The sequence below is a fragment of the Paraburkholderia sp. D1E genome, from assembly GCF_052682275.1.
Map to the genome: position 1 here is coordinate 6,643,513 of NZ_JBQYMB010000001.1, position 57,671 is coordinate 6,701,183.

Here is a 57,671-nt window from a genome sequence, read left to right on the forward strand (position 1 = left end):
CGCTCGCGCAGATTCACGCCAGCGGCACGCCGACACGTGCCGATGCCAGCGTCACCGATCGGCCCGGCACGGTGTGTGTCGTGATGGTGGCCGATTGCATGCCGGTGCTTTTGTGCGACGAAGCAGGCCGTGCGGTCGGTGCGGCTCATGCCGGCTGGCGTGGCCTGGCAGCGGGCATCGTCGAACAGACCGCACAGCGCGTTGCCGATCTGGCCGGTGTGGGGGCGCCGTCGTTGCACGCTTACCTCGGCCCAGCAATCGGGCCCAGCGCGTTCGAGGTGGGTGCAGATGTGCGTGACGCCTTCATGAAAGGCGTGGACGGTGCACAACGCGAGGCCACGGCGTATGCATTCGTTCCGCATCCGCAAAACCCCGGCAAATATCTTGCCGATCTTGCTGCGCTGGCGCGCTTGCGCTTGCAGCGGATTGGCGTGACCCGCATTGTCGGCGGCGATCTGTGTACGGTCACGCAACGTGAGCGCTTCTATTCCTATCGCCGCGATCGCGAGACAGGCCGCATGGCTGCGTTGATCTGGCTGGACGATCAGGCGCAGACGATCGCGCAATAAGGTGTCCACTCCGGCACCCACTCTGGTGGGCGCGACGCCTTCCTGCGAGCACGCGTATGAGGGTTTATTCGGAGGCGCGGCACGTTTTTTTGCTGCGCTGCCGGAATTTGCTGCGCACGCGTAAATCTGCCGCCAAAAGTGTCCGCGAGCGAACGGATAAATGCACTTAAGCCCATGCCATATGGGCGCTTTTTTCGCCAACGCAGGCACTTATCAACGCATGTTCCAAAAGCGCGATCTGCTACACAGGGAAAACGATAATTAAAAAACTATCGCACTGCGGCAAAATCGGGAACAAGCATTGACATGCCTTGCGGTGGGGAGCAAGAATGTTCCTCACAGTTCCTCGTACATGGGACAGGGCGTGACGAGGCCGCGAGCAATCGCCCACGTGCGCATGAACCTGCCTCTCAACCCGTCCGCAAGGACTCACCGGTCAAAAGCAGGTATGGCAGCATCACATTCCTCAGCTTCCCCCAGCACGGGCTCCTCGACGGAGCATACGCAGCAGGCCGGTACGAGCGGTGCAACTTCAGCCGCAGGCATGCAGCAGTTATTCGAGGCCTGGATGAACGCATGGCGTTCGCTCGGCACCCCGCCCGGCGGTAATGGCATGCCTTTCCCGATGCCGCAGATGCCGCAAGCGGGCATCCCTCCCATACCGCAAATGAGTTTGTCGCAGATGCCGTCGTTCCCCGGCATGCCTGACTTCAGCAAACTGACTGCTGGATCCCTGCCTTCAATGCCTTCATTCGCTGGACTCAACGTTCCGAGCGCCGCGATTCCATCGGAGCGTCTGCAACAGCTGCAGGCCGACTATTCGCGCGAGGCGATGGAACTGATCCAGCAGGCCACCGGCTCCACCACGAAAGCCCCCGAACTCAAAGACCGCCGTTTCAGTTCCGATGCGTGGAGCGCGACGCCGGCTTATGCGTTTACCGCTGCGTGGTATCTGTTGAACGCGCGCTATCTGCAGGAAATGGTCGACGCGCTCGAAACCGAACCGAAGGTGCGCGAGCGCGTTCGGTTCGCGGTTCAGCAATGGACCGCGGCCGCGTCGCCGAGCAACTTCTTCGCGTTGAATCCGGAAGCGCAAAAGACCTTGCTCGATAGCAAAGGCGAGAGCCTGCGCCAAGGCGTGATGAATCTGCTGGGTGACTTGCAGCGCGGCAAGATTTCGCAGACCGACGAATCGCGTTTCGTGGTCGGCGAAAATCTCGCGAACACCGAAGGCTCCGTGGTGTTCGAAAACGACCTGATGCAGTTGATCCAGTACAAGCCGCGCACGGCCACCGTGCGCGAGCGGCCACTCCTGATCGTGCCGCCTTGCATCAACAAGTTCTACATTCTCGATCTGCAACCGGAGAACTCGCTGGTCGCGCACGGGCTCGATTCGGGTCATCAGGTGTTCCTGATTTCGTGGCGCAGCGCGGACGCATCGATCGCGAGCAAGACGTGGGACGATTACATCGGCGAGGGCGTGCTCAAGGCGATCAGCACGGTCAGCAAGATCAGCGGCCGCGAGCAGATCAACACGCTCGGTTTCTGCGTGGGCGGCACCATGCTCGCCACGGCGCTGGCGGTGGCGGCAGCGCGCGGCGAACATCCGGCTGCGTCGATGACCTTGCTCACCGCAATGCTCGATTTTTCGGACACGGGCGTGCTCGACGTTTTCGTCGACGAGGCGCACGTGCAGATGCGTGAGCAGACCATCGGCGGCAAGAACGGAAGCACGCCCGGATTGATGCGTGGCATCGAATTCGCCAACACCTTCTCGTTCCTGCGGCCGAACGATCTGGTGTGGAACTATGTCGTCGACAATTACCTCAAGGGGCGCACGCCGGTGCCGTTCGATCTGCTGTACTGGAACAGCGATTCGACCAGTCTGCCGGGCCCGATGTATGTCTGGTATCTGCGCAACACGTACCTTGAGAATCGTCTGCGCGAGCCGGGTGCGCTGACCACCTGCGGCGAGCCGGTCGATCTCTCGAAGATCGATGTGCCCACCTTCATTTACGGTTCGCGCGAAGACCATATCGTGCCGTGGCAAACCGCCTATGCGTCGGTGCCGCTGCTCGCCGGGCCGCTGAAGTTCGTGCTCGGCGCGTCGGGTCACATCGCGGGTGTGATCAATCCGCCTGCGAAGAAAAAACGCAACTACTGGGCGCTGGAAGGCGACGTCAAGACGTTGCCGGAAAGCCCGGACGAATGGCTCGACCAGGCGGCCGAAGTGCCTGGCAGCTGGTGGCCCGAATGGACCACGTGGCTCGACCAGTATGGCGGCAAGAAAGTGAAGCCGCGCGCCGCAGCCGGCTCTGCTGAATTCCCGGTGATCGAACCGGCGCCGGGGCGTTATGTGCGGCAACGGGAGTAGGTTTTAACGCGTCTGAAGGCGCGGTTGGTTTTGGCGGTATGAATGCGCGTCTGATTGTGCAAGGGCGCAGGAACAACGATATTTTTAACTTGACGGGCTGCGGCGTATTTTGCCGATGTGCCCGGAGGATATGGAAATGACTGATGTTGTGATCGTATCGGCCGCCCGTACGGCAGTTGGCAAATTCGGTGGGTCGCTGGCGAAGATCGCCGCGCCCGAACTCGGCGCCACGGTGATTCGCGCCGTGCTCGAACGGGCCGGTCTGAAGCCGGAACAGGTCAGTGAAGTCATTCTGGGGCAGGTGCTGACGGCGGGCTCGGGCCAGAACCCGGCGCGTCAATCGGTGATCAAGGCCGGGCTGCCCGCGGCCGTGCCTGGCATGACGATCAACGTGGTATGCGGCTCGGGCCTGAAGGCCGTGATGCTGGCGGCCAACGCGATCATCGCGGGCGATGCGGACATCGTGATCGCAGGCGGTCAGGAAAACATGAGCGCCGCGCCGCACGTGCTGCCGGGCTCGCGTGACGGTTTCCGCATGGGCGACGCGAAGCTGGTCGACTCGATGATCGTCGACGGCCTGTGGGACGTCTACAACCAGTACCACATGGGCGTGACGGCGGAAAACGTCGCCAGGGAATATGGCATCACGCGCGAGCAGCAGGACGCGTTTGCGGCGCTGTCGCAGAACAAGGCGGAAGCCGCGCAGAAATCGGGCCGTTTCAACGACGAAATCGTGCCGGTCGAAATTCCGCAACGCAAGGGCGAGCCGCTGCGTTTTGCAACTGACGAGTTCGTGCGCCACGGCGTAACGGCTGAATCGCTCGCGGGCCTGAAGCCCGCTTTCTCGAAGGAAGGCACGGTCACGGCGGCCAACGCGTCGGGCCTGAACGACGGCGCGGCGGCGGTGCTGGTGATGTCGGCTAAAAAGGCCGAAGCGCTCGGCCTCAAGCCGCTCGCACGCATCAAGGCTTACGCCACCTCGGGTCTGGATCCGAAGGTGATGGGCATGGGCCCGGTACCGGCGTCGCGCCGCTGTCTCGAGCGCGCGGGCTGGACGCCGGCCGATCTCGACCTGATGGAAATCAACGAAGCGTTTGCCGCGCAGGCGCTGGCCGTGAATCAGCAGATGGGCTGGGACGCGTCGAAGATCAACGTGAACGGCGGCGCGATTGCAATCGGCCATCCGATTGGCGCGTCTGGCTGCCGGGTTCTCGTCACGCTGTTGCACGAAATGCTGAAGCGCGACGCGAAGAAGGGTCTGGCGTCGCTGTGTATTGGCGGCGGCATGGGCGTGGCGCTGGCGCTCGAACGCGCTTAACGGACCGCAGGCAGGCTCAAGCTGAAAGCAGGCGCAGATGGATTCTGGCAAGCGGTAAGCAGGGTTGCCGCGCGTCACATGGCAGCAGGTGGTGCGCGGTGAGTAGTGGCCTCGTCGGCCGGTCGCCCGGCGGCAGTGGAGATGAAGCACAGGCGAGGGAAGAGGCAGCCGGTCGGCGCCTCGAAAACGATAACGGAGTGTAGTTTATGACACAGCGAATTGCGTACGTAACGGGCGGGATGGGCGGCATCGGCACGAGCATTTGCCAACGGCTGCACAAGGAAGGCTTCAAGGTGGTCGCAGGCTGCGGCCCGAACTCGCCGCGCCGTGTGAAGTGGCTCGAAGAGCAAAAAGCGCTAGGCTACGATTTCATCGCGTCTGAAGGCAACGTCGGCGATTGGGAGTCGACCAAGGTGGCATTCGACAAGGTCAAGGCAGAAGTTGGTGAGATCGACGTACTGGTGAACAACGCCGGCATTACGCGCGACGTCGTGTTCCGCAAGATGACGCACGAAGACTGGACGGCGGTGATCGACACCAATCTGACCAGCCTCTTCAACGTCACCAAGCAGGTGATCGACGGTATGGTCGAGCGTGGCTTTGGCCGGATCATCAACATTTCGTCGGTGAACGGGCAGAAGGGCCAGTTCGGTCAGACCAACTACTCGACCGCGAAGGCCGGTATTCACGGCTTCACGATGTCGCTGGCGCAGGAAGTGGCCACCAAGGGCGTGACGGTCAATACCGTATCGCCGGGCTACATCGGCACCGACATGGTCAAGTCGATCCGTCCGGACGTGCTGGAAAAGATCGTCGCGACGATTCCGGTGCGCCGTCTCGGTCAACCGCAGGAAATCGGTTCGATCGTGGCATGGCTCGCCTCGGACGAATCGGGTTTCTCGACGGGCGCTGATTTCTCGCTGAACGGCGGTTTGCATATGGGCTGAGTCATGAGCGCGCCGCTCACAAGGCGGCGTGTTTCTGCTCAGATGGTTCCGGCGGCGTCTCGACTGTGCGATTGCACGATGGCTCAGTCGGCATGACGCCGTTTCCGCGCTCAACTCGCGCTCAAAGGCGTTAAATGACCACTACTACAAAGAAAACAGCCGAACGGTTGATTAAGAAGTATCCGAATCGTCGGCTCTACGATACCGAGACAAGCACGTACATCACGCTGACTGACGTCAAGCAGCTCGTGCTGGATCAAGAGGATTTCAAGGTCATCGATGCGAAGAGCAATGAGGACCTGACGCGCGCCATCCTGTTGCAAATCATCCTGGATGAGGAGAGTGGCGGCTTGCCAATGTTCTCGTCGTCGATGCTGTCGCAGATCATCCGTTTCTACGGTCATGCGATGCAGGGCATGATGGGCACGTATCTGGAAAAGAACATCCAGGCCTTCATCGACATTCAGGCGAAACTCGCCGACCAGTCGAAGAACCTGTACGAAGGCAAGGCGATGAACCCTGAAGTCTGGTCGCAATTCATGAACATGCAGGCCCCGATGATGCAGGGCATGATGACCAGCTATATCGAGCAGTCGAAGAACATGTTCGTGCAGATGCAGGAGCAGATGCAGACTCAGGCGAAATCGATGTTCGCCACCTTCCCGTTCACGCCGGGCGGCGCGGCGAATGCGGCTGGAGGTCCGGCCACGCCGGCTAATCCGCAAGGCAATCCGGAGCCGGAGAAGAAGTAAGGGCGTAGAGCGACGCTAACGCCGAGGCGGCGGGCGCGTCAGTACGCGTTCGCCGCCCGGCCGGGGGTGAAGTGATGCGCACGTCGCGCCAAGGGTGCGCCGGGTGCTATCGCGACAACCCTGCGGCGACCCCGCGTGCCGGGCCCAGGCGGGCGGCCGCGGGCGCGGTACAATCGCGGGTTGCGTGCGTTACCGTGTGGTGTGGTCCTCATGATCCTTATGATCGCCCCCCGATCTCGTCGCACAGTCCCCATTTGTCGCTGTCGCCACCGCTGCATGCCAGCCCCGCCTATGTCGCAGACCCGTTTTCCTGCCTTGCCCATGCATTCGATTCCGAAGGCCGGAGTTGTCAGCCTTGACTGACCCTCAGATTCGCACAAGCTGCTTAAGCGCCGTTCTCGCATGAGCCAGCTGTTTCTTGCGCCTATGGAAGGGCTTGCGGACTACGTGTTGCGCGACGTGCTGACAGGCATGGGCGGATTCGATGGGTGCGTGTCCGAGTTCGTCAGGGTGACGGGCTCGGTGCTGCCCGAGCGCGTCTACGAGCGAGATACGCCCGAAGTCCTCCACGGTGGCCGTACACCTTGCGGCACGCCGATGGTGATCCAACTGCTCGGCAGTGATCCTGAATGGATGGCGCTGAATGCGGCTCAGGCCGCCAGTTTGTCGCCGCATGGACTTGATCTGAACTTCGGCTGTCCCGCCAAAGTCGTCAATCGGCACGGTGGCGGCGCGATGCTGCTGGCGCACCCTGAAGCGCTCAACCGGATCGTTTCCTCTGTTCGCGCCGCTGTGCCGGCCAGCATCGCCGTGACAGCAAAAATGCGGCTCGGCGTGTCCGATACTTCGCTCGCGATCGATTGCGCCACGGCGCTGGCGGAAGGCGGCGCGGCCTCCCTCGTCGTGCATGCCAGAACGCGTGACCACGGCTACCGGCCGCCGGCCCACTGGGACTGGATCGCGCGTATCGACGCCGCCGTGGACGTGCCGGTCATTGCCAACGGAGAAGTCTGGACGGTGGACGACTGGGAACGGTGCCGGGCGGTCAGTGGCTGCGCGGACGTGATGATCGGGCGGGGCGCCGTGTCGGATCCTTTCCTGGCGTTGAGGATACGCGGACTGATGGACCGAACGCCTTCCGGCGAGGAATGGCCGGCCGTGCTGGGTCAGCTCGCCGATTACCTGAAAAAATTGCAAGCCCGTGTCGCAGCTCGCCATGAGCACGGACGCGTCAAAATGTGGCTCAGCTATCTGAAGCGCACCTGGCCGCAGGCCGCTGAACTGCATGCAGCCATCCGGCGCCTGCATGATTCGCGCGAAATTCTTGAGGTGATAGAGCGCGCCCTGGCGTTTAACGGCTTGATACCGGCATATCAACGCGCAGCGCGTGGTCTGCTCGACCCGGCGATGCCCCGCCACCTGGCCGACTGCACGGTCGCCGGCGCGGTACAATAAAGGGTTGCGTGCGCGGGATGTCGTCCGGGCTATGGTCTTTGTCAAGATCGGACCCTTTGGCCTTGCCGCACCGTCCCCATTTGTCGCCATCGTCACCGCTATACGCCGGACCCACCTATGTCGCAGACCATTTCCCCCACCGTGCCGACCCCTTCGATTCCGAAGGTCGGTTTCGTCAGCCTCGGCTGTCCTAAAGCACTGGTCGACTCAGAACAGATCATCACGCAGCTGCGCGCCGAGGGCTACGAGATCTCCAGCACGTACGACGGCGCGGACCTCGTGGTCGTCAACACCTGCGGCTTCATCGACGAAGCGGTACAGGAAAGCCTCGACGCGATCGGCGAAGCGCTCAGCGAAAACGGCAAGGTGATCGTCACGGGTTGCCTCGGTGCCAAGCAGAGTGCAAGCGGTTCAAACCTGATCGAAGAAGTACATCCGAAGGTGCTGGCCGTGACCGGTCCGCACGCGCTCGGCGAAGTGATGCAGGCCGTGCATAATCATCTGCCGAAGCCGCACGATCCGTTCATCGATCTGGTGCCGGCAGCGGGCGTGAAGCTCACGCCGCGCCACTACGCGTACCTGAAAATTTCCGAAGGCTGCAACCACCGCTGCACGTTTTGCATCATCCCGTCGATGCGAGGCGACCTCGTCTCGCGTCCGGTCGCCGACGTGATGCTCGAAGCGGAGAACCTGTTCAAGTCCGGTGTGAAGGAACTGCTGGTGATTTCGCAGGACACGAGCGCGTATGGTGTCGACGTCAAATACCGTACCGGTTTCTGGAACGGCAAGCCGATCAAGACGCGCATGACCGATCTGGTGGGCGCGCTTGGCGAACTCGCGGCGCAATACGGCGCATGGGTGCGTTTGCATTACGTGTATCCGTATCCGAGCGTCGATGAAGTCATTCCGATGATGGCCGAAGGTCCGTTCAAGGGCCACGTGCTGCCCTATCTGGATGTGCCGTTCCAGCACGCGCATCCGGAAGTGCTCAAGCGCATGAAGCGTCCGGCCAATGCCGAGAAGGTGATGGAGCGCGTCAAGGCATGGCGCGAAATGTGCCCCGATCTGACGATCCGCAGCACGTTCATCGCAGGCTTCCCGGGCGAAACCGAAGAGCAATTCCAGACGCTGCTCGATTTCATTCGCGAGGCGGAACTGGATCGGGTCGGCTGCTTTGCTTACTCGCCGGTCGAAGGCGCGACGGCCAACGAACTCGACGGCGCTTTGCCCGACGAAGTGCGTGAAGAACGCCGCGCGCGTTTCATGGAAGTAGCAGAAGAAGTATCGGCCAAACGGATCGCGAAGAAGGTTGGCAAGACGTTGAAAGTACTGGTCGATGAGATCAATGTCGACGGTGGTATCGGCCGCACGGCGGCGGATGCGCCCGAGATCGACGGCGTCGTGTATATCGCGCCGGCCACCAAGGCGTCGAAGCGTTACAAGGTCGGCGATTTCGTGTCGGTGAAGATCACCGGCGCCGACGGCCACGACCTGTGGGGCGAGGTTTAAGCAATGACGATGAGCATGGCCGACACGCCGGCAGGCCGGACCCCGGCAGCCCGGCCTCCTGAAATCCTCGCGCTCGGCGAGGCGATGATCGAATTCAACCAGTCGGCCAAAGATCAGCCGAATTATCTGCAGGGCTTCGGCGGCGATACGTCGAACTTCTGCATCGCGGCAACACGGCAGGGCGCGAAGACAGGTTTCGTGTCGGCCGTCGGCAGCGACCATTTCGGACGTCTGTTGATCGATCTGTGGGAGCGCGAGCAGGTTGACACGTCGCTCGTGCGCGTCGACCCGCATGCGTCCACCGGGGTTTATTTCGTTTCGCACGGTCCTGAAGGTCACGCGTTCGACTATCTGCGCGCGGGTTCGGCCGCGAGCCGCTACGCGCCGCACGATTTGCCGCTCGATGCGATCGCCGCGGCCAAAGTCATCCACCTGTCCGGCATCAGTCTCGCTATCAGTCTGAGCGCCTGCGACGCTGCGTTAGCGGCGATTGAGCATGCACGAGCGAACGGCGTGCGCGTGAGCTTCGACACCAATTTACGCCTGAAGCTGTGGCCGCTCGCAAGAGCACGTGCAGTGATGCTCGAAGCCATTCGTCGAACCGACATTTGCCTGCCGAGCTGGGACGACGTTACCGAACTCACCGGCCTGACCGGCCGCGACGAGATCGTCGATTTTCTGCTGTCGCATGGTCCGCGTGTCGTGGCGCTCAAGCTTGGCAAGGAAGGCTCGTACATCGCCACGCCTGACGAGCGTCGCGTCGTGCCGGGCCACGTCGTCAACGCGGTCGATGCAACCGGCGCGGGCGACTGCTTCGGCGGCGCATTTATCGCGCGCATTGTCGCGGGTGACGATCCTTTTCAGGCGGCGCGTTACGCGAACGTCGCCGCGGCACTGTCCACGCAAGGTTACGGCGCGGTCGCACCGATCCCTTTGCGCGCGACGGTCGAACACATCCTGGCCGGCTGAGAGCAACGCGCTGTGAGGCGCGTCCCGCAGCGCGTCAAGGCAAGATTATCTTGAGAGACTAAAGAGAGGAGCGAGCGATGCAACGGGACGTAGTGGTGGTAAGCGGTGTGCGTACGGCAATCGGCGGTTTTGGCGGCAGTCTGAAGGATTTTCCGCCGACGGAGCTGGGCGCACGCGTCATACGTGAAGCGCTGGCACGCGCGAACGTGTCGGGCGACGAAGTCGGCCATGTGGTGTTCGGTAACGTGGTGCATACCGAACCGAAAGACATGTATCTGGCGCGAGTGGCCGCGATCAACGGCGGCGTTGCGCAACATGCGCCCGCGTTGACCGTCAACCGCCTGTGCGGTTCGGGCTTGCAGGCGATCGTCTCGGCTGCGCAAAGCGTGCTGCTCGGCGACGCCGACATCGCGATCGGCGGCGGCGCGGAAAACATGAGCCGCGCACCGTATTCCATGCCGGCTGCGCGCTTCGGTCAGCGCATGGGCGACGCGCGCCTCGTCGACATGATGGTCGGCGCGCTGAACGACCCGTTCCAGTCGATCCATATGGGCGTCACCGCCGAGAACGTCGCGCGCAAATATGACATCTCGCGCGAAACGCAGGATGCGCTCGCGCTCGAATCGCATCGCCGCGCGGCTAACGCGATTACGAGCGGCTACTTCAAGGACCAGATCCTGCCGATCACGATTCCGTCGAAGAAGGGCGATGTCGTGTTCGATACGGATGAGCACGCACGCATGAACGCAACGGCAGAAGACTTCTCCAAGTTGAAACCGGTGTTCGCGAAGGAAAACGGCACGGTGACGGCCGGCAACGCGTCGGGCATCAACGACGCCGCCGCCGCAGTCGTGCTGATGGACCGCAGCGTCGCTGAAAAACGCGGCATCAAGCCGCTGGCGCGGCTGGTTTCGTACGCGCATGCAGGCGTCGATCCGGCATACATGGGCATCGGCCCGGTGCCCGCCACGCGCAAGGCGCTCGAGCGCGCCGGCCTGACGGTTGCCGATCTGGATGTGATCGAAGCGAACGAAGCCTTTGCCGCTCAGGCGTGCGCGGTCAGCAAGGAACTCGGCTTCGATCCGGCCAAGGTCAATCCGAACGGCTCGGGCATTTCGCTCGGCCACCCGATCGGTGCGACTGGCGCATTGATTACCGTCAAGGCGCTGTATGAATTGCAGCGGGTCGGCGGCCGCTATGCGCTGGTGACAATGTGTATCGGCGGCGGGCAAGGCATCGCGGCGATTTTCGAACGGATCTGAGGTCGGGGCGGGGCAACACGACGTAGCGCGACGCGTCGACTTTTCCCGCTGAACGCAGCCCGACAGCAAGCGGGCAGCAAGTTAGTATTGAGCGGTACCAGGCAACAAGGAAAGAACGGATGCAGGAATCGAAAGCGAAGAAGGGTGCGATGCGTCGGCGCGATTGGGCTGTCACCCAGAGGGGTTTCCTTCGGGGCGTAGTGAGCGTGGCCGCATTGCTGTGTGCCGGCGCCGGGGCTGTGCTGCCCGTGCAGGCATGGGCGGAAAGCGACGCGGTGAAGGAATTGGCTGCGCCCCCGCCAATTCAGTTGCCGCTCAAGCCGAGCCCCGAATTCGCGAAGTTTCCGCGCTATGCCGGCATGCTGGGCTCGCGTCAGATCGTGCTGCGGCTCGGCGCGAAAACCGACGACCCGGCCGGCGTGCACGGCGAGTATCAGTACACCGATACCGGCGAGGTGACCCTGATCGCGGGTGACCGCGACGGCGATACGCTCGAAGTCGAGGAATCGAACGACGGCACGCATATCACTGGCAACTGGGTGGGCAAGTTTGCCGCCGACGGTTCGGTGGCGGGCGACCGGATGAACGTCGACGACTCCGACCCGCAGCCGTTCGATCTGAAGCCGCTGGCGGCGGGGCAGGCCGTGCCGGCTGCTTCCGCTGGCACGGGTGCCGGTGCGGCGGCCAACAAGGCAGCGGTCACCCCCCAGTCCTCCGGTGGCGCAGCAGCAGCGCCCGCCTCGGCGACAAGCAGTGGTCACGCTGTTGGCGGCGTTAGCAACCTGCAAATCGGCGAATAAGGCTACCTACACCACATGACTCAATCCAAACTCAAACGCGGCTTGCAGACCCGCATCGTGCGTGCTGAAGATCAACTGACGCCGGGCTTCGAATCTTTCTCGATGCCAGTGACGCGCGCATCGACGGTCGTGTTCCCCGATCTCGCGACGATGCGCGCGCTCGACTGGAAGAACGACGCGCAATGGCGTTATGGCCTGCACGCCACCCCGACTTCGCTCGCGCTGGCGCAGCGCCTTGCCACCATCGAAGGCGGCAATCACGCGTTGTTGCAGCCTTCGGGGTTGTCGTCGATTTCGAACGTGTACTTCGGCCTCGTGAAGGCCGGCGACGACGTGCTGATTCCCGATAATGTCTACTCGCCGAACCGCGATCACGGCGACTGGCTGGCGCGCGATTTCGGTATCACCGCGCGTTACTACGATCCGATGATCGGCGCGGGCATCGCGGATCTGATCCAGCCGAATACGCGTTTGATCTGGCTTGAAGCGCCCGGTTCGGCCACGATGGAAGTGGCCGACGTGCCCGCCATCACGGCGGTGGCGCGTGCGCGCAACGTCGTCACGGCGATCGACAATACCTGGTCGGCAGGGCTTGGTTTCCGGCCGTTCGACCACGGTGTCGATATCTCGGTACAGGCGTTGACCAAGTATCAATCAGGTGGCGGCGACGTGCTGATGGGCGCGACGATCACCGTCGATCGCGAGTTGCATCTGAAGCTGAAGGCAGCGCGTATGCGTATGGGTATCGGCGTGTCGTCGGATGACTGCTCGTTGATTTTGCGCAGCCTGCCGACCATGCAACTGCGCTTCGAAGCGCATGACCGTGCAGCGCTTGGCCTCGCCACATGGCTGAAGACGCGTCCGGAAATTGCCGCGGTTTTGCACCCGGCGTTGCCCGACTGCCCGGGGCATGAATTTTTCAAGCGCGACTTTACGGGCGCGGGCGGTCTGTTCTCAGTCGTGTTCGACGCACGTTACAGCGCGGCGCAAATCGACACGTTCTGCGAGTCGCTCGAGCTGTTTTCGCTCGGCTGGAGCTGGGGCGGCGCGCACAGTCTCGCGATGCCGTACGACGTTGCCTCAATGCGTACGGAAGGTGAATGGCCGTATCGCGGTACGTTGGTACGGTTCTATATCGGCCTGGAAGAAGAGGCCGATTTGCGCGCGGACATTGAACAGTGTCTGGTGGCGCTGGGTTAAACGCCGGCACACAGGTTGAAGGTGGAAATAAAAAGCCCATCGGGACGAGATCCCGATGGGCTTTTTTTCAACACGGTTTGCAATCCTGCACGTGTACCTGATCCAGATTTTTTAGAACAATCGCAGCAACCCATCCAGTCCAACGTGGTTGAACGCCACGCTGGCTGCTTCGCGCACCACTGGCTTCGCGCGGAACGCTACCGAAAGTCCCGCAGCGGCCATCATTTTCAGATCGTTCGAACCGTCGCCCATCGCAATCGCACGGGTCGGCTCGATGCCCAGTTGGGCACACGTCTCGCGCAGTGTGCGTGCCTTCACGTCGGCGTTGACGATCTCACCGGTTACGTTGCCGGTCAACTTTCCATCCACGATTTCGAGCGTGTTGGCGTGCGTGAAATCGAGGCCGAGCCGTGCCTTCAGCTTATCGGTGAAGAACGTGAATCCGCCGGACACCAGCAAAGTTTTCAATCCCGCCGCTTTCGCGCCGGCCAGCATCTGTTCGGCACCTGGCGAGAGCTGCAGCCGTTCTTCATAAACGCGTTCGAGCGCACCGGCGTCGAGTCCTTTGAGGAGTGCCACACGGCGCGTCAGGCTCTCGTTGAAGTCCTTGATTTCGCCACGCATGGACGCCTCAGTAATCGCAGCGACTTCTGCTTTTAGCCCGCAGAAATCAGCGATTTCGTCGATGCATTCGATCGTGATCAACGTCGAGTCCATGTCCATCGCGACGAGGCCGAAGTCACGCAACTGGCGGCCCGCTTCGACAAACGCATAGTCCAGTTGATGCGTGCCGCAATAGACGTCGAGGTCGGCGCGCTGCGCAATGTTCGCATCGACAATGCGAATCGCGTTCGCGTCGATGACGGCCGCGTGCGAGCCGCGTGCGAGCGCGACGAGCGTTTTGTGGTGGTCGGCGGAAAGGGGCGCGGTGCTTTGGATGACGAGGTTCATGGACGACGCATTGACGCAGAAAAGGACGGGCGCGCGACGCGCGGGAAATCCCGCCATTGTAACGGGTCGGTGGCATGCGGCCGCCAGGGGCAGCCTGCACCCGGGCAGAAGGCTGTCGGCTCGACGACAACGGCCTCGCCTGGAAACCTGCCATGCAGCCAGCCGCGTTCTTCGCCAGGTAATCTACCGTGCAATCATCAGACGCCCACGTCATACTGTCGCTTCGAACGACGCCTCGCAGCCATCGACGTAGCCATCGAACCTATCGAGCCCGCAGCGCCTGCGAGGCGCGCAGCACACCGCACGATAAGCCTTGGCATCCGCGACGAGGCGCACCACTATGGAGACAAGTCATGACCCCCGCGACCGCCAGCGACGCGTCCACCCTTGCGTGCGACTTTGATCTGCGTCACCTGAGCCCCGCGTTCTACGCCGACCCGTACCCGGTTTACCACGCGCTGCGCGCCCATGAACCGGTCAAACGCATGCCGGACGGCTCGCTCTTTCTGACGCGTTTTCGCGACGTGCAGGCGGTCTACCGCGATCCAAAAACCTTCAGTTCCGACAAGACCGTCGAATTCAGGCCGAAGTACGGTGACTCACCGCTCTACACCCACCACACCACCAGTCTCGTGTTCAACGATCCGCCGCGTCATACGCGAGTGCGTAAACTGATCGCCGGCGCGCTGACGGCGCGCGCCATCGCGGCTATGGAACCGGGCCTGATTCGCCTCGTCGATGGCTTGCTCGATGCTGCGGCTGTGCGTGGCCGCATCGATCTGATCGGCGAATTCGCATCGGCGATTCCGGTCGAGATTATCGGTAATCTGCTGGATGTGCCGCACGCTGAGCGCGAGCCGTTGCGCGACTGGTCGCTGGCAATACTCGGTGCGCTCGAGCCCTCGCTGAGCGAGGCGCAACTCGAACGGGGAAACCGCGCCGTCAGTGAATTCGTCGACTATTTGCGCGATCTCGTGGCGCGGCGCCGACGCGAACCCGGCGATCCGCAGCACGACGTGCTGACGCGTCTGATCCAGGGCGAAGAGGGCGGCGAGCAGTTGTCGGAAGCGGAGTTGCTGCAAAACTGCATCTTCATCCTGAATGCGGGTCATGAAACCACGACGAATCTGATCGGTAACGGTCTCGTTACGCTTGCCGACTGGCCGGAACAGCGCGCCGCGCTACGGGGCGATCCGTCGCTTGTCGAGTCGGCGATCGAAGAGTGTTTGCGCTTTGAGAGCTCGAATCAGTTGGGCAACCGGATGGCAACTGTCGATACGGAGATCGGCGGCGTCGCGGTTGCCCGCGGTACGCCCGTCACGCTGTGCATCGGCGCGGCTAATCGCGACCCCGAGCAGTTCGCGGAACCGGACCGCTTCGACATCCGTCGCGATCCGAACCGGCATCTGGCGTTCGGCTTCGGCATTCATCAATGCGCGGGGTTGTCGCTCGCGCGACTCGAGGCACGCATCGCCGTCGGGCGCTTCGTGCAGCGCTTTCCGGCGTATCGGCTCGACGGCGAACCGACGCGCGGCGGACGGGTGCGGTTTCGCGGCTTCGCAGCGGTGCCGGTCGAGCTTGAGCCGCCGGGCCGTGATTGATGCCGCCGGTCACGAGGCGTCCTGAGCGGACCAGGATGCAGGCCGGGCGTTGCGCGATGCTCGCACGTGCCTGCGGTGATCGCTGCTAATCGAACGGCGTTGGCGCACCTTGCCACGCTGCGAGTCCAGCAGGCTCCTGCACGGCGAACCGCAACTGGGATCGAACCCACATAGACCCGGGAACGCCGTATCTTTTGCCAACTTGACGCAAGACTTACAGCCGGTGCCGATCGCAGCCGGCACGGCGCCGCGCCAGTCCTGGCGTCCAAACCGTGGCACGCTTGCTGCTTCGCCGTAGGGCCTGGGACTTGGGGAGCGCACGATGGCACATATGATCTGGAAGGGCGCAATCAGCTTTGGCCTCGTCCACGTGCCGGTCCAGTTGTATCCGGCGACGCAGTCGGAGAAAGTCGGTTTCAATCTGCTGGATAAGCGCACGATCGATCCGATCGGCTACAAGCAGATCAATAAGCGCACCGGCAAGGAAGTGACGCGCGAGAACATCGTGCGCGGCTTCGAGTACGAAAAGGACAAATACGTCGTGCTCTCGGACGACGAGATTCGCGCGGCCAATCCCGAGTCGACGCAGACGGTCGATATCCTCGCATTCGTCGACGCACCTGACATCTCGTTTCTCTATCTCGATACGCCATACTTTCTGACGCCCGAGCGCAAGGGCGAAAAGGTGTACGCGCTGCTGCGCGAAGCGATGAAAGCGTCGGGCAAGATTGGCGTGGCGAGCGTCGTGTTGCATAACAAGCAGCATCTCGCGGCGCTGATTCCAGTCGGGCCGGTGCTGGCGCTGAACACACTGCGCTGGGCCGACGAAGTGCGTGATTTCGACGAATTCAAATTGCCGGCCGATGGGGTGAAGGCGGCCGGCGTCACCGCGCGCGAACTCGACATGGCGAAGAAGCTGATCAACGATATGAGCGACAAGTGGGATCCGTCGCAGTATCACGACACGTTCCGCGACGACATCATGGCATTGGTCAACCGAAAGATTCGCGCGGGTAAGACCGAGGAAATCACCGAAGCCGAGGCGCCGCGTGAATCGCGCCGATCCGCCGACATTCTCGATCTGTCCGACCTGCTCAAGCGCAGTCTCGGCCGTGGCAAAGGCAAGCCGGCGGCGGGCACGCGCAAGCATGCCGGAGACGATGACGAGGAGGCCGGCGACGCCGAGGCGGCCGCACCAGCCCGCAAGAAGCCGCGCTCGGCGAGTACGAGCCGCGGCGGTGGCAGGAGCGGAGGCGCCCGTGCCAAGGCGGCGCCTGCGGCCCGCAAGCGGCGTGCGGCTGCCTGACCGCTCGCGTAATGGGACTTCACTTGATCGATAAACCCGCGCTAACTCGATCCGCGACGACTCCACCTCCATGACCGATAGGCTCGATTCCTACAACCGCAAGCGTCGCTTCGAAGAAACGCCGGAGCCATCGGGCGCGGCTGCGCGTAAGAAAGCTGGCCGCGGGACGGCGTCGCGTGACGCGGCGCGCGCATCGGACGCAGCACTGTCGTATGTGATCCAGGAGCACGACGCGCGGCGCTTGCATTACGACTTTCGGCTCGAATTGAACGGCACGCTACTATCGTGGGCGGTGCCCAAGGGACCGAGCCTCGACCCGTCGGTGAAACGGCTCGCGGTGCACGTCGAGGATCATCCGGTCGAATATGGCTCTTTCGAAGGCGAAATCCCGCCGGGTAACTATGGTGCGGGAACGGTGATCGTGTGGGACCGCGGGACGTGGGAGCCGGCCGGTGACGCGGCGGAGGCGGCCAGATCGTATAAGGCGGGCAAGCTCAAATTCCGGCTCTTCGGCGAAAAACTGCACGGTGGCTGGACGCTCGTACGCAGTCATATGCGCGGCAGCGGCGACAAGGAGCAGTGGCTGCTGATCAAGGAGCGAGACGACGAAGCCCGCGAAGAGAGCGAATACGACGTCCTGAAGGAGCGTCCGGGCAGCGTGTTGGGCGGCAGGGGCGCAGGCTCTCCGAAGCGCGCGGCAAAGAAGACTGCGAGCGAGTCTCCACACGGAAGCGCAAGCGCAAAGAAAGCGGCAGGCACAACGCGCGCGACGAGTGCAAACACGGCAGCGGGCTCGTCCAGTGTCACGAGTTCAAGCACCGCCGGCAGGCGCCGAACCCAAGCCGCCTCGTCAGGCCGCGCCGATCCGAAAAAGACCGACATCGTGTCGACCCGCAGCGCGCAGTCGCTGCGCGAGCTTGCGGCATCGCCCGCGATAGAAGGCGCGGTCAAAGCCGCGTTGCCCGCCACCTTCAGGCCGCAACTGGCGACACTCGTCGACGCCGCGCCACCCGGCGATGAATGGGCATACGAAATCAAGTTCGACGGCTACCGCGTGCTGGCCCGCATCGATCGAAAGGCGAAGGCCAGGGCGGTCAAGGTGTTCACGCGCGCGGGCAACGATTGGACCGGGAAGTTCAGCAAGCAGGTGAAGGTGCTCGAACAACTCGACATCGACAGCGCATGGCTCGATGGCGAAGCCGTGGTGCTCGATGAAAACGGCGTACCGGGTTTTCAGGCGCTGCAAAACGCGTTCGACTCGAACCGCCCGCAGGACATCGTCATTTATCTGTTCGACATTCCGTTTCTGAACGGCTACGACTTGCGCGGTGTGCCGCTCGAACAACGCCGGGCGATCTTGCGTGCGTTGATGGGCGAGAGCGACGACAGCGTATTGCGCTTCTCCAATGACTTCGCGTTCAGCGCCGACGATTTGCTGAAGAGCGCGTGCGACATGGCGCTCGAAGGCATCATCGGCAAACGGCGCGATAGCGGCTACACGTCGGGGCGTTCGTCGGTGTGGATCAAATTGAAGTGCCGACGGCGCCAGGAGTTCGTGATTGGCGGCTATTCGGAACCGTCGGGTAGTCGCGCGGCATTCGGTGCGTTGTTGCTCGGCGTCTACGACGGCAAAGGCAAATTGCAATACGCCGGACGTGTCGGCACGGGTTTCAACGCTGCGTTGCTGCGCTCGGTCAAGAAAGCACTCGATGCGCACGCAAGCGAACGCATGCCGTTCGCCAGCGCGCCGCGCGAGCGCAGCCGCACGCCTGTGCATTGGGTCGAACCGGCGCTCGTCTGCGAATGCAATTTCGCTGAATGGACGAGCGAGGGCATCGTGCGGCAGGCGTCGTTCGTGAGTCTGCGCAACGACAAACCGGCGCGGCAGATCGTTAGGGAAGCCCCCCGTAAAGGAGCCGATGTGCAAGAGCAAACCGATACCGCGAAATCAAAAGCCGCAACAATCCCAGCCGAAGTCGCCGGCGTCCGCGTGTCCCATCCCGACCGCATCATCGACAAAAGCACCGGCACCCGCAAAATCGATCTCGTGCAGTACTACGAATCGGTCGCCGACTGGATGCTCCCGCATCTGCGGGACCGGCCGGTGTCGCTGGTGCGTGCGCCCGAGGACATCGGCGGCGAGCTATTTTTCCAGAAACACAGCCAGAAGCTGTCGATTCCGAACGTCAGACAGCATCCCGGACTCGACCCCGGCCATCCGCCGCTGATTACCGTCGATACGCTCAAGGCGCTGGTCGGCGCCGCGCAAATGGGCACCGTTGAATTTCATACGTGGAATGCCGTTGTGTCGAACATCGAAAAACCCGATCGCATGGTGTTCGATCTCGACCCCGATGCGTCGCTCGGGTGGGAGCGGATGATCGAGGCCGCGCAGCTGACGCGCTCGCTGCTCGAGGAGCTCGGCCTGAGCTCGTTCTGCAAGACGAGCGGCGGCAAAGGGTTCCACGTGGTGGTGCCGCTCGCGAAGCACGCCGGCTGGGACGACGTGAAGGCGTTTTCGCAAGCCGTCGCGCAGCATATGGCGACAACGTTGCCCAAGTACTTCAGCGCGAAGATGGGCGCGCAGAATCGCAAGAAGAAGATCTTCGTCGATTATCTGCGTAACAACCGCGGCTCGAGTACGGTGGCGGCATTTTCGGCGCGCGCCCGGCCGGGCCTGGGCGTTTCCGTGCCGCTCTCGTGGGACGAAGTCGCCACCACGACGAGCGGAGATCAATGGACCATCGAAAACGTGCATGAGCGTCTCGAAGACCTCAGGCGCGACCCGTGGGCAGACTACGCGAAAACGCGTCAGCGCATTACCGCGGCAATGAGAAAAAGTCTGGATGAAGCGGAGTGACCGCGATCCAGGCGGCCTCATTCGACAACCTGAAAGAGGAGCAAACCATGAAGACCTCTCCGCAGTCGTCCGACGGCGACAAGCAAGCCGACCCGCATGCAAAGAAGCATCCGGGTTCGCTCCAGGACGCGTCAGCGCCGCTGCCGCATGAAACCGATCAGAGCCCGGAATCGCAACACGAGGACGATCCGCGTCGCGTCGGCAAGCAGGCGCATAGCGACACTGAGCGCGGATTGAAGGACACGGACCGCCGCGGCGGCGACGAGTATCAGCAAACGACTCAGAACGACGCGCACACGAACGTCAACTCCGATGGCAAAGCAGGTGGCGGCGGGCGCGGCAAGCGTTGACGGTGCGTGTGCGCTGATTCTCGGAGAAACGTCGCGTTGTCCCGATCCGGCGCATCTACAACTGCGCAGCCGCAGCCGCAGCCGCAGCCGCAGCCGCAGCCGCAGCCGCAGCCGCAGCCGCAGCCACGGTCTGCGAGCCGGCTCCTATGCACTCGCGGCCACACCATGATGCCCAGCGCCCTGATGCGCTCGGGCATTGGGCGCCGACCGGACTCATGCCGGTTTGACGTCCCAATAAGGCGGATCGCCGAAATGCTCGGCGAGGAAATCAATGAACGCGAGCGTCCTGGGCGGCACGAAGGCACGGCTCGGATAGACCGCCCAGATGGCCACATTTTCCGCGAGCGGATAAGTATCGAGCACGCTCACCAGTTCACCGGTGCGCAGATACGCCGCCACGTCCCAGGTCGATTTGAGCGCGATGCCGAAACCGGCCAGCAAGGCGTCGCGGATCACTTCGCCATTGTCGGTAACGAGACGTCCATTCACGCGCACTGCGAGCGGACCGGCGGGCGTCACGAAGGCCCAGACGCGCTGATCGGACAGGATCATGCATTCGTGTTGGGCAAGGTCCGAAGGATGATGCGGCGCCCCACACGCGGCGAGGTAGGCCGGCGCGGCGCACAGCACGCGGCGGTTCACGGCGAGGCGCCGCGCTACCAGCGACGAATCCTTGAGCACGCCGATACGGATCGCCACGTCGATACCCGCATCGACCAGGTCGACCACCTGATCCGTCAGCCGCAGATCGACGCTGACACCGGGATAGCGGCGCAGGAATTCGCTGATCACCGGCGATACGTGCTGACGCCCGAACGACGACGGCATCGACACCCGCAAGCGCCCCTGCGGCTCGGCCTGTGCACGACCCACCGAGGCGCGTGCGGCATCGGCCGCGTCGAGCAGCGCCTCGGCGCGTGTCATGAACACTTCGCCGTCCTGCGTGAGACTGATGCGGCGGGTGGTCCGATGCAGCAGGCGCGCGCCAAGGCGCTTTTCCAGCTGCGCGATGCGCGAGCTCGCCACCGCTGCGGACAGGCCGAATTCGCGGCCGGCCGCCGATACATTGGCGAGCAGGGCGGCGCGCACGAACAGGGCGACGTCGAGCAGATCGAGTCGTTCCCGCTCACCGGACGAGGGTTTTATGGCGGGTCTTGCAGCGGGTTTTACAGGATGGTCAGGAAGGTCCGTTCTTCTGAAATTCAAAAAGATGTTTCAGTCATTATGACGGTTTTATGAGAATAAGAACCGCCGTAGGATGACGTCAATGCGATCGATTGCCCGCGCGGCGCCAGGCGCTGGCGGAAGCGATCGCCGGTCTCTCAACCTCATCTGAAAGAACAGGAGCTGTGATGAAAGCCGTAGGCCTCTATCGTTATTTGCCAATCGATCAAACCGAATCTCTGGTTGATGTCGACATTCCCGAGCCCGAAGCCACCGGCCGCGACCTGCTGGTGAAGGTCGAGGCCATTTCCGTCAATCCAGTCGACACCAAGGTGCGCGCCCCGAAAGATACCGTTGAGAAAGCGCCGCGTGTGCTCGGCTGGGACGCGGCCGGCACGGTGGTGGCGGTTGGTCCGGACGTCACGCTGTTCAAGGTCGGCGATCCGGTTTTCTATGCCGGCAGCATCACGCGGCCGGGCGCGAATAGCGAATTCCATCTGGTCGACGAGCGCATTGTCGGGCGCAAGCCGGCGTCACTCGATTTCACCCACGCGGCTGCATTGCCGCTGACCGCGATCACCGCCTGGGAGGCGCTGTTCGACCGCCTCGGCGTGTCGCCGCAAGGCGCGGACGAAGGCCGCACCGTGCTGATCATCGGCGGGGCGGGTGGGGTTGGTTCAATCGGCATCCAGTTGGCCAAACAACTTGCGAAGCTGAAAGTGATCGCGACCGCCTCGCGTCCTGAATCGGCGAAGTGGGCAACGGAGTTGGGCGCGGATCATATCGTCGATCACTTTGGCGATATGCCCGCGCAGTTGAAAAAGCTGGGTTTCGACCAGGTCGATTACGTGCTGATCTTTAACGATACCGACAGGAATTTTCCCGCGTCCGCCGAAGTGATCAAACCGCAGGGCGGCATCTGCACGATCGTCGAAAACAGTCAGCCGTTGCCGGTCGAATTGCTGAAGGCGAAAAGCGCGGCATTCCACTGGGAATTCATGTTCACGCGTTCGATGTTCAGCACGCCGGACATGATCGAGCAGCATAAGCTGCTGACCGAGGTGGCGCGTCTCGTCGACGCAGGCACGTTGCGCACGACGGTGGGACAGGATCTGGGCAAGATCAACGCCGGGAATCTGCGCCGTGCGCATCAACTGCTCGAAGAGGGGCGCGCGATCGGCAAACTGGTGCTGACGGGCTTCTAAACAGCGCAAAAAACGCTTCACCGCAAGCGGGGTAACACCCGATTCGTATGAAGCGCGCGCAGCGCCGCTTGGCGGTAGACTGGTGGGGCATCATGCTAAAACAGTTGCGTGTCTCGCGGCTCGTCTGGCCGGGCCTCAACCCGGCATCATCAGGCCTCTTCAGGCTTCGGTCAGGCGGTGCAACGGCAGTAGCGCTTATGCGAGCGCGCAGCGGCACAACAACGAGGTGACAGTATGAGCTCCAGCTTCAAACTCTCCGCCGTTTCAGTTGTCGCTTCTCTCGCATGCGTTCTCGCGACCGGCATGCTTGTGCCGGCGGCTCACGCGGCCACGCCGATCACGGTGACGTCGCAGGCTGCCCTCGACGGTCCGATCCGCTACACGGTCCGCGTCACGTCTAAACAGTTCGGTAACTCACAGGAAACGCGCACGATCCGCTCCGGCGAATCGGACGACTTCACGTGGAAGACCGTGCCGCCGGGTGGCCCTGTGCCTGCGACGGACACCTGCCCGAATTATTCGTCGCTTCCGACGGATACCAACGGCGCGATGATTCGTCAGACGCAGATCCGCTTTGCACCGGTCGTCGCCGGTGACGGCACGGCATCCGTGCAACTGAGCTTCCAGGCGCAGACGCCGCACGGCGTGAAGACAGTGACGAGCGGCGGCAAAACGCTCAAGTGTCCGAACGACGTGACCGTCAGTCAGATTCTGCGCTTTACGATGCCGGTCAACGGCAGCACGAAAACGCTGACGCTCAATGACGGCACCGAAGTGGCGGTGACCGCGAAACGTTGAGGGTTGCGCGGCGCGGCTTTGCTCAACGCCGCGCCGCGGCCCGCTCCACCAGCCGCGCCGACAGAAACCGGTGCTCCGCCGAGAAGAGCCGCCGATACGTGAGCAGCACCGCGCCCACCGTCCCTAGCGCTGACGACGCCGCGATCAGGAACATGATCACGATCTGATAGCGCACTGCCTGCAACGGCGACTGACCGGCGAGCACCTGCCCGGTCATCATGCCGGGCAGGCTCACCACGCCGACCACGGCCATCTGATTCAGCGTGGGCATCATGCCCGCGCGCACCGCCTGGCGCGCCGGCGCCTGCGCCGCTTCCCAACGGGTCGCGCCGAGCGCGAGCGCCATGTCCACACGGTCACGCCGCGCGGTTAGTTCCTCGGCCATCCGTTCGATGCCCAGCGATACGCCGGTCAGTGTATTGCCGAGGATCATGCCGAGAATCGGAATCGCATACTGCGGCTCGTACCACGGGTGAATACGGATCACGACGAAGAGTCCGACTGCGCTCACCAGCCATGAACTGACCCAGATCGACAGCACGCTGTCCACACGTTGACCCGCATACGTGCGATTGCCGCGCTGCGCGCCCGCGAAGCCGGCGATCAGCGTCATCACGACCATCAAGGGCAGCACCACGAACCAGTGGTCGTAACGGAACACCCAGCCGAGCACGTAGCCGATTGCCAGCAACTGGACGACGGTGCGTACCGCCGCCCATGCGAGCTTGCGTTCGAGATCCAGCTTGAGCGCGACCGACACCACGCCGTTCACCACGATCAGCAATGCCGCGATCGCGACGTCCCACAGACTCAGGTTTTGCAATGTCATTGGTCGAGCTCCTGAGGCGCGGGTGTGACTGCGGATTCGTCGAGCACACCGGCGCGCATCGTGAGGTGCCGCTTGCTCATGCGCGCGGCTTGTGCGGGATCGTGCGACACCCACATCGAGGCATGCCGGCCCGGGTCGGCATCGAACCACGCGTGCACCAACGCCTCGATCGCATGAGATGACTCTGGATCGAGCGACGCGGTGGGTTCGTCCAGCAGCAGCACTTCGGGCGCGAGTTGCAGAACGCGAATCAGCGCGGTGATCTGCGCTTCTCCGCCGGACAGTTCGCTCGCACGCTTGTCGAGAAAATCGTCGCCGCGGCCGGTCTGGGCGGCGAGGCTGGCCGCGTGCGCGCGATCGAAACGCACGTCGCGATAGGTGCGTAATTCGAACGGGTAACGCAGATTGTCTTCGACGCTGCCGTCGAGCAGCGCGGGCCGCTGCCGGATATACGCAACGTTGCGCCGGTAACGCGGAATGGCGGTGCGCTCGACCGGCGCACCATGCCACATGATGCGTCCTGCATCGAGCGGATCGAGCAGGGCGAGGGCGCGCAGAAACACACTTTTGCCCGAGCCCGATGGCCCGGTGACCGCGACGCGGTCGCCTGCGCGCAGGGCGAAGGTCGTCGGTTGCAGCAGCGTTTGCCCGCGCAATGCGTCGCGCCGGGTGATGCCGTCGGCGAGGACGAAGGGAACATCTGTCATGAGTGGGGTCGCGATGGATTTTTGCGTGGATTCGAAGGGCGCCATGACATTCGTTGACGTTTTCATGGCAGGGCAACCTGTGCCCGAACGGTACGGCATGATAAAACGGCATCTATCAGACAATACTACCAGGCACGATACGTGCTGCCCCGATGCACAACGAAGAACAACGACGGAGCTTCTCAATGGCAGTGGCGAGCACAATTGGAAGGCGGATAGGAAAAATCATCGCATGGCTGGTGGCGATCATCGTCATTCTGATTGTCGCGCTGACAATTTTTATCCTGACCTTCGACTGGAACCGGGCCCGGCCTTACGTCAACGACAAGGTCACGCAGGCAATCGGCCGGCCGTTCGCGATTAACGGCGATCTCAAAGTAGGGTGGCAGCATCCGGTCGGCGAGACCGGCTGGCGTGGCTGGGTGCCCTGGCCGCGTTTTTCGGCCGCCAACATCACGGTAGGCAATCCCGACTGGACCAAACAGCCGCACTTCGCGACGCTCGACGAAATCGATTTCGAGGTCAAGGTGCTGCCGCTGCTCGCGCATGACATCGTGATTCCCGCGATCAATCTCGTGAATCCCTCGGTCGACCTCGAACGACTGCTCGACGGGCGCAACAACTGGACTTTCAAACTGGCATCGTCCAGCGGACCGTCCGAGTGGAAGCTCGATCTGCACGACATCGCGTTTGCCAAGGGCAATATCGCGTTGTCCGATCAGCAGAAGAAAGTCGAGATGGAGACGGCCATCGATACGCTCGGCCAGCCGATTCCGATCGGCGAGGCGATGAAGCAGCAGGAGGCGGCTTCACGCAGTGCCTCGGCGGAGGCGTTGGGTAAAGCGGGCGCGAGCAAGCTCACCGCCCAGGCGAACGCGCAGGCGGCATCTGACGCCGCGGCGGCGTCTGCTGCGGCGGCCTCGGGCGCTTCGTCGACGGAGATCACCGCGTCGGGCGCGACAGCGGCGAATGGCGCATCAGGTGCGCTGGTTGCCGGTGGGGCGAACGGTGCGAACAGTGCAAGCGAGGGCGCGAGCGGCGCGGCGGCAGCCTCGGCGTCGAACGCCAGCGAAGCGGGTACGGCGAACGGTGCGAAGCCGGTGATCCCGCCATACGCGATTGGCTGGACCGTCAAGGGCACCTACAACAGGACGCCGATATCCGGCAGCGGCAAGGTGGGAGGCGTGCTGGCGTTGCAGGACGCGAACCGGCCGTTCCCGATTCAGGCCGATGTGAAGGCCGGCGATCTGCGTGTCGGTCTGGTGGGCACGCTCACCGATCCGGCGCATCTTGCCGCAGTCGATTTGCGCCTCTGGCTGCAAGGCAACAGCCTGGCGCGGCTGTATTCGCTGACAGGCGTGACCTTGCCCGACACGCCGCCCTATGCGACTGACGGGCGCCTCGTGGGCCAGTTCAAGTCCAGTGGGAATGTTTTCAAGTATGAAAACTTTACGGGCCGGGTGGGCGGCAGCGATCTGAACGGCTCGCTGACCTACACGGCACGTGAGCCGCGTCCGCTGTTGCAGGGCGAACTGGTGTCGCATCTGCTGCAGTTCTCGGATCTGGCGCCGATCATCGGCGCGGACTCGAAAGCCAGCAAGGCCAGGCGCGGCGATGCGACGGTGCAGCCGGGCAACAAGGTGCTGCCCGTCGAAGAGTTCCGCACCGACCGTTGGAAGTCGATCGACGCCGACGTGAAATTCACGGGCCGCCGCATCGTCAAGGACACCAGCTTGCCGATCACGGACCTGTACACACACGTCGTGATGACCGACGGCGTGCTGTCGCTCGAGCCGCTGAAGTTCGGCGTGGCGGGCGGCTCGCTGTCATCGAATATTCATCTGGACGGCAGCGCCACCCCGCTGAAGGGCCGCTTCGCGACTTCGGCGCGGCATCTGAAGCTCAAGCAGTTGTTCCCGAACTTCAAGACCATGCAGAACGCACTCGGCGAAATCAACGGCGACGCCGCGCTGACCGCGACGGGCAATTCGCCGGCGGCGTTGGCGGCGACGTCGAACGGCGAGGTGAAGGCATTGGTCACCGATGGCACGGTGAGCCGCCTGCTGATGGAAGCAGCGGGTTTGAACGTGGCCAACGTGGTCTATGAAAAGCTGTTCGGCAATCGTGACGTGAAGATCAACTGCGCGGCAGCGGACTTTGTCGCGACGAACGGCGTACTGGATTCGCGTGTCTTCGCGCTCGATACGGACGACGCAGTGATCAACATCGACGGCAATGTAAATCTGCGCGACGAGACCCTGGATCTTGGCGTGCATCCGCATACCAAGGGCTTCCGGGTGTTTTCGCTGCGCTCGCCGCTGTATGTGAAGGGAACGTTCAAGGACCCGCACGTGGGCGTGAATGCCGCCGCGCTGGCGCTTCGAGGCGGCGCCGCTATCGGGCTCGGGTTGATCAATCCGTTTGCGGCGCTGATTCCGCTACTCGCGCCCAGCAATAACAAACCGTTGCCGTGCGGGCAGTTGCTGTCGCAGGTTCGTCAGGCGCCGACCGCGCCGCCGCCGGGCGTCAGGCAGCAACCTAAAACGGCCATTTCCCTCGACGGTGCGCCGCTCAACAAGTCTGCCGGAGGCGCTTCCTCGCCGACTACGGCCGACAGGAAGCCTGCGGTCAAGTCACCGGCCAATGCGGCCGAATACAAGGGGAACTGATGTTTTCTGCCCTGTCCGCGGACTGGTGGAGCTGGTCCTTCGGCGCCGGCCTTTCCTTTATTTTCTTGTGGCTGATTAGCGTTCCCGCAGTACGGGGCGAACGCCAGCATTCAGGCGGGAAAAGGAAAGGTAATGCCATTGGCGCGCGGGGCAGGCGAACAGGTGCCGCGCAGGCACAAGAGAACAACGGGATCAGCGCCGTAGACATGCAGAAAACGGCGCTGCCACGGGAAACAAAAAGATAATCGATTACCTTAACGAGCGCGGCGCGGCATCTCCCGCCGCATCCTGTCTGCGAACCCCTCGCCGGGCGCTGCCGACACGGGTGGCGCCAAACTCCGTCAGGATCTTGCCTCGGGCCCGGCTGGCAAACACCAGGAACCCAAATCCATCGGCTTCATACCAATATCCGCCGTTCTCGAGCCCATCGAGCGGCTGCTCCAACGCATTGGTGATGGATTCGATACACCGGCGCCGCAATTCGGCGGGCGCTGGATAGGGTGGCTGGGCGCCTCGTACGCTGCACAGCAGAACGTCGAGCCCGGGTAGCACATGCGCATAGAGGACCGGCTCGTCCTGCGCGCGAGCGCGCGCAATTTTGGTGTCGAGCTGACCGAACGGCTTGAAATGCCGTAGTACCGCGAGGAACGACTCATCGCCGTCCACCTTCGCGCGTCTACGCTTTTTCGGGAAGGACATAAAAATTCGCCTGAAAAAGAATTGCAAGAAACGCAGCGTCCTCATGCGACAACTCCCGGCTTCGCGCGCCGCACGTCGATCTTTTATAGCATACGACAAGGCCGGATTCACGATGATTCGGCGTCTACGCCGTCCCACCGCCTCCCGCACGAATCATGCCGAACCGCCTCGCCGCGCGCTTTCGCTTCCCAGCACATCTGTCTCCATCATAGACGCACGCGCCGCCGAAAAAACATCTCGTACCAATAAAAAAGTCATTTTTGTGTGGGCGAGCGCATCTTGCCGCTACGTTGAAATATCTCACATTCACGTCGATAATGGCCCGTCCGGCTGCACCTTGGCGTGCTCGCCAGGTCCTACCGCAACGGCCCGCTGGCGTGGCGATGCGAGGTGCGGATCCGTGCGTGCCGCCGCGGCTTGAACGACCCTTCGGGCGAACATGAAACTATTCACCAAGGGTTTGCTGCTGATTGCAGTGCCGAGCGTGGTCGAGCTGGCGCTTCTGGGCGTCGTCTTCGATACCCAGGAGCAAACAGCGCAGGCCGCGCAGTGGGTCAGCAACAGCAAGCAGATCCTTTATCAGTCGTCGGCCATTGTCGATCCGCTGCTGCGTCAGGCCGCGCGGGTTCGCACGGGTATGGTCGTCGGCGATCCGCTGTTTATCGACCGCCGTACGGTGTGGGTCGATCTCGGCGACCGGCTTTCGAATCTCGAATCGCTGGTGGCGGATACGCCGCCACAGGTCGAACGCGTGCGCAAGATGCAGCAGGCGATCGAAGCGTATCGTGCGCAGGCCGCCAGAATCTCGCAGGCGCTGCACGAAGGACACAACCTGAATTCGTTTGCCGAGCTGGACTCAGGTGCGCTTCCGCAGCAGATTGCACTGTTTCGCGAACAGCTGGCTGAGTTCAGTAACGAGGCCTCGCGGCTCGACACCGAGCGCGGCGCGGCGCTCGCAAGGCGGCGTGAACGCCAGCAATACGCGCTGATTGCCGCGGTGTTGGGCTCGATGCTGATCTGGGCGGCCACAGCCATGGTATTTGCGCGCAGCATCGGCCGGCGGCTGGAGGTATTGACGGGCAATGCCGAGCGTTTGGGCCGCGGGCGGCAGCTCGCGGCGCCGCTGTCCGGTAACGACGAAATCGCCGCGCTCGACGCGGTGCTGCATCAGACCGGCGCGCGCCTGCGCGAGGCCGACGGTGAGCAGGCCAGGTTGAAAGCGCGGCTCGAAGCGCGTGCGCAGGAACTCGCGGGCGTCAACGAAGAGCTGCGCCAGGAGACGCAAGACAATGAAATGTTCATCTACAGCGTGTCGCACGATCTGCGCTCGCCGCTGGTGAATCTGCAAGGCTTTTCGAAAGAATTACAGGTGTCGTGCGACGAACTGGACAGCATTGTCGAGGCGGCGAAACTGCCGGAGGCCGAGCATCGGCGTATGGTGCATATTCTCGACGGCGATGTGCGCGAGTCTCTGCAATATCTGCGCACCGCGGTAACGCGGGCGGCGGCGATCATCGACGCGCTTTTGCGGATTTCGCGTGCCGGCCGGCTCGAATACCAGTGGCAGCGGGTGAGTGTCGGACGGGTGGTAGGCCGCGTAGTCGACGCGCTGCAAGGCGCAATCAGCCAGCGCGCGGTGGTGGTCACCGTGCGTGAGTTGCCGCCTGCATGGGGCGACCCGGCCGCGATCGAACAGATTTTCAGTAACCTGATCGGTAACGCGCTCAATTATCTCGACCCGGCGCGCAATGGGCGCATCGAGGTCGGCGCGCTGGAGCCGGAACCGGTCGACGAGACAGAACCGCGCGCGTTGCGCACGCGCACTTATTATGTGCGCGACAATGGCCTCGGAATTCCGGCGGCGTATATGGCGAAGGTGTTCCGGGCGTTTCAGCGTCTGCATGGCGACGTCGCGAACGGAGACGGCATTGGCCTCGCGGTGGTGCGGCGGGTGGTGGAACGGCATGGCGGCCGCGTGTGGGTCGAGTCGGCGGAAGGCGCGGGGTCGACCTTTTTCGTCGTATTGCCGGAGCAGCCTGCGCGCAATTGAGCCGGACAGACCCAGGGCAACGGTGGGAACAATTAAGAGCATCATGCGAAAACAGATTGTCAGCCCGGAGGGCATATGAGTCACGGGGAAACGGTCAGTATTGTGCTGATCGAAGATGACGACGGCCACGCCACGCTGGTCGAGCGCAATCTGCGCCGTGCCGGTATTTCAAACGGTTTCGTGCGCTTTCGCGATGGCCAGCAGGCACTCGATTATTTCTTCGGCCCGGCGCCAGCGGACGCCGCCGCGAGCCCTTACCCGCCTCGCGAAGATCTGACGAATTTCGTCGTGCTGCTCGATCTGAAAATGCCGCGCGTGGATGGCTTCGAGGTGTTGCGGCGTCTGAAGGATTCGCCGCAGACAGCCGCAGTGCCCGTGATTGTGCTGACCACGACCGACGATCCGCGCGAAATCGCGCGCTGTTACGAATTGGGCTGCAACGTCTATATCACCAAGCCGGTCGAATACGACGCGTTCATCGAAGCGGTGCGCCGTCTCGGCTTCTTCCTGCAGGTGGTCAAGCTGCCGCCGGGCCACCGGCTGGCCGCGCCATGACGTAAGGTTCATGTGAAGGCGCTCCGAAAGCGGCCCATGACAAGATAGCGACACCAGACCTAGCCAAAGAAGACTCCGCATGACCGAAGAAGTGTCCCCGCAGCCCGCCGCGTATGTGCTGGTCGTCGATGACGACGAAGGCATCTTGCGGCTCGCGCGCAAGTCGCTTGAACGCGCCGGCTGCCGGGTCGCCATCTGCGCGGGCGTCGAAGCGGCCCGCGAGCGGCTCGCCGTGGGCACGCCCGACCTGCTGGTGCTCGACTACCAGCTCAGCGGGCCGGAGACCGGCCTCGACTTCTTTCGCCGCTTGCGCGCGGAAGGGGTGCGGATCCCCGCCATCCTCGTGACCGGTTTCACTGACGAATCCCGGGTGATCGAAGCGTTGCGCGCGGGCGTATCCGACGTGGTGCCGAAATCTGGCGACTACCTCGATTATCTGCCTGAGGCTGTTGAACGGGTGCTCTCGCAAGTGCGCTTGCAGAAGGCGTCGGACGATGCCTTGCTGCTGCGCGACCGGGAACAGCATTACCGGACATTGTCGGAGGCGTTGCCGCACCTCGTGCTGACCTGCAATGCCGCGGGGGATTGCGATTTCCTTTCGAAGCAGTGGTTCGACTACACGGGATTGGGGGAAAGCAGTTCGTACGGCCTCGCGTGGCTCGATGCGGTGCATCCCGACGATCGTGAAGAGATTCGCCGTACCTGGCTCAAGGCGGTGACGAGCGGCGCCAGTGATTATCGTCACGAACTGCGGATTCGCCGCCACGACGGCGAATATCGCTGGTTCGACGTCCGCGCCGTTGCTATGCGCGACGCCGAAGGCAATGTCAGCAAATGGTTTGGCAGTTGCACGGACATTCATCCCCAGCGCGAGGCGATCGAGGAACGCGAGCGTCTGCTTGCCTCGGAGCAGGCTGCCCGCCAGATCGCCGAAGAAGCCAATCGTGCGAAAGACCGCTTCCTCGCCATGCTGTCGCACGAATTGCGCACGCCGCTTACGCCTGTACTGGCGGGCGCCAGCGTGCTGGAGATGATCCCGGATCTGCCCGATCAGGCGCGCGCGAGCGTGCGTATGATCCGCCGCAACGTCGAACTCGAAGCGCGCCTGATCGACGACCTCCTCGATCTCACACGTGTGGCGAACGGCAAGCTGCGTCTGTCGCTCGAAACCGTCGACGTGCATGAGGTGATGGACAGCGTGCTCGAACTCTTTCACAGCGAGATTCAGGTCAAGCAGCAGGACGTGCACGTCGGCAAGAATGCGCAGCACCATTACGTGCTCGCCGACCGCGCGCGCTTGCAGCAGATGCTGTGGAACCTGATTCGCAACGCCGCCAAGTTCACGCCGGACGGCGGCCATATTTATGTGCGCACGCAAGATGAACGCATGCACGTGCAGATCTCGGTCGAGGATACGGGCATCGGCATCGAGCCCGAGCAGATCGGCAAATTGTTCAACGCGTTCGAGCAGGGCAACCAGAACATGACGCGGCAATTCGGCGGCTTGGGTCTCGGTCTCGCGATCACCAAGGCGCTGACGGATGTGCATGGCGGCACGGTGGTCGCCCAGAGTCCGGGCGCGCACTGCGGGGCGACTTTCACGATCACGCTGCCGACCGCCGCCGCGCCTGCCCAATCAACGCCCGTTGCCGCGCCTGACGAGGTGCATTCTCCCGGCCCACTGACTATTTTGCTGATTGAAGACCACGTGGATACCGCCGAGGTGATGGGGCAACTGATTCGCAGCCTGGGTCACGACGTGACCACCGTGGGCCGTGTGGACGATGCGTTGGCCGCTACCCAGACGCAGACGTTCGATCTGGTGATCAGCGATGTAGGCTTGCCCGACGGCACCGGTCTCGATTTCGTCAAAGCGTTCCGCGAGCATTCGGATGTGCCGGCGGTCGCGTTAACCGGTTTCGGTACTGATGAGGATGTGCGCCGCTGCCTGAGTGCCGGCTTTACTTCGCATCTGACGAAGCCTGTCAATTTTGGACAGCTCGAGGCGATGATTGAAAGCGCGGTGAATCAGAAGGCGGAAAAGGACGAAAGGGACGAAAAAGACGTTTAGTGCGTTCGCGGGGTCGACGGGGTCGACTGCGGCGGTGTAATTTGCACGCGGCACGAAAAAGGCCTGTGGCGATTTTTTCGCAACAGGCCTTTCTTTATTTGCGCCGGCTAATGGGCCGGCGCGAATGCTTAAGTTCGCTTAACGCGGCGCCGCGTTTTTCAGTGAATCGCGGATTTCACGCAGCAGCACGACGTCTTCCGGTGTCGGCGGCGGCTCTGCCGGCGCGGCTTCAGCGGGCTTGCGCAGATTATTGATGAACTTGACCATCAGGAAAATGATGAACGCGAGGATCACGAAGTTGATGGCCACGGTGATGAAAGAGCCATAACCGAACACCGCCACGCCAGCCGTTTGCAAGTCTTTATATGACTCGGGACTGCCTTTGAAGCTGGCGGGAATATCGCCGAGGCGAATGAACTTGTTGGAGAAATCGAGGCCGCCAGTGGCAACACCGACAACCGGCATGATCAGGTCTTTAACAATTGAATTGACGATGGTGGAAAATGCGCCGCCGATAATCACACCGACGGCGAGATCCATTACGTTGCCTTTCAGGGCAAATTCCTTGAATTCCTTGACCATGCTCATATACGTTCCTCCCAGAAGTCGATAATCGAATCATACCAATCTGAGAAGGATAGGCTAGTCTTTTGGCAAGGAAAGAACGGAATGACCTTACTCTGGAAGCTGTGACTGACTATGGCGCGCCCGCTCGATATGCGCGGCAAAACTGACCGGGTCGGTATTGGTGCCGCATAGCAGCACGCCTACGCGTTTGCCTTGCAGCTTTTCGCGCAGCGGCCCGAGCAGCGCTGCCGTAGCTGCGGCGCAGGCCGGTTCGACGGCTAGTTTCAGTTGTCCGAACAAGGTCAGCATGGCCGCGCGCAACTGGTCGTCGGATACGGTGACGAGCTGGTCGATATGACGGCGGCACAATTCGTAGCTGTATTCCTCGGTATGCGGCGAAGCCAGTGAATCGGCGATCGTGTGCATGTGGCCCAACTTGACCGTGTGATTGGCCGCGAAGCTTTTGCCCATCGCATCCGATCCCTCCGGTTCGACGCCGTACACGTGCACCCGCGGATTCGCGAGCCGCATGGCGGTGGCCACGCCGGCAGCGAGACCGCCGCCGCCGATCGGCACGATCACCGCTTCGAGGTCGGGCGTTTGCGTGGCCCATTCATAGCCAAGCGTGGCCGAACCCAGCACGGTGCGATAACCGTTGAACGGGTGCACGAAATAGCGGCCTTCCTCGGCCTCGATATGACGCACCAGTTCGAACGCCTCGGCAATGTTTTCCGCGAACACGATGTCGGCGTGATACTGCCGGCACAAGGCAACGCGTGCCGGATTGGCCGCACGAAACAACACGACCTTCGCGCTGATGCCGAGACGCATTGCCGCGTACGCGACCGCCACCGCATGATTGCCGCCCGATACACAGGTCACGCCTGCGCTGCGTTGCGCTTCGTCGAGCGCGAGCAGGTTGGTGAACGCGCCACGCGCCTTGAAGCTGCCGCCTGCCTGCAGCAGTTCGAACTTGAAATTCACGACCGTGCCTTCCAGCGACGGAAAGTCGAGCCGGTCGAATACGGGCGTTCGCGTCACCCACGGCGTCAACGCAAAGTGCTGCGTGGCGATGTCGTCGAGTGTGGGGATCGGCTCGCCGTCGATCGTATGGTCGGTGTGCTGCGGCGTGGCGGTTGACATGGTGTGGGCGTGTTTTTCCTCGATATGGCTAAGACTATTTTTGCAGCGATCAGTTTCAGTGCGCGTGCGCGTCCACCGACATGCTGTGAATGAATTTCTGCAGGAAACGTTCGCATGCCACGAGCTGATCCAGCGCCACGAATTCGTTGGCTTTGTGCGCCTGCTGGATGTCGCCGGGGCCGCACACAATGCTCGGAATGCCCGCCAGCGAGAACAGCCCGGCTTCGGTGCCGTACGCGACTTTGCGCTTGTCCTGGTCCGCGGTCAGCGCGCGCACGAGTTGCGTGATCGCGGCTTGTTCAGACGAATCGAGGCCGGGGGCCGCGGCGATTCTGGAGATTTCGATGGCCGCGGACGGATGCTCGCGCAACATTTTCGGCAGCAGCGTTTCGCGTGCATATTGATCGATGCGCGCGAAGATCGGTTCGGGATCGAGCGTGGGCAGGTTGCGAAATTCGAACTGGAACTTGCATTCGGCCGGCACGGTATTGATCGCGTTACCGCCAACGATCGTGCTGGTTTGCGCCGTGGTGAAGGGCACGTCGTACAGTTCGTCGAACGGGCCTTGCTCGCGGAATTGATCGGCCATATCGCGGATGTAGCAGATCAAACGCGCGGCGTATTCGATGGCGTTCAAGCCCTTCGGCGTAAGCGAGGAGTGTGCCGCCTGGCCGCGCACGCAGCATTGATACGCGTTGATGCCTTTGTGCGCCACGATGGGGCGCATGCTGGTCGGCTCGCCGACGATGCAGCCGTCCGGCTTCACACCGCGCTTCATCAGATCGGCAATCAGGAGCGGCGCGCCGACACAACCCACTTCCTCGTCGAACGACAAGGCGAAGTGAATCGGCCTGGCGAGCCGGGTGCGCTGCATCTCGGGCACGAGCGAAAGCGCTGCGCCGATAAAGCCTTTCATGTCGCAGGTGCCGCGGCCGTACAGCTTATCGCCGCGAATTTCCGGCTTGAACGGATCGCTGTCCCATTGCTGACCGTCTACGGGCACTACGTCTGTATGGCCCGACAGCACCACGCCGCCGTTAGTCTCGCCGTCGTGCGCGGGAATCGTTGCAAACAGATTGGCCCATTTGCCGCTTTCGTCGTGGGTGAGCGTGGCTTCGATGCCAACTGCGCGCAGTTCATCGCGCACGGTCTCGATCAGACCAAGATTGGGGTTACGGCTCACCGTGTCCATCGACACGAGACGGGTTATCCAAGGGAGCGAGGCAGGCAGCGTTGCAGGCGAGGAAGAATTCGATTCAGAGGCGGGTGTTTGCGAGGACTGCGCTGATTCAGCGACGTGAGACATGACAAGACTCCAGCATTTGAGTCTTTCGATCATACCCAAAAAAAACTCACCCGTATGCTGCGGCGCGCGTTTGCGCACCGCAGCATGAATGAAAAACGGCTAGACGTACCCCATTTTTTCGATGGCGCCGGCGTGGGTGCCGCGTGGGTGTCGGAGTCTGCGCCGGGTGTTGACGCGATCCCGGTGCATCAGCACGCGTCAGCACGCAAGGCACGACCCGTTAACGCGCAACGGCCGTGGCCGCCGTGCCGCGGCTGGGTGTTCCGAGTGCGCGCAAGGTTTCTTTCACCGTTGCCACACGCACGGCCAGATCCGGGCTGCGCGTTTCAATACGCAGCTTGTCCTGGCCCGCGAGCTTGATGTGCTTGTGTTTCTGCACCATCTCGATGATCCGCATTGCGTCGATCGGCGGATTGGGGATGAACTGCAAGCCGATCACCGTTTCGCCCGCGTCGATTTTCGAAATGCCCAAAGGCTTGGCCGCCAGACGCAGACGATGTGTCTCGACGAGCGCATGCGCTTGCGGCGGCAACTTGCCGAAGCGATCGATCAATTCCTCCTGGATGTTGTCGATCGAATCGTTGTGTTCGCAATTGGCGAGGCGCTTGTAGAGCGACAGACGTTCCTGCACGTCGCCGCAATAGTCCGCCGGCAAAATTGCGGGCGCGTGCAGATTGATCTCGGTAGTCGCGGCGAGCGGTGCGGTGAGGTCCGGCTCTCTGCCTTCCTTGAGCGCCTTCACAGCGTCGTTCAGCATGTCGGTGTAGAGCTGGAAACCGATCTCCTGAATTTCGCCCGACTGCTTGTCGCCGAGCACTTCACCGGTGCCACGAATCTCGAGGTCGTGCATCGCGAGATAGAAGCCTGAACCGAGTTCCTCCATCTGCTGGATCGCTTCGAGACGGCGCTGAGCCTGCTTCGTCAGACCTTGCGGGTCATGCACCAGCAGATACGAGTACGCCTGGTGATGCGAGCGGCCCACGCGGCCACGCAACTGGTGCAATTGCGCGAGGCCGAACTTGTCGGAGCGGTGAATCAGGATCGTGTTGGCGCTCGGCACGTCGATACCGGTTTCGATAATCGTCGTGCACAGCAGAACGTTCGCGCGTTGCGCAACGAAATCGCGCATTACGCGTTCGAGTTCGCGCTCATGCATCTGCCCATGCGCGACCGCGATACGTGCTTCGGGCACGAGCGCTTCGAGCATCTGCCGGCGATTTTCGATCGTCTCGACTTCGTTGTGCAGGAAGTAGACCTGGCCGCCGCGTTTCAACTCGCGCAACATCGCTTCGCGAATCACGCTGTCTTCTTCGCGACGCACGAAGGTTTTGATCGCGAGGCGCTTTTGCGGCGCAGTGGCGATCACAGAAAAATCGCGCAGGCCTTCGAGCGCCATGCCGAGCGTACGTGGGATCGGCGTCGCGGTGAGCGTGAGCACGTCGACTTCGGCTCTGAGTGCCTTCAGTGCTTCTTTCTGACGCACGCCGAAACGGTGTTCCTCGTCGATGATCACGAGCCCGAGCCGCTTGAACTGCACATCCGACGACAGCAGCTTGTGCGTGCCGATCACGATATCGACCGTGCCTTCGTTAATCTGCTGGATCGACGCGTTGACTTCCTTGCTCGACTTGAAACGCGACAATTCGGCAATGCGCACCGGCCAGTCCGAGAAACGGTCGGTAAACGTTTGCGTGTGCTGTTCGGCGAGCAGTGTGGTGGGCGAGAGCAGCGCAACCTGCTTGCCGCCCATCACCGCGATGAACGCCGCGCGCAATGCCACCTCGGTCTTGCCGAACCCGACGTCGCCGCACACGAGGCGGTCCATCGGTTTGCCGCTCGTCATGTCGCCGATCACGGCGGCAATCGCTGCGGCCTGGTCAGGTGTCTCCTCGAAGCCGAAGGTCTCGGCGAACTTCACATAGTCTTTCGGTTCGAGCGCGAACGCATGGCCTTCGCGCAGCGCGCGACGGGCGTACAGGTTTAGCAGTTCTGCCGCGGTGTCGCGGATCTGCTGCGCGGCTTTGCGTTTGGCCTTTTCCCACTGACCCGACCCGAGCGAATGCAATGGCGCGCTTTCCGGATCCGCGCCGCTGTAGCGCGAGATCACGTGCAACTGCGCGACCGGCACGTAGAGCTTGCTGTTGCTTGCGTATTCGAGGTGCAGGAACTCGGTCTCGCCTTCGCCGAGGTCCATCGTCACAAGGCCCATATAGCGGCCAATGCCGTGCTGCGAATGCACGACCGGATCGCCGATCTTCAGCTCGGAGAGATCCCGCACCATCGAATCGACGTTGCTGGCCTGTTCCTGACGGCGCCGTCCCGCGCGGCGTGCGAGCGGGCCGTACAGCTCGGTCTCGGTGATGATCGCGATGCCGTCGGCAGGCACCGCAAAACCGTTGGCTAGCGGTGCGACGCCAAGCGAGAAGCGCGAGTCGCCGACGAGCCAGTCCTGGAAGCTGTCGCTCGAGACGGGCCTCAGATGATTGTCGGCCAGTAGTTGCAACAGCGTTTCGCGCCGGCCGGCCGATTCAGTGGCAAAGAGCACGCGGTTCGGCGTGGTCTCGAGATAGGCGCGCAGTGCGGCGACCGGATCGTCTGCATGGCGGTCGAGCGCGAGACTCGGCAACGGCACGGACCAGCCGCCGCCCGCGTTGGCAGGCAGGACGAGCCGCGCGAACGGCTTGGCGAACGTAAAGAAGTCTTCGTCCGACAGGAACAGACGTTGCGGCTCCAGAATCGGCCGGTCGCGATCGTGCGAGAGGAAGTTGTAGCGCTGTCTGGTGTCGTTGGTGAAACGCTTGATCGCCGCGTCCAGATCGCCCACAAACGCCAGTTGGGCGCCTTCTGGCAGGTAATGGAACAGCGTCGCCGTTTCTTCGAAGAAGAGCGGCAGATAGTATTCGATGCCCGCCGACGGCACGCCGTTGCCGATATCCTTATAAATCGAGGCGCGGCTCGGATCGCCCTCGAAGGTCTCGCGCCAACGGCTGCGGAATGCCGTGCGCGCGGCTTCGTCGAAGGGGAACTCGCGGCCTGGCAGCAGACGCACGTCTTTTACCGGGTAGAGGCTGCGCTGGGTGTCCGGATCGAATGCGCGGATCGAATCGACCTGATCGTCGAACAGGTCGATCCGGTACGGCAGGGGCGAGCCCATTGGATACAGATCAAGCAGCGAACCGCGCACGCAGTATTCGCCGGGACGCACTACCTGGCTCACGTGCTCGTAGCCGGCGAGCGTCAATTGCGCTTTGAGCCTGGCTTCGTCGAGGCGCTCGCCTTGCGAGAAGGAGAACGTGTAGCCGGCCATGAACGAGGCAGGCGGCATCCGGTACAGGGCAGTGGTGGCGGGCACCAGCAGGATGTCGCAGCGGCCTTCGCCGAGATCGTGCAGCGTGGCGAGGCGCTCGGAGACGAGATCCTGGTGCGGTGAGAACGTGTCGTAAGGCAGCGTTTCCCAGTCGGGCAGCAGGCGCACGCGTGCCTCGGGCGCGAAAAAAACGATTTCCTGCGCCAGGCGTTGCGCGTCGACGGCACTTTCGCAGACGACCGCCAATAGCGGCACCTTCTCGCGATAGGCCAGATGGTAGCGGGCGATCAGCAGCGCATCGGACGAGCCATGCGTGCCGTCGAAGGCAAAACGCTGGCCGGCCTTGACGAGCGCGACGGGCGGGGAGTACTGCGATGATGCGGCGATGTCTGGCATAGAAGAGAAAAAGCGGCCTCAGGCTCACACGTGATCGGCAAGTTTACGCGTGTCAGGGCGTAGATGCGAAGGACCTATTATAAAATCCGTCCTTTACTTTTACTTCGCGGCGTCCGCACTCGTGACTTCCCGTCTATTTGCCCTGATTCCGTGCGCTGGCACCGGCAGCCGTTCCGGCGCCGCGATGCCCAAACAATATCGCACTGTCGCCGGCCGCGACATGTTGCATTACTCGCTGGCGGCATTTGACGCCTGCAGCGAGTTTGCGCAAACCCTTGTGGTGATTGCCCCCGACGACCAGCACTTCGACGCCCGCCGCTTCGGCGGCTTGCGTTTTGCCGTGCGCCGCTCCGGCGGGGCATCGCGCCAGGCGTCGGTGCTGAATGGCTTGCACGCGCTGGCCGAGTTCGGCGCGCACGACGACGACTGGGTGCTGGTGCACGACGCCGCGCGGCCGGGTATTACACCGGCGCTGATCCGCACGCTGATCGGCGCGCTAAAGGACGACGCGGTGGGCGGCATTATGGCTTTGCCTGTTGCGGATACCTTGAAGCGGATCGACTCGGGTTCGTCTGACGGGCGGATTGCCCGTACCGAAGCGCGCGATGGCCTATGGCAGGCACAGACGCCGCAGATGTTCCGCATTGGCATGTTGCGCGAGGCGATTCTGCGCGCGCAGGCCGACGGCCATGACCTGACCGACGAAGCGAGCGCGATCGAGTGGCTGGGCCACGCGCCCAGGTTGGTTCAGGGCAGCTTGCGCAACTTCAAGGTCACTTATCCGGAAGACTTCGATCTGGCCGAGGCGATTCTGTGCCGGCCCGCTTCCGCTTCCTGATTCGACGATTTCAATTTTAATTAACGGGCTTGACGCATATGGATTTCAGAATTGGGCAGGGATATGACGTGCATGCGCTGGTGCCGGGACGTCCGTTGATTATTGGCGGCGTGACGATTCCCTATGAGCGCGGGCTGCTCGGGCATTCAGATGCGGATGTGCTGTTGCATGCCATTACCGATGCTATCTTTGGTGCTGCCGCGATGGGGGATATTGGGAGGCATTTTTCCGATATGGATGCCAGATTCGCGGGCGCGGATAGCCGGGTTTTACTGCGCGAGTGTTTTGCTCGCATTAAAGCCGCTGGGTTTTCTATTGCTAATGTGGATAGCAGTGTGATTGCGCAGGCGCCTAAGCTGGCACCTCATATCGAAGGGATGCGCGCGAATATCGCTGCGGATCTTGACCTGCCGGTTGAGCGGGTTAATGTTAAGGCTAAAACTAATGAGAAGCTGGGGTATCTCGGGCGTGGGGAAGGAATTGAGGCGCAGGCTGTGGTTTTGCTGATCAGGAGTTGAGGTTGTAGCTTGTTATTCTGGATGCCTGCGGTGTTGGGATTTCCTTGATTTGGTTGTCTGCGCGGCGCTCGTTTGTCTGTGTTTTTATGGATTTGGCCTTTCCTTGTTTTCTTATTGGATTATTAGCATCGCCCCGCATAGGGGTAACGCTAATAGACCAATATCAATTCAAGGAAAGGCCAAAAAGCCAGATTAAGGAAGCGCAAAAAAAACACACCCGCGCAGCGAAAAAAACCTTAACTCCCGCTGCGCGCAAAAAAACTACTTACCCTCAGCAGCAATACACTGCGCAGCAGCGTTAACCACCGCCGCGATGCGCCCCACATCCCGCAATTGCGTAGAACTCATCCCTTCAGCAACAAGCGTATCAAAATGCGACTTCACGCAAAAATGACACTTACCAATAATCGAGGCCGCCAACGCATACATCTCAAATCGTCGCTTATCCACACCGCCATGCGACGCATAAGCATTCATCCGTAACTGCGCCGGTTGCGATTTCAAGTCCGCGTTATCCGTCATCTCGACATACGGATACCAGACGTTATTCATCCCCATCAACGCAGCTGCAGTGAGCGCGCCGTTCGTCTCTTCCGGCGACAAAACCCCGGCATTGCGAATCGCGTCGATAATGACCGTGCTCTTCGCCGCAAACGCCGCCGCCAACGCCACGCCGACCGCGTCATTCCCCTCCAGCGACGAGCGCGCAATCGTCCCGTCCAGATTCAACCGAATGTCCTTGGCGTAGTCAGGCACGAGCGCCTTAATCGAAGACAAGAATTCCATTGACATCTCCTATCAGGTTGTCGATAAAAAAGCCCGCTGGCTTTTCAAGCTTAGCGGGCTTCTGACAGCACTGCTTACAGCGTTGCGCCGCCGACTGCGCGGTTGCAAGGGCACAGTTCGTCCGTTTGCAGACCGTCGAGAATACGCAGCACTTCTTCCGGGTTACGGCCGACGTTCAGGTTGTTCACCGAAACGTGTTGAATCGTATTGTCCGGATCGACGATGAACGTTGCGCGCAGTGCCACGCCGGCTTCCTTGTCGCGTACGCCGAGCTGGTCGATCAACTCGCCCTTCACGTCGCCAAACGCATAGTGGTTCAGCTTGCTCAGATCCTTATGCTCACGGCGCCAGGCCAGCTTGACGAATTCGTTGTCCACGCTGCCGCCGAGCAGCACTGCGTCGCGCTCTTCGAAATCCTTGGCCAGCTTGCCGAATTCGACAATTTCCGTCGGACACACGAACGTGAAATCCTTCGGGTAGAAATAGATGATCTTCCACTTGCCCGGGAACGACTGTTCCGTGATCTCTTCGAATGCCGACACGCCGTTTTCTTCGTGATTGTTGAAGCCCGGCTTGGCAGCAGTAACGGTAAACGCTTCGACTTTATCGCCAACGGTTTTCATGCGAATGCTCCTTCGTGTGATGGAAAAACAGCATGTTGAGGCTACCAGCTCGTCGTAACGAGCACGTTACACGTGTTCGAATATAGCTCTATTAAACTATCCGTTCAATAGTTTTTTCCTAATACCCTGGATAGTTATTATTCAACGAGACCGACGGTCGCACCGGCAGGGCGATGCCCTTTCCGGTCAGACACCTTTTGCAAGCGGGAACTCGATCGTTACTTCCAGACCCGGGCCTGGCGTGCGATTGCGCAGGCGTAACGCGCCGCGGTAACGGCCTACCAGCCGCTGCACAATTGCCATGCCAAGGCCCGTGCCGTTCGCCTGGGTGCGCGCCGAATTCACACGATAGAACGGTCGTGTGACAAGCGCCAGTTGGTCTTCAGGAATACCGGGGCCTTCGTCGACCACGGACAACTCGACCCGCGAGTGCGACACACGCGTTTCCAGAATCACGTGCGGTATCCCGTCGCCGTCGCTCAAACCATACTTGCGCGCGTTCTCCAGCAGATTGCCGACCACGCGGCGCATGTCGGTCTCATCCGCCTCGATCACGGCCGATGGCGCGAGGCGCGTGATCAGCCGCATGCTGTCCTCGCTTTGCATCCGCGCGGCCAGTTCGCCAGCAATCACGGAGAGATCGACTGGCTCCGGCACGCGCTGCACCGGACGGGCGTAGTCGAGGAATCGGCCGATGATCATGTCCATCTGCTCGATGTCGTCGACCATCGCATCTTTGGTGGTCTGGTCTGACGGGCTCATTTCGGTTTCGAGCCGCAGCCGCGCGAGCGGGGTGCGCAGATCGTGCGAAATCCCGGCGAGCATCAGCGCGCGGTCAGCCTCGAGTTGTTCGAGGTCCTGCACCATCTGGTTGAAGCTGCGATTGGTCTCGGCGGCGACACCCATGCCGCGTTCGGGCAAAGGCTCCGGCGACTGACCGGAGCCAACTTTGCGCGCGGCCATGGCGAGCCGGGCGAACGGACGGTTCACGAGGCTGGTGATGAACGCCGCGCCGAACAATGACAATGCCAGCGCGAATACGCCCCAACCGGCCCATTGCAAGCCGGTCGCGTTGTCCAGTTGATCGCGGTCGAGCGCCACCCAATAATCGTCGTCGTCGATCTTGAAGCTGATCCAGACGCCGGGGATGTCGTTGACGCTCTGCGCGATGACCGTGTCGTCGCCAAGGCGGCCGCGAATGTCGTGCTCGATCAGCCGGTTCAGCGACTCGTCAGGCTGCAGCTTGTACTTGTCGGTGGTTTCGCGCGGGTACACGCGCACCCCTTCATTGCTTTCCAGATCCTGCAGCAAGGCGCGCCGCAGGTCGGGATCGGAATAGAGGAGTGCGGTGCGCGTGAGCTTGACGATAGCGACCAGTTGCAACGCCACGCGCTGTGCGCGCGGCTCGCGTTCGATCACCCGAAAGCTCTGGAACCACGCGGCGAGACTGACTGCGATCAATAAAGCGATCAACAGAAAGGTCCGCCAGAAAAGGCCGCCGAACGCGAGCGTCAGGAGGCGCCGGTCGATCCGCATGGGCCCTTCTTATCTGAAATCAAAAACGGGAGGTGAGAACAAACTCAGGCTGCACCGTCAGGAATGAACACGTAGCCAAGACCCCAGACGGTCTGAATGAAACGTGGGCTGCCCGGATCAGGTTCGATCAGCTTGCGCAGACGCGAAATCTGTACGTCGAGGCTGCGGTCGAACACTTCGTATTCACGGCCGCGCGCCAATTCCATCAGCTTTTCACGCGACAGCGGCTGACGCGGGTGACGTGCAAACACCTTGAGAACCGAGAACTCACCTGTGGTCAGCGGAATTTCCTGGCCGGCTTTGGTGAGTGTGCGGGTGGCAAGATTCAGCGCGAACTCGCCGAACTCGAACACTTCGGTGGTTTCGGACGGCGCGCCCGGCAGCTCCGAAGGCGACTGGCGACGCAGCACCGCATGGATCCGCGCAACCAGTTCGCGCGGGTTGAACGGTTTGGGCAGATAGTCGTCGGCGCCCATTTCGAGCCCGACAATACGATCGACGTCTTCACCCTTGGCCGTCAGCATGATGATCGGCGTGCGGTCGTTGCTGCCGCGCAAGCGGCGGCAGATCGACAGGCCGTCCTCGCCGGGCAGCATCAGATCGAGCACCAGCAAGTCGAAGCGCTCGCGCACCCAGAGCTTGTTCATGGACGGCGCGTTCTCGGCAACGTAGACATTGAAGCCCTGTTCACCGAGGTAGCGGCGCAGTAGATCGCGCAGGCGCGGATCGTCGTCGACGACGAGGATTTTCGAAGGGTTTTTAGTTTCCATGGTCGGCATCTTAGCGCGATTAGAAAGGGGTGCGCGGTTGCATCATTTATCGGGTTACAGTCAGTTACAAAATTTACCCGCACTGTGGCACGACGTAAAGCACGGGCAGGTAGACTCCTTTACTCAATGCGGCTGTTCGGTGGATACTTCACTCGACTAAAACTCTCGCACCCGGCTCGCTACCGGGGTCTGTATACGCATTTGAGGTAGCCGGTTGCCGCGCCACGAAGGGAACAACATGAAGGGAGGGGTTTGGCCGAATGTGCGCCTAAGCGTAATTGCACTGGCGGTAGCCGGGACGCTTGCAGGCACACTGGGACCAACGCTCGCTCACGCCCAGCCTTCGGCCGACAGAGCTGCGAGCGAACGCGCCCCCAGGTCGGCTAATTCCAGGGCGAATCGCCACAACCTCAACAACGACCGCCCAGCATCAGACGCGATGTTGCGCACTGCAGTTCCCCCCGATCTCGATCAACGTCGTCGTGATGGTCATATGACGCCGGACGAACGGCGCCTGTTACGACAGCATATCGAAGACGCTGTCCGCGAACTCTACAAACGCTAGCTATTTCCGTGCCCGCTCCGGGCACGCCGGTCGCGTTTTCTCCGTGCGTGAAAGATTTCGTTGCACTTCCCCCGTCAACTCTCCCGTCCCGTCTGCCGTTGAGTCGCTAGAGCATAGTGCGTTTTCCACGCACGAATTCCTTTTCGTGATGTCCCGCAACCGGATGATCGATGATGAAATTGCTGACAGGCGGGCATGGTGGCCGATGGCTTGCAATCACTGCCACCGCGCTCGCGGCGGTGACATGGTGCGCGCCGGCATCGGCCCTGCAGCAAGGCGCCTCGCTGGTGCCTCACAACAGGCATCGCGCGCCGGCTGCCGCGTCGGCTGCTTCTCCTGCCGACCAGAACATCCTCGACGCCGACGACGCACGCTTCTTCCTGACGCGCGTCGGGTTTGCGCCCGATAGTAACGAAGTCGCGCAGTACGTTGGACTCACGCGAGAGCAGGCCGTCGACAAGGTGCTGGCGACAGCCCGGACCGAAGCCGTCACGCCGCTGCCGGACTGGGTGCTCGAACCGATCCCGACTCGCGAAACGCGTAAAACATGGACAGACGAGCAACGCCGCGACGAACAACGACTGCGCGGTCAGCGTTACGAATTATTACGTGCGTGGTGGGTGCGCGAGATGCTGAGCACGCCGTCGCCGCTCACCGAGCGCATGACGCTCTTCTGGCATAACCACTTCACGTCGGGCCAGGACAAGGTCCAGTATCCGCAGCAGATGGCGCAGCAGAACATGCTGTTGCGCCGTGATGCGTTCGGCAATTTCGGCGAGCTGTTGCACGACGTCGCGAAAGATCCGGCGATGCTGCAATACCTGGATGGCGCGAGCAATCGCAAGGGCAAGCCCAATGAAAACTTCGCGCGGGAAGTGATGGAGCTGTTCACACTCGGAGAAGGGCACTACACGCAGCGCGATGTATCGGAAGCCGCGCGTGCCTACACGGGGTGGAGTCTCGATCCCGACACGCAGGCGTACGTATGGCGCGCCAACCAGCACGACGACGGCGACAAGACCGTGCTGGGTCAAACCGGCCCGTTCGACGGCGATCAGGTGCTCGACATCCTGCTTGCACAACCGGAAACCGCGACCTTCGTCACGACCAAGCTGTGGCGCGAGTTCGTCTCCGATACGCCGGACCCCGCTCGCATCGCGCCAATCGCCGCGCAGTTCCGCGCGAGTCACTACGACATCAAGGTCGCGCTGCGCGGCCTCTTCATGAGCGATGCGTTCTGGGGCGACGACGATCGCGGCGTCCTTGTGAAATCTCCGGCTGAGTTCGTGGTCGGGACACTGCGCGCGTTCGACATCGGCTATGACAACACTGCAGCGTTCGCGGCGCAAATTCGCACGCTCGGCGAGAACCTGTTCTACCCGCCGAACGTCAAAGGATGGCCGGGCGGCACGATATGGATCAACAGTTCGACACTGCTTGCGCGTAAGCAATTCGTCGAGCAACTGTTTCGGGCAACGGAAACCGCCGGTCCGCGGCGCATGAACAATCCGGCGAGCGCAAAGATCGCGGTGAGTAGCGTACCCGGCAATATGCAGGCGAATCCGCCGATGCAGCGCGCCATGGCGCGAGTCGGCCAGGCCGGCCAAGGCGGTGTACGCTTTGACATCGACGCGTGGCTCGCGCATTACAACACCGCACCGACGGCGAAGCCAGGGTTGTCGGCCGAGCTTCAGTTGCAGCACGCGGTCTTGCCGCTCACGCCGGTCGACGCGATCGCAACCGATTCGACCGCCAGCGCCTATCTGGAGGCATTGCTGATGGACCCGGCTTATCAGTTGAAGTGAGCCACTACGATGGCCGACGGAATTAGGCAGATCAACCGTTTAACCAGATCGGCAGCGCAAAAGAACGGTCTGTCGAAGGCGGCAGGACACGCGCCATGACAATCGAACGAGGTGCAGGATGAAACGACGCAGCTTTCTCTCGATGGGTGCAGCCGTCGGCTCGGCGCTCTGGCTGCCGCGCGCGTTCGGTGCGCAAGCGGCTGCTTTGGGCGCGCCAATGAATCGCGGCTACGGCAACCTGCTGATCCTCGTCGAGCTGAAGGGCGGTAACGACGGTTTGAATACCGTGATTCCATTTGCCGATCCTGCTTACTATCAGTTGCGCAAAAACATCGGCATCAAACGCGAGCAGGCGATTCAACTCGACGAGCGCACCGGGCTGCATCCGTCGTTGCAGCCGCTCATGCCGCTATGGCAAAGCCAGCAACTGGCGATCGTGCAGGGTGTCAGCTACGTGCAACCGAACCTGTCGCATTTCCGCTCGATCGAGATCTGGGACACCGCGTCGCGTTCGGATCAATACTTGCGCGAGGGCTGGCTCACACGCGCATTTGCGCAGGCGCCGGTGCCGCCCGGTTTTGCGGCCGACGGCGTCGTGATCGGCAGCGCCGAAATGGGGCCGCTCGCCAACGGCGCACGCGCGATCGCGCTGGTCAATCCGGCGCAGTTCGTCAAGGCTTCGCGCCTCGCCACACCAGTGTCGCTGCACGAGCGCAATCCGGAATTGGCGCACATTCTCGACGTCGAGAACGACATTGTGAAAGCCGCCGACCATCTGCGTCCCACACAAGGTCAGCTGCAATTGAAGACCGTGTTTCCCGGCGGCGCATTCGGCAGTTCGATCAGGACAGCCATGCAGGTGCTCGCCGCTGGCGACGCCCCGAAGGCAGTTCCCGTCCGGGGCACGCCGCAGGAACAGCCGCGCAGCGGGCAGGGTGTCGCGGTGATCCGGTTGACGCTGAACGGTTTCGATACGCATCAGAACCAGCCCGGCCAGCAGGCGGCGCTGCTCAAGCAACTGGCCGAAGGGTTTGCGTCGATGAAATCGGCGCTTGTGGAGCTCGGCCGCTGGGACCAGACGCTGGTGATGACCTATGCGGAGTTCGGCCGCCGCCCACGTGAGAATCAGAGCAACGGCACAGACCACGGCACCGTGGCGCCGCATTTCGTGATGGGCGGGCGAGTGCGCGGTGGTTTGTATGGCGTGCCGCCGGTGCTCGCGCGGCTCGATGGCAATGGCAACTTGCCGGTCGGCGTCGACTTCCAGCAACTTTACGCGACGGTACTCGGGCCCTGGTGGGGACTCGATGCGTCCTCGATCCTGCAGCAGCGGTTCGAGCCGCTGCCGTTGCTACGCGTCTGATAGCGCACAGCGCTTTTCCTCATCAGTATGAGGCGCCAGCCGTTGTGTTGCCCGCTTGATTCGCTTAGCCCGCTTATCTGGCGCGCCATGCGATCCAAAGTTTGCGGATCGGTGTCAACGCGATGCGCTGATGCAGCACGTGATACCCGTCCCGTTCGATTTCGTCCAGCAGCGCCAAGGCGAGTGCCGCCTGCGCCACCAGCGTGCGCTGCGAGCGGCGTTCACTTGCGGGCATGGCGGCGAGCGCTGCTTGTATCGCATCGCGAGCCCGCTTGGTCTCGAAGCGCATCAGCTCGGTAAACGCGTCGGAATATTTCCGATTGATCAGATCCGCGGCGGTGACGTTAAAGCGCTGCATTTCGTCGATTGGAATATAGATACGGCCCTGGCGCGCATCATTGCCGGTTTCGACCACCAACTGCGCAAGCAGCAGCGCCTCACCGAGGGGTGCCGACCAGCTCGACGCCTGCGCGGCGTCTTTCGCCGTAGCCCGCGCGACCAGCGACGCGAAGGCGCCGCCAACACCTTGCACATAGCGCCGCAGATTCGGGTAGTCGAGATAGCGCGCCTGATCGAGGTCCATTTCGAAACCGGCAAGCAACGCCTGCAGCGCCGGATACTCGGCCTGCACGTCGGGTAAGTAAGCCGCCAGCGCTTTCGAAACCGGATGCGACGGCGAGCCCGAAGCCAGCGCGGCGATCTCGTTTTGCCACCACGCGAGTTTGGTGCGGCCGATGGCCGGATCGCTGGTTTCTTTAACGGTTTCCTCGAACTCGCGGCGCAGCGCAAACAGCGCAGTCAGGAGCGGTTGGCTTGCCGCGGGCGCCTGACGCAGCGCATAGTAAATGCTCGATCCGGGCGGCGCCGCTTTCTGCTGGCAGTATTCGTCGAAATTCACGGGATTGGAATGTGGGGAAGGGCAGGCGAAGAAGGGCACGGTATGCGTGCGTTTAGCCAAAAATTGTAGCATCGACGCCCCTCGGACAGATGCATGACCAAATGCACACAAGCGCGGATCAATCGGTTAGAATCTCGCGCTTACGCTTTCGGGCGCGGGTTTTTAACGCGGCCGCGAGCATGCAGGACATCGGGCAGGGTGCGCAGCGCTTTGCCCGGCTGCGAGGGTGGCGAAATTGGTAGACGCACCAGGTTTAGGTCCTGACGCCCGCAAGGGTGTAGGGGTTCGAGTCCCCTCCCTCGCACCATCCATATGTAGCAGAGAACCCCGTTAAGTCTTCCGGCTGACGGGGTTTTTTGTTGGCCTTTCGTTGCCGCATGGTTTGCGCCGGGCCTCGCGGCCCGGCATGCGCTCATGCGTCCGGTGCCGGCGCCTGCTGTTCGGCCTGCGTGCCTGGCAACTCGGCTTGCGTGGCGCCTTCGAGAAAGCGGCGGGTCGATTCGAACGCCTGCAACATCGGATCGGGCCATGGCGTTTGCAGCATGACCGCCTGGTGGTTCTCAAACGCCGACGACAACAGTTTTGCCAATTCAGGCGAGCGCAGATGACGCAGCAGCACGCTGACGGCGATCGCCGTCGCCTGGCTCGCGCCGGCGGTTTGAAGTTCTGAGGCGGTGAGGGCCGCTACCTGTTTGTTGATGTCCACTGAAACTTCCCTGGATGAAATGGGGGTGATCGAAGGCCCGGTGGCCGATACCGAATTTTGACATGGTTGGCGGGTTGCGGCGAATGCGGCTGCCTGGTGGGAGCTACCATATTCGAAGCGTGACGATGTTTTTTTAGCGCAGTTAATCTTGTTTGCGATGGCCGGTCGCGCGCTTCGTGCAGGCCTATCAGGTGTGGGCCCCGGCACCGCTCGCCGCGTTGCTGTGGATATGGAGCATCGCGAGCGTGACGAGCGACGGCAGCGCCGCGCCGCTCTTCTGGCTGCCGCTCCTCAATCCGCTGGATGTGGCGCAGATCCTCGCGTTCATCGCCTGCGCCGTGTGGTTGCGGCGCCTGCGCGCTTTAGGCGTGCACTGGCATCCGCGTGCGTTCGATTACGCGGTGCTCGCGACGCTGTTCCTGTGGTTCAACGCGATGCTGCTGCGCACGGTGCCGTACGAGCTCGACGAGATGTCGCGCTCCATGCTCGTGCAGGCTTCGGTGTCGGTATTCTGGACGGTCTGCGCATTGGCGATGATGATCTGGGCGACCCGCCGGGCCAACCGGATATTCTGGTTCATCGGCGGTGGCCTGCTGGCGGCGACTGTCGTCAAGCTATTCCTGTTCGACCTGTCGCACGTGACCGGTATCGAGCGGATCGTGTCGTTCATCGGTATCGGCCTGATGTTGCTGCTGATCGGTTACTTCTCGCCGTTGCCGCCCAAGGCGGCAGTTCTGGAAACTGAGCAATGAAGCGTGTCTTGATGGTGACGGGGTGGTGTCTTGCGATCTCGTCCGTGTGGGTGTCGACGGTGGCCGTCGCGGCCGATCGGTTTGCGCAGCGCTTTGCGCTCGAACTCGAGAGCGGCGCCGCCTATTACAGCGTCGCGCTTCCGGCTGCCGTCTACGCCGCCAGCCAGCGCAGCGATCTTGGCGACGTGCGCGTGTTCAATGGCGCCGGCGAACCTGTGCCGTATTCGCTTGAGGCACCACGTGAGCTTTCCCGCGCACCGGCCATGTTGCATCCGGTGCCCTGGTTTCCCCTGCCACCCGCGGCTGCCGGCCGCACCGGCGCACCACTTGGCGTAACGATTGCAACTGACGGGTCGCTGCGTGCAACCATGGCCCCGCCGGCCCGCGCTCAACATGATTCCGACCTGATCGATCTCGGGCGTGAGACGCGGAAGGACCCTCGGGTGGATGCATTGGTCGTGCATGTGCGTGACGACAATTACCAGGGACGTGTCAGCGTCGAATCGAGTGACGATCTGCGTAACTGGCAACCCGCCGGCGAGGCGCAACTGCTCAAGGTTAGCTACAACGGCAGCACGCTGAGCCAGGATCGCATTGAGCTCAACGACATGCGCGCGCGTTACCTACGGTTGCGCTGGCTTGACGGGGCGCCGTACATCGACTCGATCGACGCTCAGGTGCAGACGACCAGCGCCGGTCCTGCGCAAAGCGCGGAGAGCCAGCGGGAATGGCGCGAAGGCATCGTTGCCCACGCGGGGCCGAAAACCGGCGAGTATTTCTTCGAAACCGGCGGCCCTTATCCGGTCGATCGTTTGCGCCTGAATCTGCCACAGCCGAATACCGTGGCGCCCGCTGTCGTCTACTCGCGTGCGGGGCTGGAGGCGGCGTGGAGAGAAGTCTCGAGCGCGACGCTGTTCCGCTTGCACAACGGCACGGTGGAGCAAAGCAATCCATCGCTTGAACTGGCGTCCGACACGGATCGTCAGTGGCGCGTGGTGGTCGACACGCGTAACGGCGGTTTGGGAAGCGGTCCATTGACCCTCGCTGCGGGCTGGCGTCCGGCGACACTCACTTTCGTCGCACGGGGAGACGGGCCTTTCACGCTGGGGGTGGGGAGTGCGGGTGCGGTGTCGTCGGCGGTGAGCCGGGCGGATCTGCTGATGGGTGCTTCGTCGGTTGTCGTGTCGGCGCGGCTGGGCGAGGCGCTGCTCGTTGAGCAGGACGGCGATTCGTATTCGACGGGCAAAGACCCCGACGCGATGCGGCGCTATATGTTGTGGGCGGCTTTGTTGCTGGCCGTCGGCTCGCTCGGTGCGATCGCCTGGCGGCTTGCGCGCGGTGCTCAGGCGCAGGCTGGGGCTCAGGCTGGCGGTGCGGCTGGTGGAGTAGGCGGCACTGGCGGGGCGGTCGGTGGTGTGCCTGGTGAAGCAGGTGCAACGAGCGCCACAGTGAAAGATGCCGGCACGACCGGCACTCCCGGTGCTGACGGTCAAAGCGCCGGCAAGAACTGACGGCGAGGCGGGAGCACTTTGGCGCGGAGGAATCGCACCGCACCAGGCAATCGTGCCGCACCAGGCAATCGGATAGCGCCGGGAAACTGAGTCTGAGTCGCGCGGGTGCCCCGCGCCTGCCCACCCTTCTTACCCCTCTCGCTCCGTCATCGTGTCGATGATCTTGTCGAGCGCCTGGCCGAACGCGAGCTTTTCCTGTTCGTCCAGGCAATCGAACATATCCCCATTCCACTTGCGCGCAATCGGCATCACCTTGCGATAGAGCGCGCGACCCTCCGGCGTCAGCGACACCAGTACGACGCGGCCGTCTTCAGCGCTCGTCTCGCGCTTCACGAGTCCTTGCTTGATCAATGCCTCGGCCGCGCGGCTAGCCTGACTCTTGTCGAGGTTGGCGTGCCGCGCCAGTTCCATGATCGAAAACGGTCCGAACGAGCCCACCGACGCAATCACCCGCGCTTCAGGCAATGTCACGCCCAATTTGTCCTGATAGCGCACGCCGATGCCACGCTCGGCGAGTTTGTTCAGGACATGCAGACGGTACGTCAGGAACTGTTCGAGTCCGGCTTTGGCGGAGGCCTTCATGGTCTTCCCGTGATGAGTGGCGCGGTCGTGGCGCTGTGATTGTTGCCGCAACCGTCCCGCCGGTCAACGCGTGCCGTATTTCAGGCGCGTCAACTGTTCGGCCTCGTCGGCAAGCAAGCGCGCCGCCTCGCGAATGGCAACCTCCAGGGTGATCGGCCCGGGGGCCGGCGAGAAGCAGCCACTGAAGTGTTCGGCGAGGCGCGGTAGCGCTGCCGAATCGACCGCACCGGACAGCAGCGTGGCCGGCACGCCCACGGCCCGTGCATGACGGCAAGCGATGAACGGCGCCTTGCCGTGCAGCGTTTGCACGTCCGAGCGGCCTTCACCGGTGATCAGCCAGTTCGCGCCTTCTAGCGCCGCGTCCAGACCGATTTGCCGCGCGACGGTTTCCGCACCCGGCTCGAACTGCGCGCCCAGCATGTGCAGCGCGAAACCGAGACCGCCGGCCGCCCCCGCGCCGGGCTGGTCGCGTGCCGTGCGCCCCAGCGCCGCCTCGAGCAGATCGGCGAAGCGGGCGAGGGCAGCGTCGATCGGGGCAATCTGCTCCGGCTTCACGCCCTTTTGCGGACCGAACACCGCGGTTGCGCCGTGGTCGCCGGTCAGCGGGTTGTCCACATCCGACATGCCGACGAACTGCGTGTCCGCGAGACGGGCGTCCAGCTGCGACACGTCAACACGCGCCACGCGAGCGAGTTGTTCGGGCGTTGCGTCGAGCTCGTTGTCTTGCGCGTCGAAAAGTTTCAGGCCGAGTCCGGCCAGCAAGCCGGCGCCGCCGTCGTTCGTGCTGCTGCCGCCGAGCGCGACGAAGAAGCGCCGCACGCCGGCGTCGAGCAGTGCGCGAATCGCTTCGCCCATGCCGCGCGTACTGCGCGCCTCGACCGGCACGCCCATGCCGACCGGATCGGTAATGCCGACGATTTCCGCTGTTTCGATGATCGCGCTGCCATCCGCAAGCAGGCCGGTGAGTGCCTCGCGCACTGGACCGGCCGCACCGCGCACGCTCAGCTTGCGACGTTCGCCGCCGCTCGTGAGCATGGCGTCGAGCGTGCCTTCGCCACCGTCAGCCATCGGGCAGATGCGTACATCGGCGTCCGGCCGGGCACGCTGGATGCCGGACGCAATCGCCTGCGCGACCTGTTCCGCGCTGAGCGAACCTTTAAAGGAATCGGGGGCAATGACGACGACAGGCGAGGACGGCAAATTCGGCATGGTGTCTCTGAATGGTTGGGATCGTTGCGAGGGCGAATGATATGAATAGACGCAGGCGCAGCCCCGAGCGCGTCCATTAGCTTATCAGCATGGGCGCGCCGACTGAATATGTCGAACGGCATAGCCGGGATCGTCCGTGGGAGCGCGTGGCGGGAATTACTGGCGGGAAGGCGCGGGGCAAGCGCGCCGCTGCCGCCCATGCTGCGTCTGGCGGCGGAAGCGGCACTGGTGAAAGGAAGCGTCAAACCGCAAGCAGGTCGAAAACGGGCAGGGAGCGGGCGCAACGCAAGCACTGAACGGCCACCAGGCAAGCTGCAAACGTCAAAAACCGCACGGAAAGTGGCCCGAACACCGATAAAAATGCACCCAATCACCGAATCCCGGCTAGGCGCGCAAATAGTTTGCTAAAATATTCGGCTCTTTGGACCCAACCGTGCTGCCGACGGCCTGCAAGCCCGCGGCGCGGGCGCCGAATTGATGTGACGCGCGATGCGAAGCGACATCGAAAAGCGGCGCGGAGAAGATAACTGATTCGCTCGAATAATTTTAGGACGATTGAAGCCATGGCTAACGCTGTTGAAAACCTCGGCAAGCTCGAACGCCGCGTAACGATTTCCCTGCCGAAGGACGCCGTGCAGAAGGAAGTGGACTCGCGTATCCGCCAACTCGCGAAGAACGTGCGCATGCCGGGTTTCCGCCCGGGCAAGGTACCGCTCAAGATGGTGACGCAACAGTATTCGGGCCAGGTGGAAGCCGAAGTGCTGAGCGACAAGGTTGGCAAGGAATTTTTCGACATCAGCCGCGCCGAAAACCTGCGCGTTGCCGGTCAGCCGAGTTTCGCGCCGAAGGCCGACGCTGCTGAAGGCGACTACGCGTTCGACGCGACGTTCGAGGTGTATCCGGAAGTGAAGCTGGGCGACGTCGCCACGGCAGAAATCGAACGCACCACGACCACCATCAGCGAAGCGGAAATCGACCGCACGCTGGACATCCTGCGTAAGCAGCGCGTGCACTTCCACGCTCGCGGTGAATCCGGCGAGCACGGTGACGGCGGCGCGGACACGGCGGCTAAAGACGGCGACCGCGTGACGGTCGACTTCGTCGGCAAGATCGACGGTGAAGTGTTCCAGGGCGGCAGCGCTGAAGACTTCGCATTCGTGCTGGGCGAAGGCCGCATGCTGCCGGAATTCGAAAAGGCAGCGCTCGGCCTGAAGGTCGGCGAGTCGAAGGAATTCGATCTGGCTTTCCCGGCTGACTATCACGGCAAGGATGTCGCCGGCAAGACTGCGCAATTCACGATCACGATGAAGAAGATCGAATGGCCGCATCTGCCGGAAATCGACGCTGAATTCGCGAAGTCGCTCGGTATCGAAGACGGCGATCTGGTCAAGATGCGCGCTGAGATCAAAGACAATCTCGAACGCGAAGCGAAGCGCCGCACGCAAGCTATCGTCAAGAACCAGGTCATGGACGCGCTCCTGAAGATTTCGGAACTCGACGTGCCGGGCGCGCTGATCGCACAGGATCAGGAGCGTCTGGTCGGCATGGCTCGTCAGGATCTCGAGCAACGTGGCGTGCCGAACGCCGCTGACGCACCGATCCCGGCTGAAATGTTCAAGGAACAGGCTGAGCGTCGCGTGAAGCTGGGCCTCGTGCTGGCCGAGCTGGTCAAGGCCAATGAACTGCAAGCCAAGCCGGAGCAGATTCGTGCCGAAGTCGACGAATTCGCGAAAAGCTACGAAGACCCGAAGGAAGTCGTCCGCTGGTATTATTCCAATCAGCAACGTCTTGCCGAAATGGAAGCGTACGTCGTTGAAGCCAACGTCGTCGATTTCGTCCTCAGCAAGGCCAAGGTGACGGACAAGGAAGTAAGCTTCGAAGAACTGGCAAGCGCAACGGCGCAAGCGTAAGCGTCGCTGTAATGGCGTGCCGGCTGTCGGAGCGACGGCCCGCACGCCGTTTTTTTGTGCTGTGAAAGTGCGTTGCGTCTTGCATGGTGTTGTGCAGCGCGTTCGTACTGATCGCGCACTTGAATACGGGCTCGTCGACTACACCTGTCTAGCATCTAATATTTAGAATATTTCCAGACAAGGATCCATTGCATGACCTTTCGCGCCCAAATGCTGGACACGTTGACCTCCCAGTCGTCGCGGGATCTCGAAGCGCAGGCGCTCGGACTGGTGCCGATCGTCGTGGAAACGAGCGGCCGGGGCGAGCGCTCGTATGACATCTATTCGCGTCTGCTGAAGGAACGCATCGTATTCCTGGTCGGTGAAGTGAACGACCAGACGGCCAACCTCGTCGTCGCACAGATGTTGTTCCTTGAAAGTGAAAACCCTGACAAGGACATCAGCTTCTATATCAACAGCCCGGGCGGTTCGGTTTCGGCCGGGATGGCGATCTACGATACGATGCAATTCATCAAGCCGGACGTGTCGACGCTGTGCATGGGCCTCGCAGCCAGCATGGGCGCGTTCCTGCTGGCTGCCGGCGCGAAGGGTAAACGCTTTGCGCTGCCGAATTCGCGCGTGATGATTCACCAGCCGCTGGGCGGTGCGCGTGGCCAGGCGTCGGATATTGAAATTCAGGCGCGCGAAATCCTGTACCTGAAGGAACGGCTGAATCAACTGCTTGCGCACCACACCGGCCAGCCGGTCGAACGTATCGCGCGCGACACCGACCGGGACAATTTCATGTCCGGCGATGACGCGCAAGCTTACGGTCTGGTTGACCAGGTGGCGCACAAGCGTCCTTGAACCGGTGGGGTCTTGCCCCAAAACGGGGCGAGGCCATCATCGGATCGGTTGTGAAATAATCAAGACTCGTCCGAGCGCCTGCGGCAAACGCCGTCACCTTGGCACAACCCAGCCGCGCCCAAACTGCGAGGCTGGGGCAAACGGCGTATCATGTAATTGAGTGTCCGGAGGCTCACACATCTATGGCGGACAAGAAAAGTTCTAACAGCGAAAAGCTGTTGTATTGCTCGTTCTGCGGCAAGAGCCAGCATGAAGTCAAAAAACTGATTGCCGGCCCGTCGGTGTTCATCTGTGATGAATGTATCGACCTGTGCAACGAAATCATCCGTGATGAGGCTGCAGGTGCGGGTATCGAAGCGGGCTTGTCCAAGTCCGACCTGCCGAGTCCGCAGGAAATCCGTGAAATCCTCGACCAGTACGTGATCGGTCAGGAACGTGCGAAGAAGATTCTCGCGGTCGCGGTGTACAACCACTACAAGCGCCTCAAGCACCTCGAAAAGAAAGACGAAATCGAGCTGTCCAAGAGCAACATCCTGCTGATCGGCCCGACCGGTTCCGGCAAGACCTTGCTCGCGCAGACGCTCGCGCGCCTTCTGAATGTGCCGTTCGTCATTGCCGATGCAACGACGCTGACGGAAGCCGGCTATGTCGGTGAAGACGTCGAGAACATCATTCAGAAGCTGCTGCAAAACTGCAACTATGAAGTCGACAAGGCCCAGCGCGGCATTGTCTACATCGACGAAATCGACAAGATCAGCCGGAAG

Annotated in this window: 48 protein-coding genes, 1 tRNA gene and 1 pseudogene (2 of these 50 only partly in view); 33 read left to right on the forward strand and 17 right to left on the reverse strand. The window is 62.3% G+C overall.

All coding sequences use genetic code 11. The features are described 5' to 3' along the window. The 11 genes from pgeF to ACUN0E_RS30030 form a co-directional block, all read left to right on the forward strand. On the forward strand, window positions 1-569 hold the 3' portion of the coding sequence (gene pgeF / locus ACUN0E_RS29980) for a peptidoglycan editing factor PgeF (RefSeq protein WP_445568865.1). It extends 292 nt beyond the left edge of the window; the window shows 569 of its 861 coding nt (coding positions 293-861); the start codon falls outside the window, past its left edge; it ends in the stop codon at window positions 567-569. Window positions 570-1,113: 544 nt separating this feature from the next. Beyond that, window positions 1,114-2,943 (forward strand): class I poly(R)-hydroxyalkanoic acid synthase, encoded by a 1,830-nt coding sequence (gene phaC, locus ACUN0E_RS29985; protein WP_445568866.1) that lies wholly within the window; start codon window positions 1,114-1,116, stop codon window positions 2,941-2,943. 136 nt (window positions 2,944-3,079) lie between these two features. Then, the gene (locus ACUN0E_RS29990; protein ID WP_445568867.1) at window positions 3,080-4,261 is read left to right on the forward strand and encodes an acetyl-CoA C-acetyltransferase; all 1,182 of its coding nucleotides are present in this window, start codon (window positions 3,080-3,082) and stop codon (window positions 4,259-4,261) included. 206 nt (window positions 4,262-4,467) lie between these two features. Further along, window positions 4,468-5,208, forward strand: coding sequence for a 3-ketoacyl-ACP reductase (locus ACUN0E_RS29995; protein ID WP_408222972.1), 741 nt, complete (start codon window positions 4,468-4,470; stop codon window positions 5,206-5,208). A gap of 134 nt (window positions 5,209-5,342) precedes the next feature. Then, window positions 5,343-5,960, forward strand: a complete 618-nt coding sequence (gene phaR, locus ACUN0E_RS30000; protein WP_408222974.1) for a polyhydroxyalkanoate synthesis repressor PhaR — start codon at window positions 5,343-5,345, stop codon at window positions 5,958-5,960. Between the two features lie 402 nt (window positions 5,961-6,362). Next, on the forward strand, window positions 6,363-7,415 hold the full coding sequence (locus tag ACUN0E_RS30005; protein WP_445568868.1) for a tRNA dihydrouridine synthase: 1,053 nt from the start codon (window positions 6,363-6,365) through the stop codon (window positions 7,413-7,415). Between the two features lie 117 nt (window positions 7,416-7,532). Beyond that, the gene (gene rimO, locus ACUN0E_RS30010) at window positions 7,533-8,924 is read left to right on the forward strand and encodes a 30S ribosomal protein S12 methylthiotransferase RimO (RefSeq protein ID WP_408509082.1); all 1,392 of its coding nucleotides are present in this window, start codon (window positions 7,533-7,535) and stop codon (window positions 8,922-8,924) included. A 3-nt stretch (window positions 8,925-8,927) separates the two neighbouring features. Then, on the forward strand, window positions 8,928-9,893 hold the full coding sequence (locus ACUN0E_RS30015; protein ID WP_445568869.1) for a sugar kinase: 966 nt from the start codon (window positions 8,928-8,930) through the stop codon (window positions 9,891-9,893). 77 nt (window positions 9,894-9,970) lie between these two features. Next, a complete protein-coding gene (gene bktB / locus ACUN0E_RS30020) occupies window positions 9,971-11,155 on the forward strand; it encodes a beta-ketothiolase BktB (protein WP_408222982.1) in 1,185 nt (394 codons plus the stop codon). Window positions 11,156-11,274: 119 nt separating this feature from the next. Then, a complete protein-coding gene (locus ACUN0E_RS30025; RefSeq protein WP_408222984.1) occupies window positions 11,275-11,955 on the forward strand; it encodes a hypothetical protein in 681 nt (226 codons plus the stop codon). A 15-nt stretch (window positions 11,956-11,970) separates the two neighbouring features. Further along, window positions 11,971-13,155: a cystathionine beta-lyase gene (locus ACUN0E_RS30030; protein WP_445568870.1), complete on the forward strand. Its 1,185-nt coding sequence runs from the start codon at window positions 11,971-11,973 to the stop codon at window positions 13,153-13,155. Window positions 13,156-13,266: 111 nt separating this feature from the next. Here the strand turns inward: ACUN0E_RS30030 and serB are convergent, their stop codons facing one another. After that, window positions 13,267-14,106, reverse strand: coding sequence for a phosphoserine phosphatase SerB (gene serB, locus ACUN0E_RS30035; RefSeq protein ID WP_445568871.1), 840 nt, complete (start codon window positions 14,104-14,106; stop codon window positions 13,267-13,269). Between the two features lie 353 nt (window positions 14,107-14,459). On the opposite strand from serB, the gene ACUN0E_RS30040 reads away from it, so the two are divergent. From ACUN0E_RS30040 to ACUN0E_RS30055, 4 genes are all read left to right on the forward strand, one after another. After that, entirely contained in the window at window positions 14,460-15,707 is a 1,248-nt protein-coding gene (locus ACUN0E_RS30040) for a cytochrome P450 (protein WP_445568872.1), read from the forward strand. A 322-nt stretch (window positions 15,708-16,029) separates the two neighbouring features. Continuing rightward, window positions 16,030-17,013: a non-homologous end joining protein Ku gene (gene ku, locus ACUN0E_RS30045; RefSeq protein WP_445568873.1), complete on the forward strand. Its 984-nt coding sequence runs from the start codon at window positions 16,030-16,032 to the stop codon at window positions 17,011-17,013. A 70-nt stretch (window positions 17,014-17,083) separates the two neighbouring features. Further along, window positions 17,084-19,873, forward strand: coding sequence for a DNA ligase D (gene ligD / locus ACUN0E_RS30050; RefSeq protein WP_445568874.1), 2,790 nt, complete (start codon window positions 17,084-17,086; stop codon window positions 19,871-19,873). Between the two features lie 47 nt (window positions 19,874-19,920). Beyond that, window positions 19,921-20,223: a hypothetical protein gene (locus ACUN0E_RS30055; protein WP_445568875.1), complete on the forward strand. Its 303-nt coding sequence runs from the start codon at window positions 19,921-19,923 to the stop codon at window positions 20,221-20,223. 213 nt (window positions 20,224-20,436) lie between these two features. On the opposite strand, the gene ACUN0E_RS30060 is transcribed toward ACUN0E_RS30055, so the two are convergent. After that, the gene (locus ACUN0E_RS30060; protein WP_445570547.1) at window positions 20,437-21,369 is read right to left on the reverse strand and encodes a LysR family transcriptional regulator; all 933 of its coding nucleotides are present in this window, start codon (window positions 21,367-21,369) and stop codon (window positions 20,437-20,439) included. 206 nt (window positions 21,370-21,575) lie between these two features. Here ACUN0E_RS30060 and ACUN0E_RS30065 point away from each other — a divergent pair, with 206 nt between their 5' ends. Both ACUN0E_RS30065 and ACUN0E_RS30070 read left to right on the forward strand, forming a co-directional pair. After that, entirely contained in the window at window positions 21,576-22,592 is a 1,017-nt protein-coding gene (locus ACUN0E_RS30065; protein WP_408388753.1) for a zinc-binding alcohol dehydrogenase family protein, read from the forward strand. Between the two features lie 234 nt (window positions 22,593-22,826). After that, window positions 22,827-23,390 carry a DUF6013 family protein gene (locus ACUN0E_RS30070; protein WP_408388755.1) on the forward strand — a complete coding sequence of 188 codons (564 nt, stop codon included), beginning with the start codon at window positions 22,827-22,829 and terminating at the stop codon, window positions 23,388-23,390. A 22-nt stretch (window positions 23,391-23,412) separates the two neighbouring features. On the opposite strand, the gene ACUN0E_RS30075 is transcribed toward ACUN0E_RS30070, so the two are convergent. Beyond that, on the reverse strand, window positions 23,413-24,219 hold the full coding sequence (locus ACUN0E_RS30075; RefSeq protein WP_408388757.1) for an ABC transporter permease: 807 nt from the start codon (window positions 24,217-24,219) through the stop codon (window positions 23,413-23,415). Further along, window positions 24,216-24,926, reverse strand: coding sequence for an ABC transporter ATP-binding protein (locus ACUN0E_RS30080; RefSeq protein ID WP_445568876.1), 711 nt, complete (start codon window positions 24,924-24,926; stop codon window positions 24,216-24,218). The genes ACUN0E_RS30075 and ACUN0E_RS30080 overlap by 4 nt, the downstream gene beginning before the upstream one ends. Window positions 24,927-25,111: 185 nt before the next feature. On the opposite strand from ACUN0E_RS30080, the gene ACUN0E_RS30085 reads away from it, so the two are divergent. Beyond that, window positions 25,112-27,595, forward strand: coding sequence for an AsmA family protein (locus tag ACUN0E_RS30085; protein ID WP_445568877.1), 2,484 nt, complete (start codon window positions 25,112-25,114; stop codon window positions 27,593-27,595). Further along, a complete protein-coding gene (locus ACUN0E_RS30090; RefSeq protein WP_408223010.1) occupies window positions 27,595-27,840 on the forward strand; it encodes a hypothetical protein in 246 nt (81 codons plus the stop codon). The genes ACUN0E_RS30085 and ACUN0E_RS30090 overlap by 1 nt, the downstream gene beginning before the upstream one ends. A gap of 4 nt (window positions 27,841-27,844) precedes the next feature. Here ACUN0E_RS30090 and ACUN0E_RS30095 read toward each other — a convergent pair whose 3' ends face one another. Further along, a complete protein-coding gene (locus tag ACUN0E_RS30095) occupies window positions 27,845-28,339 on the reverse strand; it encodes a hypothetical protein (RefSeq protein ID WP_408223265.1) in 495 nt (164 codons plus the stop codon). 394 nt (window positions 28,340-28,733) lie between these two features. Between ACUN0E_RS30095 and ACUN0E_RS30100 the strand changes: the two genes are divergently transcribed. From ACUN0E_RS30100 to ACUN0E_RS30110, 3 genes are all read left to right on the forward strand, one after another. Continuing rightward, on the forward strand, window positions 28,734-30,344 hold the full coding sequence (locus ACUN0E_RS30100) for a sensor histidine kinase (RefSeq protein ID WP_445568878.1): 1,611 nt from the start codon (window positions 28,734-28,736) through the stop codon (window positions 30,342-30,344). A gap of 75 nt (window positions 30,345-30,419) precedes the next feature. Further along, entirely contained in the window at window positions 30,420-30,899 is a 480-nt protein-coding gene (locus tag ACUN0E_RS30105) for a response regulator (protein ID WP_325047697.1), read from the forward strand. Between the two features lie 79 nt (window positions 30,900-30,978). Continuing rightward, a complete protein-coding gene (locus tag ACUN0E_RS30110) occupies window positions 30,979-32,970 on the forward strand; it encodes a response regulator (RefSeq protein ID WP_445568879.1) in 1,992 nt (663 codons plus the stop codon). 138 nt (window positions 32,971-33,108) lie between these two features. On the opposite strand, the gene mscL is transcribed toward ACUN0E_RS30110, so the two are convergent. The 4 genes from mscL to mfd form a co-directional block, all read right to left on the reverse strand. Next, on the reverse strand, window positions 33,109-33,558 hold the full coding sequence (gene mscL, locus ACUN0E_RS30115; protein ID WP_408223016.1) for a large conductance mechanosensitive channel protein MscL: 450 nt from the start codon (window positions 33,556-33,558) through the stop codon (window positions 33,109-33,111). Window positions 33,559-33,645: 87 nt separating this feature from the next. Continuing rightward, a complete protein-coding gene (locus ACUN0E_RS30120; RefSeq protein WP_408335533.1) occupies window positions 33,646-34,680 on the reverse strand; it encodes a threonine/serine dehydratase in 1,035 nt (344 codons plus the stop codon). Between the two features lie 55 nt (window positions 34,681-34,735). Continuing rightward, window positions 34,736-35,986, reverse strand: a complete 1,251-nt coding sequence (gene argE / locus ACUN0E_RS30125) for an acetylornithine deacetylase (RefSeq protein ID WP_445568880.1) — start codon at window positions 35,984-35,986, stop codon at window positions 34,736-34,738. A 220-nt stretch (window positions 35,987-36,206) separates the two neighbouring features. Further along, window positions 36,207-39,689 carry a transcription-repair coupling factor gene (gene mfd / locus ACUN0E_RS30130; RefSeq protein WP_445568881.1) on the reverse strand — a complete coding sequence of 1,161 codons (3,483 nt, stop codon included), beginning with the start codon at window positions 39,687-39,689 and terminating at the stop codon, window positions 36,207-36,209. Between the two features lie 121 nt (window positions 39,690-39,810). Here mfd and ispD point away from each other — a divergent pair, with 121 nt between their 5' ends. Then, window positions 39,811-40,527, forward strand: coding sequence for a 2-C-methyl-D-erythritol 4-phosphate cytidylyltransferase (ispD, locus tag ACUN0E_RS30135; protein WP_408223023.1), 717 nt, complete (start codon window positions 39,811-39,813; stop codon window positions 40,525-40,527). Between the two features lie 38 nt (window positions 40,528-40,565). Further along, window positions 40,566-41,045 carry a 2-C-methyl-D-erythritol 2,4-cyclodiphosphate synthase gene (gene ispF / locus ACUN0E_RS30140; RefSeq protein ID WP_445568882.1) on the forward strand — a complete coding sequence of 160 codons (480 nt, stop codon included), beginning with the start codon at window positions 40,566-40,568 and terminating at the stop codon, window positions 41,043-41,045. Between the two features lie 261 nt (window positions 41,046-41,306). Here ispF and ACUN0E_RS30145 read toward each other — a convergent pair whose 3' ends face one another. From ACUN0E_RS30145 to ompR, 4 genes are all read right to left on the reverse strand, one after another. Next, window positions 41,307-41,831, reverse strand: a complete 525-nt coding sequence (locus ACUN0E_RS30145; RefSeq protein WP_325042769.1) for a carboxymuconolactone decarboxylase family protein — start codon at window positions 41,829-41,831, stop codon at window positions 41,307-41,309. Window positions 41,832-41,905: 74 nt separating this feature from the next. After that, window positions 41,906-42,454: a peroxiredoxin gene (locus tag ACUN0E_RS30150; RefSeq protein ID WP_325042768.1), complete on the reverse strand. Its 549-nt coding sequence runs from the start codon at window positions 42,452-42,454 to the stop codon at window positions 41,906-41,908. A 186-nt stretch (window positions 42,455-42,640) separates the two neighbouring features. Beyond that, window positions 42,641-43,990 carry an ATP-binding protein gene (locus tag ACUN0E_RS30155; RefSeq protein WP_115782905.1) on the reverse strand — a complete coding sequence of 450 codons (1,350 nt, stop codon included), beginning with the start codon at window positions 43,988-43,990 and terminating at the stop codon, window positions 42,641-42,643. Window positions 43,991-44,034: 44 nt separating this feature from the next. Continuing rightward, window positions 44,035-44,769 carry an osmolarity response regulator transcription factor OmpR gene (ompR, locus tag ACUN0E_RS30160; protein ID WP_006048917.1) on the reverse strand — a complete coding sequence of 245 codons (735 nt, stop codon included), beginning with the start codon at window positions 44,767-44,769 and terminating at the stop codon, window positions 44,035-44,037. A 229-nt stretch (window positions 44,770-44,998) separates the two neighbouring features. Between ompR and ACUN0E_RS30165 the strand changes: the two genes are divergently transcribed. The 3 genes from ACUN0E_RS30165 (at window position 44,999) to ACUN0E_RS30175 (ending at window position 48,493) form a co-directional block, all read left to right on the forward strand. After that, on the forward strand, window positions 44,999-45,325 hold the full coding sequence (locus ACUN0E_RS30165; protein ID WP_408223028.1) for a hypothetical protein: 327 nt from the start codon (window positions 44,999-45,001) through the stop codon (window positions 45,323-45,325). Window positions 45,326-45,495: 170 nt separating this feature from the next. Then, a complete protein-coding gene (locus ACUN0E_RS30170) occupies window positions 45,496-47,130 on the forward strand; it encodes a DUF1800 domain-containing protein (protein WP_445568883.1) in 1,635 nt (544 codons plus the stop codon). Between the two features lie 118 nt (window positions 47,131-47,248). Further along, window positions 47,249-48,493 (forward strand): DUF1501 domain-containing protein, encoded by a 1,245-nt coding sequence (locus tag ACUN0E_RS30175; protein WP_445568884.1) that lies wholly within the window; start codon window positions 47,249-47,251, stop codon window positions 48,491-48,493. 73 nt (window positions 48,494-48,566) lie between these two features. Here ACUN0E_RS30175 and ACUN0E_RS30180 read toward each other — a convergent pair whose 3' ends face one another. Further along, on the reverse strand, window positions 48,567-49,391 hold the full coding sequence (locus tag ACUN0E_RS30180; RefSeq protein ID WP_445570548.1) for a squalene/phytoene synthase family protein: 825 nt from the start codon (window positions 49,389-49,391) through the stop codon (window positions 48,567-48,569). Window positions 49,392-49,611: 220 nt separating this feature from the next. Here ACUN0E_RS30180 and ACUN0E_RS30185 point away from each other — a divergent pair. Next, a tRNA-Leu gene (locus tag ACUN0E_RS30185) sits at window positions 49,612-49,698 on the forward strand. Between the two features lie 105 nt (window positions 49,699-49,803). On the opposite strand, the gene ACUN0E_RS30190 is transcribed toward ACUN0E_RS30185, so the two are convergent. Then, the gene (locus ACUN0E_RS30190; RefSeq protein WP_408223033.1) at window positions 49,804-50,097 is read right to left on the reverse strand and encodes a hypothetical protein; all 294 of its coding nucleotides are present in this window, start codon (window positions 50,095-50,097) and stop codon (window positions 49,804-49,806) included. Window positions 50,098-50,249: 152 nt separating this feature from the next. Here ACUN0E_RS30190 and ACUN0E_RS30195 point away from each other — a divergent pair. Next, a pseudogene (locus tag ACUN0E_RS30195) lies at window positions 50,250-50,849 on the forward strand (DUF2339 domain-containing protein); the annotation flags it as partial. Beyond that, window positions 50,846-52,360 carry a DUF3999 domain-containing protein gene (locus ACUN0E_RS30200; protein ID WP_445568885.1) on the forward strand — a complete coding sequence of 505 codons (1,515 nt, stop codon included), beginning with the start codon at window positions 50,846-50,848 and terminating at the stop codon, window positions 52,358-52,360. The pseudogene ACUN0E_RS30195 and the gene ACUN0E_RS30200, both read left to right, overlap by 4 nt. Before the next feature lie 129 nt (window positions 52,361-52,489). On the opposite strand, the gene ACUN0E_RS30205 is transcribed toward ACUN0E_RS30200, so the two are convergent. Further along, the gene (locus tag ACUN0E_RS30205) at window positions 52,490-52,942 is read right to left on the reverse strand and encodes a MarR family winged helix-turn-helix transcriptional regulator (RefSeq protein WP_408223037.1); all 453 of its coding nucleotides are present in this window, start codon (window positions 52,940-52,942) and stop codon (window positions 52,490-52,492) included. A 63-nt stretch (window positions 52,943-53,005) separates the two neighbouring features. Beyond that, window positions 53,006-54,151: a glycerate kinase gene (locus tag ACUN0E_RS30210; RefSeq protein ID WP_408388775.1), complete on the reverse strand. Its 1,146-nt coding sequence runs from the start codon at window positions 54,149-54,151 to the stop codon at window positions 53,006-53,008. Between the two features lie 563 nt (window positions 54,152-54,714). Here ACUN0E_RS30210 and tig point away from each other — a divergent pair. From tig to clpX, 3 genes are all read left to right on the forward strand, one after another. Further along, window positions 54,715-56,061, forward strand: coding sequence for a trigger factor (gene tig, locus ACUN0E_RS30215; RefSeq protein WP_408388777.1), 1,347 nt, complete (start codon window positions 54,715-54,717; stop codon window positions 56,059-56,061). A gap of 192 nt (window positions 56,062-56,253) precedes the next feature. Further along, window positions 56,254-56,907: an ATP-dependent Clp endopeptidase proteolytic subunit ClpP gene (gene clpP / locus ACUN0E_RS30220; protein ID WP_408217532.1), complete on the forward strand. Its 654-nt coding sequence runs from the start codon at window positions 56,254-56,256 to the stop codon at window positions 56,905-56,907. A gap of 182 nt (window positions 56,908-57,089) precedes the next feature. Further along, window positions 57,090-57,671, forward strand: the 5' end (the start) of a protein-coding gene (clpX, locus tag ACUN0E_RS30225) for an ATP-dependent Clp protease ATP-binding subunit ClpX (protein WP_408223043.1). 690 nt of this gene lie beyond the right edge of the window; only the first 582 of its 1,272 coding nucleotides appear in the window; the start codon lies at window positions 57,090-57,092; its stop codon lies beyond the right edge, outside the window.

Excerpts from the sequence above, each read along its gene's own strand:
- ACUN0E_RS30030 (WP_445568870.1), top strand. The coding sequence starts at position 11,971 with ATGACTCAATCCAAACTCAAACGCGGCTTGCAGACCCGCATCGTGCGT.
- ACUN0E_RS30155 (WP_115782905.1), bottom strand. The coding sequence starts at position 43,990 with ATGCGGATCGACCGGCGCCTCCTGACGCTCGCGTTCGGCGGCCTTTTC.
- ACUN0E_RS30205 (WP_408223037.1), bottom strand. The coding sequence starts at position 52,942 with ATGAAGGCCTCCGCCAAAGCCGGACTCGAACAGTTCCTGACGTACCGT.
- ACUN0E_RS29990 (WP_445568867.1), top strand. The coding sequence starts at position 3,080 with ATGACTGATGTTGTGATCGTATCGGCCGCCCGTACGGCAGTTGGCAAA.
- serB (WP_445568871.1), bottom strand. The coding sequence starts at position 14,106 with ATGAACCTCGTCATCCAAAGCACCGCGCCCCTTTCCGCCGACCACCAC.
- ACUN0E_RS30200 (WP_445568885.1), top strand. The coding sequence starts at position 50,846 with ATGAAGCGTGTCTTGATGGTGACGGGGTGGTGTCTTGCGATCTCGTCC.
- ACUN0E_RS30095 (WP_408223265.1), bottom strand. The coding sequence starts at position 28,339 with ATGAGGACGCTGCGTTTCTTGCAATTCTTTTTCAGGCGAATTTTTATG.
- ligD (WP_445568874.1), top strand. The coding sequence starts at position 17,084 with ATGACCGATAGGCTCGATTCCTACAACCGCAAGCGTCGCTTCGAAGAA.
- ACUN0E_RS30090 (WP_408223010.1), top strand. The coding sequence starts at position 27,595 with ATGTTTTCTGCCCTGTCCGCGGACTGGTGGAGCTGGTCCTTCGGCGCC.
- ACUN0E_RS29995 (WP_408222972.1), top strand. The coding sequence starts at position 4,468 with ATGACACAGCGAATTGCGTACGTAACGGGCGGGATGGGCGGCATCGGC.
- ACUN0E_RS30170 (WP_445568883.1), top strand. The coding sequence starts at position 45,496 with ATGATGAAATTGCTGACAGGCGGGCATGGTGGCCGATGGCTTGCAATC.
- ACUN0E_RS30040 (WP_445568872.1), top strand. The coding sequence starts at position 14,460 with ATGACCCCCGCGACCGCCAGCGACGCGTCCACCCTTGCGTGCGACTTT.
- argE (WP_445568880.1), bottom strand. The coding sequence starts at position 35,986 with ATGTCTCACGTCGCTGAATCAGCGCAGTCCTCGCAAACACCCGCCTCT.
- ACUN0E_RS30015 (WP_445568869.1), top strand. The coding sequence starts at position 8,928 with ATGACGATGAGCATGGCCGACACGCCGGCAGGCCGGACCCCGGCAGCC.
- ACUN0E_RS30210 (WP_408388775.1), bottom strand. The coding sequence starts at position 54,151 with ATGCCGAATTTGCCGTCCTCGCCTGTCGTCGTCATTGCCCCCGATTCC.
- ACUN0E_RS30150 (WP_325042768.1), bottom strand. The coding sequence starts at position 42,454 with ATGAAAACCGTTGGCGATAAAGTCGAAGCGTTTACCGTTACTGCTGCC.
- clpP (WP_408217532.1), top strand. The coding sequence starts at position 56,254 with ATGACCTTTCGCGCCCAAATGCTGGACACGTTGACCTCCCAGTCGTCG.
- ACUN0E_RS30100 (WP_445568878.1), top strand. The coding sequence starts at position 28,734 with ATGAAACTATTCACCAAGGGTTTGCTGCTGATTGCAGTGCCGAGCGTG.
- ACUN0E_RS30005 (WP_445568868.1), top strand. The coding sequence starts at position 6,363 with ATGAGCCAGCTGTTTCTTGCGCCTATGGAAGGGCTTGCGGACTACGTG.
- bktB (WP_408222982.1), top strand. The coding sequence starts at position 9,971 with ATGCAACGGGACGTAGTGGTGGTAAGCGGTGTGCGTACGGCAATCGGC.
- ACUN0E_RS30105 (WP_325047697.1), top strand. The coding sequence starts at position 30,420 with ATGAGTCACGGGGAAACGGTCAGTATTGTGCTGATCGAAGATGACGAC.
- ACUN0E_RS30110 (WP_445568879.1), top strand. The coding sequence starts at position 30,979 with ATGACCGAAGAAGTGTCCCCGCAGCCCGCCGCGTATGTGCTGGTCGTC.
- ACUN0E_RS30025 (WP_408222984.1), top strand. The coding sequence starts at position 11,275 with ATGCAGGAATCGAAAGCGAAGAAGGGTGCGATGCGTCGGCGCGATTGG.
- phaR (WP_408222974.1), top strand. The coding sequence starts at position 5,343 with ATGACCACTACTACAAAGAAAACAGCCGAACGGTTGATTAAGAAGTAT.
- rimO (WP_408509082.1), top strand. The coding sequence starts at position 7,533 with ATGTCGCAGACCATTTCCCCCACCGTGCCGACCCCTTCGATTCCGAAG.
- ACUN0E_RS30080 (WP_445568876.1), bottom strand. The coding sequence starts at position 24,926 with ATGACAGATGTTCCCTTCGTCCTCGCCGACGGCATCACCCGGCGCGAC.
- phaC (WP_445568866.1), top strand. The coding sequence starts at position 1,114 with ATGCAGCAGTTATTCGAGGCCTGGATGAACGCATGGCGTTCGCTCGGC.
- tig (WP_408388777.1), top strand. The coding sequence starts at position 54,715 with ATGGCTAACGCTGTTGAAAACCTCGGCAAGCTCGAACGCCGCGTAACG.
- ompR (WP_006048917.1), bottom strand. The coding sequence starts at position 44,769 with ATGCCGACCATGGAAACTAAAAACCCTTCGAAAATCCTCGTCGTCGAC.
- mscL (WP_408223016.1), bottom strand. The coding sequence starts at position 33,558 with ATGAGCATGGTCAAGGAATTCAAGGAATTTGCCCTGAAAGGCAACGTA.
- ACUN0E_RS30070 (WP_408388755.1), top strand. The coding sequence starts at position 22,827 with ATGAGCTCCAGCTTCAAACTCTCCGCCGTTTCAGTTGTCGCTTCTCTC.
- ACUN0E_RS30065 (WP_408388753.1), top strand. The coding sequence starts at position 21,576 with ATGAAAGCCGTAGGCCTCTATCGTTATTTGCCAATCGATCAAACCGAA.
- ACUN0E_RS30145 (WP_325042769.1), bottom strand. The coding sequence starts at position 41,831 with ATGGAATTCTTGTCTTCGATTAAGGCGCTCGTGCCTGACTACGCCAAG.
- ACUN0E_RS30055 (WP_445568875.1), top strand. The coding sequence starts at position 19,921 with ATGAAGACCTCTCCGCAGTCGTCCGACGGCGACAAGCAAGCCGACCCG.
- mfd (WP_445568881.1), bottom strand. The coding sequence starts at position 39,689 with ATGCCAGACATCGCCGCATCATCGCAGTACTCCCCGCCCGTCGCGCTC.
- ACUN0E_RS30085 (WP_445568877.1), top strand. The coding sequence starts at position 25,112 with ATGGCAGTGGCGAGCACAATTGGAAGGCGGATAGGAAAAATCATCGCA.
- ispF (WP_445568882.1), top strand. The coding sequence starts at position 40,566 with ATGGATTTCAGAATTGGGCAGGGATATGACGTGCATGCGCTGGTGCCG.
- ACUN0E_RS30120 (WP_408335533.1), bottom strand. The coding sequence starts at position 34,680 with ATGTCAACCGCCACGCCGCAGCACACCGACCATACGATCGACGGCGAG.
- ACUN0E_RS30165 (WP_408223028.1), top strand. The coding sequence starts at position 44,999 with ATGAAGGGAGGGGTTTGGCCGAATGTGCGCCTAAGCGTAATTGCACTG.
- ACUN0E_RS30175 (WP_445568884.1), top strand. The coding sequence starts at position 47,249 with ATGAAACGACGCAGCTTTCTCTCGATGGGTGCAGCCGTCGGCTCGGCG.
- ACUN0E_RS30075 (WP_408388757.1), bottom strand. The coding sequence starts at position 24,219 with ATGACATTGCAAAACCTGAGTCTGTGGGACGTCGCGATCGCGGCATTG.
- ku (WP_445568873.1), top strand. The coding sequence starts at position 16,030 with ATGGCACATATGATCTGGAAGGGCGCAATCAGCTTTGGCCTCGTCCAC.